Annotated in this window: 52 protein-coding genes (1 of these 52 only partly in view); 37 read left to right on the top strand and 15 right to left on the bottom strand. The window is 35.2% G+C overall.

Features of this window, described 5'->3' with window-relative positions:
* The 12 genes from AAC601_RS11930 to AAC601_RS11875 form a co-directional block, all read left to right on the top strand.
* Positions 1–759: SH3 domain-containing protein (locus AAC601_RS11930; protein ID WP_340153381.1), on the top strand; the 759-nt coding region annotated here is incomplete at its 5' end.
* Positions 760–937: 178 nt separating this feature from the next.
* Positions 938–1,432 (top strand): hypothetical protein, encoded by a 495-nt coding sequence (locus AAC601_RS11925; RefSeq protein ID WP_340153380.1) that lies wholly within the window; start codon positions 938–940, stop codon positions 1,430–1,432.
* Positions 1,433–1,945: 513 nt separating this feature from the next.
* The gene (locus AAC601_RS11920) at positions 1,946–2,128 is read left to right on the top strand and encodes a hypothetical protein (RefSeq protein WP_340153379.1); all 183 of its coding nucleotides are present in this window, start codon (positions 1,946–1,948) and stop codon (positions 2,126–2,128) included.
* 133 nt (positions 2,129–2,261) lie between these two features.
* Positions 2,262–2,768 (top strand): sigma-70 family RNA polymerase sigma factor, encoded by a 507-nt coding sequence (locus tag AAC601_RS11915; protein ID WP_340153378.1) that lies wholly within the window; start codon positions 2,262–2,264, stop codon positions 2,766–2,768.
* Between the two features lies 1 nt (position 2,769).
* Positions 2,770–3,063: a hypothetical protein gene (locus AAC601_RS11910; RefSeq protein WP_340153377.1), complete on the top strand. Its 294-nt coding sequence runs from the start codon at positions 2,770–2,772 to the stop codon at positions 3,061–3,063.
* A 7-nt stretch (positions 3,064–3,070) separates the two neighbouring features.
* Positions 3,071–4,492 (top strand): serine hydrolase, encoded by a 1,422-nt coding sequence (locus tag AAC601_RS11905; protein ID WP_340153376.1) that lies wholly within the window; start codon positions 3,071–3,073, stop codon positions 4,490–4,492.
* A 149-nt stretch (positions 4,493–4,641) separates the two neighbouring features.
* A complete protein-coding gene (locus AAC601_RS11900; protein WP_013454088.1) occupies positions 4,642–5,166 on the top strand; it encodes a hypothetical protein in 525 nt (174 codons plus the stop codon).
* Positions 5,167–5,377: 211 nt separating this feature from the next.
* Positions 5,378–6,226 (top strand): hypothetical protein, encoded by an 849-nt coding sequence (locus tag AAC601_RS11895; protein WP_340153375.1) that lies wholly within the window; start codon positions 5,378–5,380, stop codon positions 6,224–6,226.
* A gap of 306 nt (positions 6,227–6,532) precedes the next feature.
* The gene (locus AAC601_RS11890; protein WP_340153374.1) at positions 6,533–7,012 is read left to right on the top strand and encodes a hypothetical protein; all 480 of its coding nucleotides are present in this window, start codon (positions 6,533–6,535) and stop codon (positions 7,010–7,012) included.
* A 321-nt stretch (positions 7,013–7,333) separates the two neighbouring features.
* Positions 7,334–7,579 (top strand): hypothetical protein, encoded by a 246-nt coding sequence (locus AAC601_RS11885; RefSeq protein ID WP_340153373.1) that lies wholly within the window; start codon positions 7,334–7,336, stop codon positions 7,577–7,579.
* Between the two features lie 304 nt (positions 7,580–7,883).
* Positions 7,884–8,135, top strand: a complete 252-nt coding sequence (locus tag AAC601_RS11880; protein WP_340153372.1) for a type II toxin-antitoxin system ParD family antitoxin — start codon at positions 7,884–7,886, stop codon at positions 8,133–8,135.
* Entirely contained in the window at positions 8,128–8,427 is a 300-nt protein-coding gene (locus AAC601_RS11875) for a type II toxin-antitoxin system RelE/ParE family toxin (protein WP_340153371.1), read from the top strand. Before AAC601_RS11880 ends, AAC601_RS11875 begins: the two co-directional genes overlap by 8 nt.
* Positions 8,428–8,808: 381 nt before the next feature.
* Here AAC601_RS11875 and AAC601_RS11870 read toward each other — a convergent pair whose 3' ends face one another.
* A complete protein-coding gene (locus AAC601_RS11870; protein WP_340153370.1) occupies positions 8,809–9,876 on the bottom strand; it encodes an IS110 family transposase in 1,068 nt (355 codons plus the stop codon).
* A 240-nt stretch (positions 9,877–10,116) separates the two neighbouring features.
* Here AAC601_RS11870 and AAC601_RS11865 point away from each other — a divergent pair, with 240 nt between their 5' ends.
* The gene (locus AAC601_RS11865; protein WP_340153369.1) at positions 10,117–10,677 is read left to right on the top strand and encodes an HXXEE domain-containing protein; all 561 of its coding nucleotides are present in this window, start codon (positions 10,117–10,119) and stop codon (positions 10,675–10,677) included.
* Here AAC601_RS11865 and AAC601_RS11860 read toward each other — a convergent pair.
* Positions 10,672–10,815 carry a hypothetical protein gene (locus AAC601_RS11860; protein WP_303269738.1) on the bottom strand — a complete coding sequence of 48 codons (144 nt, stop codon included), beginning with the start codon at positions 10,813–10,815 and terminating at the stop codon, positions 10,672–10,674. The genes AAC601_RS11865 and AAC601_RS11860 overlap by 6 nt on opposite strands.
* A gap of 162 nt (positions 10,816–10,977) precedes the next feature.
* Between AAC601_RS11860 and AAC601_RS11855 the strand changes: the two genes are divergently transcribed.
* The 8 genes from AAC601_RS11855 (at position 10,978) to AAC601_RS11820 (ending at position 15,839) form a co-directional block, all read left to right on the top strand.
* A complete protein-coding gene (locus AAC601_RS11855; protein ID WP_303269739.1) occupies positions 10,978–11,169 on the top strand; it encodes a hypothetical protein in 192 nt (63 codons plus the stop codon).
* Positions 11,157–11,462 carry a type II toxin-antitoxin system RelE/ParE family toxin gene (locus AAC601_RS11850; protein WP_303269740.1) on the top strand — a complete coding sequence of 102 codons (306 nt, stop codon included), beginning with the start codon at positions 11,157–11,159 and terminating at the stop codon, positions 11,460–11,462. The genes AAC601_RS11855 and AAC601_RS11850 overlap by 13 nt, the downstream gene beginning before the upstream one ends.
* 242 nt (positions 11,463–11,704) lie before the next feature.
* Positions 11,705–12,217, top strand: a complete 513-nt coding sequence (locus AAC601_RS11845; RefSeq protein WP_303269741.1) for a DnaJ domain-containing protein — start codon at positions 11,705–11,707, stop codon at positions 12,215–12,217.
* 370 nt (positions 12,218–12,587) lie between these two features.
* Complete coding sequence (locus AAC601_RS11840) at positions 12,588–12,827, top strand: type II toxin-antitoxin system ParD family antitoxin (RefSeq protein WP_303269743.1); 240 nt, start codon at positions 12,588–12,590, stop codon at positions 12,825–12,827.
* Positions 12,820–13,110: a type II toxin-antitoxin system RelE/ParE family toxin gene (locus AAC601_RS11835; RefSeq protein WP_340153368.1), complete on the top strand. Its 291-nt coding sequence runs from the start codon at positions 12,820–12,822 to the stop codon at positions 13,108–13,110. The genes AAC601_RS11840 and AAC601_RS11835 overlap by 8 nt, the downstream gene beginning before the upstream one ends.
* 229 nt (positions 13,111–13,339) lie before the next feature.
* A complete protein-coding gene (locus tag AAC601_RS11830; RefSeq protein ID WP_340153367.1) occupies positions 13,340–14,077 on the top strand; it encodes a hypothetical protein in 738 nt (245 codons plus the stop codon).
* A gap of 210 nt (positions 14,078–14,287) precedes the next feature.
* A complete protein-coding gene (locus AAC601_RS11825) occupies positions 14,288–14,650 on the top strand; it encodes a hypothetical protein (RefSeq protein WP_340153366.1) in 363 nt (120 codons plus the stop codon).
* A 559-nt stretch (positions 14,651–15,209) separates the two neighbouring features.
* Positions 15,210–15,839 carry an LON peptidase substrate-binding domain-containing protein gene (locus AAC601_RS11820; protein ID WP_340153365.1) on the top strand — a complete coding sequence of 210 codons (630 nt, stop codon included), beginning with the start codon at positions 15,210–15,212 and terminating at the stop codon, positions 15,837–15,839.
* Between the two features lie 28 nt (positions 15,840–15,867).
* Here AAC601_RS11820 and AAC601_RS11815 read toward each other — a convergent pair whose 3' ends face one another.
* The 5 genes from AAC601_RS11815 to tilS form a co-directional block, all read right to left on the bottom strand.
* The gene (locus AAC601_RS11815) at positions 15,868–22,167 is read right to left on the bottom strand and encodes a lamin tail domain-containing protein (RefSeq protein ID WP_340153364.1); all 6,300 of its coding nucleotides are present in this window, start codon (positions 22,165–22,167) and stop codon (positions 15,868–15,870) included.
* Positions 22,168–22,297: 130 nt separating this feature from the next.
* On the bottom strand, positions 22,298–22,519 hold the full coding sequence (locus AAC601_RS11810) for a VF530 family protein (RefSeq protein WP_303269751.1): 222 nt from the start codon (positions 22,517–22,519) through the stop codon (positions 22,298–22,300).
* Positions 22,520–22,694: 175 nt separating this feature from the next.
* Positions 22,695–23,615 (bottom strand): malate dehydrogenase, encoded by a 921-nt coding sequence (gene mdh, locus AAC601_RS11805; protein WP_340153363.1) that lies wholly within the window; start codon positions 23,613–23,615, stop codon positions 22,695–22,697.
* A 136-nt stretch (positions 23,616–23,751) separates the two neighbouring features.
* Positions 23,752–24,279 carry a cyclic nucleotide-binding domain-containing protein gene (locus tag AAC601_RS11800; protein ID WP_303269754.1) on the bottom strand — a complete coding sequence of 176 codons (528 nt, stop codon included), beginning with the start codon at positions 24,277–24,279 and terminating at the stop codon, positions 23,752–23,754.
* Complete coding sequence (gene tilS, locus AAC601_RS11795; RefSeq protein WP_303269757.1) at positions 24,257–25,582, bottom strand: tRNA lysidine(34) synthetase TilS; 1,326 nt, start codon at positions 25,580–25,582, stop codon at positions 24,257–24,259. Before tilS ends, AAC601_RS11800 begins: the two co-directional genes overlap by 23 nt.
* A gap of 66 nt (positions 25,583–25,648) precedes the next feature.
* Between tilS and AAC601_RS11790 the strand changes: the two genes are divergently transcribed.
* From AAC601_RS11790 to recN, 7 genes are all read left to right on the top strand, one after another.
* The gene (locus AAC601_RS11790) at positions 25,649–27,238 is read left to right on the top strand and encodes an OstA-like protein (RefSeq protein ID WP_303269759.1); all 1,590 of its coding nucleotides are present in this window, start codon (positions 25,649–25,651) and stop codon (positions 27,236–27,238) included.
* Between the two features lie 117 nt (positions 27,239–27,355).
* Positions 27,356–28,054 carry a T9SS type A sorting domain-containing protein gene (locus AAC601_RS11785; RefSeq protein ID WP_303269760.1) on the top strand — a complete coding sequence of 233 codons (699 nt, stop codon included), beginning with the start codon at positions 27,356–27,358 and terminating at the stop codon, positions 28,052–28,054.
* Between the two features lie 83 nt (positions 28,055–28,137).
* The gene (gene bamD, locus AAC601_RS11780; protein ID WP_303269761.1) at positions 28,138–28,962 is read left to right on the top strand and encodes an outer membrane protein assembly factor BamD; all 825 of its coding nucleotides are present in this window, start codon (positions 28,138–28,140) and stop codon (positions 28,960–28,962) included.
* A 6-nt stretch (positions 28,963–28,968) separates the two neighbouring features.
* Complete coding sequence (gene rpoZ / locus AAC601_RS11775) at positions 28,969–29,280, top strand: DNA-directed RNA polymerase subunit omega (protein ID WP_303269762.1); 312 nt, start codon at positions 28,969–28,971, stop codon at positions 29,278–29,280.
* Positions 29,281–29,289: 9 nt separating this feature from the next.
* Positions 29,290–30,498: a bifunctional phosphopantothenoylcysteine decarboxylase/phosphopantothenate--cysteine ligase CoaBC gene (coaBC, locus tag AAC601_RS11770; RefSeq protein ID WP_340153362.1), complete on the top strand. Its 1,209-nt coding sequence runs from the start codon at positions 29,290–29,292 to the stop codon at positions 30,496–30,498.
* The gene (locus tag AAC601_RS11765) at positions 30,491–31,390 is read left to right on the top strand and encodes a DUF4835 family protein (RefSeq protein ID WP_303269764.1); all 900 of its coding nucleotides are present in this window, start codon (positions 30,491–30,493) and stop codon (positions 31,388–31,390) included. The genes coaBC and AAC601_RS11765 overlap by 8 nt, the downstream gene beginning before the upstream one ends.
* A gap of 128 nt (positions 31,391–31,518) precedes the next feature.
* Positions 31,519–33,171, top strand: coding sequence for a DNA repair protein RecN (gene recN, locus AAC601_RS11760; RefSeq protein WP_340153361.1), 1,653 nt, complete (start codon positions 31,519–31,521; stop codon positions 33,169–33,171).
* 2 nt (positions 33,172–33,173) lie between these two features.
* On the opposite strand, the gene AAC601_RS11755 is transcribed toward recN, so the two are convergent.
* A complete protein-coding gene (locus AAC601_RS11755) occupies positions 33,174–34,181 on the bottom strand; it encodes an acyl transferase (protein WP_303269767.1) in 1,008 nt (335 codons plus the stop codon).
* A 13-nt stretch (positions 34,182–34,194) separates the two neighbouring features.
* Here AAC601_RS11755 and AAC601_RS11750 point away from each other — a divergent pair, with 13 nt between their 5' ends.
* Positions 34,195–34,932, top strand: a complete 738-nt coding sequence (locus AAC601_RS11750; protein WP_303269769.1) for a hypothetical protein — start codon at positions 34,195–34,197, stop codon at positions 34,930–34,932.
* 71 nt (positions 34,933–35,003) lie between these two features.
* On the opposite strand, the gene AAC601_RS11745 is transcribed toward AAC601_RS11750, so the two are convergent.
* Positions 35,004–35,906, bottom strand: coding sequence for a M48 family metallopeptidase (locus AAC601_RS11745; RefSeq protein ID WP_303269770.1), 903 nt, complete (start codon positions 35,904–35,906; stop codon positions 35,004–35,006).
* A 141-nt stretch (positions 35,907–36,047) separates the two neighbouring features.
* Between AAC601_RS11745 and AAC601_RS11740 the strand changes: the two genes are divergently transcribed.
* From AAC601_RS11740 to AAC601_RS11710, 7 genes are all read left to right on the top strand, one after another.
* Positions 36,048–36,659: a fumarylacetoacetate hydrolase family protein gene (locus AAC601_RS11740; RefSeq protein WP_303269771.1), complete on the top strand. Its 612-nt coding sequence runs from the start codon at positions 36,048–36,050 to the stop codon at positions 36,657–36,659.
* Entirely contained in the window at positions 36,646–38,541 is a 1,896-nt protein-coding gene (locus tag AAC601_RS11735) for a M23 family metallopeptidase (protein WP_340153360.1), read from the top strand. Before AAC601_RS11740 ends, AAC601_RS11735 begins: the two co-directional genes overlap by 14 nt.
* A gap of 5 nt (positions 38,542–38,546) precedes the next feature.
* Positions 38,547–38,999: a thioredoxin-dependent thiol peroxidase gene (gene bcp, locus AAC601_RS11730; protein WP_303269774.1), complete on the top strand. Its 453-nt coding sequence runs from the start codon at positions 38,547–38,549 to the stop codon at positions 38,997–38,999.
* A 3-nt stretch (positions 39,000–39,002) separates the two neighbouring features.
* Entirely contained in the window at positions 39,003–39,854 is an 852-nt protein-coding gene (locus AAC601_RS11725) for a transketolase (RefSeq protein WP_340153359.1), read from the top strand.
* 49 nt (positions 39,855–39,903) lie between these two features.
* Complete coding sequence (locus AAC601_RS11720; RefSeq protein ID WP_303269776.1) at positions 39,904–41,289, top strand: VWA domain-containing protein; 1,386 nt, start codon at positions 39,904–39,906, stop codon at positions 41,287–41,289.
* Between the two features lie 10 nt (positions 41,290–41,299).
* Complete coding sequence (locus AAC601_RS11715; protein WP_303269777.1) at positions 41,300–42,259, top strand: transketolase family protein; 960 nt, start codon at positions 41,300–41,302, stop codon at positions 42,257–42,259.
* Positions 42,260–42,325: 66 nt separating this feature from the next.
* Entirely contained in the window at positions 42,326–42,622 is a 297-nt protein-coding gene (locus AAC601_RS11710; protein WP_303269779.1) for a putative quinol monooxygenase, read from the top strand.
* A 1-nt stretch (position 42,623) separates the two neighbouring features.
* Here AAC601_RS11710 and AAC601_RS11705 read toward each other — a convergent pair whose 3' ends face one another.
* The gene (locus AAC601_RS11705) at positions 42,624–43,598 is read right to left on the bottom strand and encodes a polyprenyl synthetase family protein (protein ID WP_303269781.1); all 975 of its coding nucleotides are present in this window, start codon (positions 43,596–43,598) and stop codon (positions 42,624–42,626) included.
* A 37-nt stretch (positions 43,599–43,635) separates the two neighbouring features.
* Between AAC601_RS11705 and AAC601_RS11700 the strand changes: the two genes are divergently transcribed.
* Positions 43,636–44,493: a prolyl oligopeptidase family serine peptidase gene (locus AAC601_RS11700; RefSeq protein ID WP_303269782.1), complete on the top strand. Its 858-nt coding sequence runs from the start codon at positions 43,636–43,638 to the stop codon at positions 44,491–44,493.
* A gap of 15 nt (positions 44,494–44,508) precedes the next feature.
* Here AAC601_RS11700 and AAC601_RS11695 read toward each other — a convergent pair whose 3' ends face one another.
* The 5 genes from AAC601_RS11695 to AAC601_RS11675 form a co-directional block, all read right to left on the bottom strand.
* Positions 44,509–44,925, bottom strand: coding sequence for a hypothetical protein (locus AAC601_RS11695; protein ID WP_303269783.1), 417 nt, complete (start codon positions 44,923–44,925; stop codon positions 44,509–44,511).
* The gene (locus AAC601_RS11690) at positions 44,925–48,614 is read right to left on the bottom strand and encodes a T9SS type A sorting domain-containing protein (protein WP_303269784.1); all 3,690 of its coding nucleotides are present in this window, start codon (positions 48,612–48,614) and stop codon (positions 44,925–44,927) included. The genes AAC601_RS11695 and AAC601_RS11690 overlap by 1 nt, the downstream gene beginning before the upstream one ends.
* 140 nt (positions 48,615–48,754) lie before the next feature.
* Positions 48,755–50,194 carry a SusD/RagB family nutrient-binding outer membrane lipoprotein gene (locus tag AAC601_RS11685; RefSeq protein ID WP_303269785.1) on the bottom strand — a complete coding sequence of 480 codons (1,440 nt, stop codon included), beginning with the start codon at positions 50,192–50,194 and terminating at the stop codon, positions 48,755–48,757.
* A gap of 34 nt (positions 50,195–50,228) precedes the next feature.
* Positions 50,229–53,426 (bottom strand): SusC/RagA family TonB-linked outer membrane protein, encoded by a 3,198-nt coding sequence (locus tag AAC601_RS11680; RefSeq protein WP_303269786.1) that lies wholly within the window; start codon positions 53,424–53,426, stop codon positions 50,229–50,231.
* 182 nt (positions 53,427–53,608) lie between these two features.
* Positions 53,609–53,725: the 3' end of a DUF3179 domain-containing (seleno)protein gene (locus AAC601_RS11675; protein WP_303269787.1), read on the bottom strand. The gene runs 999 nt beyond the window's last position; 117 of the gene's 1,116 nt are visible here — the last part of the coding sequence; the start codon falls outside the window, past its right edge; its stop codon occupies positions 53,609–53,611.

The raw sequence follows: 53,725 nt of genomic DNA, 5'->3' as shown, positions 1-53,725 counted from the left end.
TACTTTAGTATTTCATCAGCGAAGTATAGCAAACGCATTTTAGCTTCGCGTTATGTCCAATTCCTTCTAAACATGAGATATCTCTTCATCACTTTAACATTCCTCCTGACCAACTACTTAAAGGCGCAGGAAACAACGAAAGGCCTCATTCTCCCTGATGAGGGATTTGATGTGTGTTGCTATTACATCCCAAATTCTGGACTTACAATTTTTAACCAGCCTAAGGGGACAGTCGCTGGCAAACTAATCCTTGGGGAAGCTGATAATAACAAAGAAATCTATTCTGCTAAGATTCAGATAGACGGTAAGAAGGAGGACTTTGGCTATCCTAACTTTGAAATGGTTGGGTATGAAATCATGGCCATGACATTTCAAGATGCACGTTCTAATTTCGTACAACTACAAAATGGGTATTGGCTAGATGTTGACGAATTAACTTCCAAACAACTTAAGCTAACATCATGGATGGCCTATACTATTGAGAAAGACACGGAATGGTATGCCAACGACCCAGGATTGAATTTGAGAGAAAACCCATCAACTGATTCCAAAATCCTTGCTACACTTAAAGGCGATCTTTGGGGAATTAGACCAACAAACCAGACTAATGGAAATTGGTGTAAAGTCAAAGTAATTCAGTATCGCAAACATCCTTGCTCTGGTGAAGACAATTTGATTATTTCAACTCAAACTGGTTGGGTCAAGCTAATTTCGGACGAACAAACTTCTAACGTCTGGAATTACGGAAAAGGATGTTAAAAAGGACATAACATCACCTATGAATGAATGGGGGTTCATCAGTCAGGAAAGTTAGGCTGTACTTGTAAAGTCAGCCACAATGTGTAAATTTATTAATTGCTGTGGCTGTGTGCAGATGGCAAGCTTAGCAGTTTCTAAGCCCCACTCATCATAGCCAGGCGTTACATGCAATAACTCTATGAAAATATTATTACTGTTTTTTCTTACTTTACCGCTCCAAGCACTTGGACAAGAAGAAGACTGCATCTTTGACCAAGAGACGCAAACAGATGAATTTATTAGAGACATTCAGGAGTTTCAGAATTATGAATGGAACGACTCAACAAAGGAGGCGACAATAATATTAGAGTCCGGGGACACTCTCATTGCTTATCGTGGAGGATGCTATCACTTTGGAATATCAGGCACTTTAAAGACAGCAGACCAAGAACTACGTGAGACATCAAAGGATTATATTTTAGAAAAAGGACTTTGGATGGCTAAAAACCTATTCACTACTTTCAACTTCAACGAACTCCAAAACAAGGTGACAACAGAAGATTATGAGATTATTAGAAGTGATGAGGAAATATTTCACATAGAATTTAACCACGATTATTATTCAGAATACTATTTAAGAGCTGAGCAGTTAGACGGGCAATTAAAAGTTGAGATAGGCTACTATTATGGATAAAACTGACATGTAACATTTGCTAAAATGCATTTGCTGACTGCTTCTAGCAAGGTGATTAGTTAATTCTCCACAAAGCCAAACTTGTGATTTCATTTAGATTTAGGTTAAGCATTTAGCAAGGTTCTGTTGTTTTCTCTTTCAATAATTGTGGTTACGGTTTGGCTTCGCTACTTTAGTATTTCATCAGCGAAGTGTAGCAATCGCATTTTAGCTTCGCGTTGTATTTAATTCCTTTCTTAAGATTAGTCTGCTAGTCAGTTGGCAGAAAGAGGGTATAAAAATCGGATTGATTAGCCTTGAAAAGGCCTAAGTTTTGCGGGCGAGCCGTGGAAGCAGAGTGCTTCTAAACGGTAGAGACCGTTAAAAAACTTAGATTAAAGTTAGCCGATTCTTGCCAGAAAGTCAAGAAATGGAGAGGCTAATGAAAAAGCAATCATTTTTATGAGGGATTGGATTGGACTTTCTACCAGCATGACAACGGATTACATAGCCCTAGCTATATACCATTAGGTCATGCCTCCAACTGACATGGCAGATGAGGCAGGAGGATTTAAGAAAGGAACATCGTATTTTTCAATTACCATTATTTCTACTACTTTAGGAGTAATTAAAAATATACTAAAGACAACATCAGCTATCGAATCATTTAAGAAAGGTCATCAAATCACTAAGATTCCCAATCAAAACGATCGATAGCCTGACGTTGGCATTCATTTTGCCCAGCATAAAAATCTCCACTAAAACCGAGTAATTGAAAAATAATTGAATTTTCTTGTCATATTTTTACAACTCTTGTCACTAAGGTTAATAGAGAACAGGAAAATATAAGATGCAAAAACAAGAAGAAGCACTATTTAATCAGATGCTGGAAGATAATAAGACCAGTATTTACAGAATTTGTCGAATATATGCTGTTTCACCAATTGAACCACAAGATCTTTTCCAAGAAGTCATATTTCAAATTTGGAAGTCATATTCAACATTTAATGGAAAATCCAATATCAGTACTTGGATTTATAAAATTGCGCTAAATGTATGTAGTCGTTCTAAACTACAGTTTGACAGCTTGAATAACAAAACGAGGCGGTTAGAATCCATCCAGTTTGAGGTGTCGGAAACTATTCCAGATGAAATTGAAGAGTTAAGATTCAAGGCATTACGTGAATGTATTTCACTATTGAAGGCAATTGATGGGTCAATTATTATCCTGTATTTAGACAAACTTCCTTATAAGGAAATTGCAGTAATAACGAATTTAACAGAAAATCACGTGGCTATAAAAATGAAAAGAATAAAAAAAATATTATTGGAATGCATAACACCAAAATTAAAATAAGATGGCAACACAGGAACAAGGAGAAACTTGGCAAGACATAAAAGAAATATGGGAAAAATCTTCCCGAGGGGAAAAGATTAATTTTCAGTTTTCAACTTTGATTGAAGAATTGAAAGCTAATACGACTCAATGGGAAAAAGACGCTATCAAATCAGATATGACGAAAATAAGATCATCTTGGAATCGATTTAAAGGAAATGTCAGCCAATGGGAAAAGGATTTAATAGCTAAAGATGTAACTACAATATCTCGCTTATTGAAAAAGTTACTTAAAAAATTTAAAAGGAATAAATAATAAGATTATGAAAAAGATAATGTCGACCATCCTATTTGCTTTGATTACTAACGTATCGTTTTCACAGACTGAAAAACCTACTTATAAGGTCGTGACAGAAGCCATTGTTAAAAACTACAATAGCAATAATTTTGAGGTAATTTTCTCGATGTTTTCAAGTGATATGAAAAAAGCAGTGCCTCAAGATCAAATAAAACCCTTTTTAAACGATTTAAAAAAACAGGTAGGAAACATTTCCAAAACAGAATTTGTAAACTATAAAAATGGAAGTGTGGCGGTTTACAAGACGAATTTTGAACGCGCACTTTATGCATTAAATATTTCGTTAGATGCTAATTCGGATATTAATGGTTTTGCAGTAACGCCTTATGTTGAAGAAACTTCTTCAGAAACTGTGATTAATAATTTATTTATTGAAGCTAATGTTATTACAGAAAACCAATCTGAATTAATATTTGAGAACTCTAAAGCTTTTCCTAATCAAACACAAGTTTCGATAGCTTTTATCAAAAATGGAAAAGTGAGGTATTACGGCATAAAAAAGACCAATGATACTATTTCGACAGTTGAAAATTATAAAAGTATTTTTGAAATCGGTTCTGTCTCTAAGGTTTTTACATCCACACTACTAGCTAATTTTGTTCTGGACGGAAAAATTAAACTGAATAGTCATATCAATGATTATTTAGAAATACCTTTTTATAACGATTTAAAAATAACGTTTAAGGAATTGGCTAATCATACTTCAGGTCTTCCTCGCTTACCTTCAAATTTAGACTTAGAAAAAGTAGATCTTGAAAATCCATATAAAGAATATAAGGAACAAGAATTGCAGGAATATTTGAAAAATAACCTTGAATTATTCAATACAGGCGAATATCAATATTCGAATCTAGGAGTAGGATTAATGGGTTACATCTTAAGTGAAATTGGAAATACTACTTACGAAGACCTCTTACAGGCTAAAATATTTTCCGAATATGAAATGCAAAATTCAACAGCAAATATTAATAAAGTAAAAGGAGATTTAGTTAGTGGAATAAATAATGAAGGAAAAGAGATTCCAAATTGGGAATTTTCAATTTTGGCGGGTGCTGGTGGAATACTATCAACGCCAGAGGACTTATCGAAATTTGTTGTGGCTCAATTTGATACTTCAAACAAAGCATTAGAATTGACCAGGCAGAGAACTTTTAATATAAATGACAATATGGATATCGGTTTAGGATGGCATTTATTAAAATCCCAATCTGAAAACATTTGGTATTGGCATAATGGTGGAACAGGTGGATATTCATCATCAGTCGTTTTTGATAAAAAGACAAAAAACGGTATAATTACTTTATCAAATGTATCAGCATTTAATCCGAATATGGGGAATATTGACAAACTATGTTTTGAATTAATGAAAACATTAGAAAAAGAATAACGAAATGCCAACAATGTGTATAATTCATAAGGAGTTCAAAGGTTTCTGAAAGGTGTTTCCTGCATTTAAGTTGGGTGGTAAATTGATGAGCTTGAAGTCCGCAATCCCTTACGAAATCATACACGGGACGTTGTGGTTAATTAGAGCATATGAAAATCAGGCTGATAGCATTGGTAATTATTGGATTCCTATTCATATTAGCGGAGAGGTGCTATTTTGGCCCGTCAGCCCGTGACCGAAAATTCTCGAACATCGAGTTACCAGAAGAACATGGCTTTAAAATAGCGCCAGAGAATCTTACTGCTGTTCAGACTGACTCCCTCGAGTCAATTCAAGCAAAGGACAGCAAAATTGAAATTATTGGTTCCGGCTACACTGGTTATGACTTCTACATGTGGCATCAACCGACAGAAAAAGGAGAGTTATACATTAAAGCCTTTGAAGTTACTACCAATGAGAGACTCTCTTCAGACGAACTTACCGAGAGGACAATGCATTCCATCAATGAATTTTCATCAAAGTATAAATTGTACAATGGACAATCAGTTATTTATGAGGGGACATTTGAAAAATATTATCCTGCAAGATTTGAGCTCTGGTTCAAATCTTCTGAGAATGGTAAAGAACAAAAACTGACCGAAAAGACATATCTAATTGATGGCTGGGATAGATAAATAAACCACAACATCCTGTCATAAATCATGGCTGTTTGTAGGTTATTGTTCCTTTGGCTCTTCGTAGATAGTCCAGCAATCCGCAGGATTGCCTTATTGGTGAAAAGATAATTTAATAAGCCAATCCTGCGGATTGCCTCGGTAGTTAACGCAAATTTTTATACTTTTAATCAGCCACGAATTTATACAGTGGCGTTGTATGCTATTATCCATGAGAACTACTTTTATCATATTATCCCTATTCATCGCTTTACAGGCGAACTCCCAGAACTACATCCGAACAATAGACAACCTAGACACTTGGGCTGGTCAACTTAAATACGATTATGAACTCCTATCAAGATTTGACAAGTACTGTCGCTCGAACAACTTACTAAATGGTTCACTTGCCATGATTGATGCACGTGGTGCCAACTCTTGGGACTATACAAGAGCAGTTGATCTTAACAATGATGGTCTGCAAGATGTCGTTTTTGATGGTCCAAGTGGCGGAGAGCCTAATATCGTTTACTTTTTCATCCAGACTAACTCTGGATTTGAACAGGTATTTGAGGTCATGCAAGGAATTTCAAAAGTCACTTGGAAGGATGAACTCTTGAGTCAAGTTATAACCTCAGATTGGGGTTGTTGTGCATCCATTCATTTAACACACACTATTTATAACGTCAATTACGACAACCAAAATAGACCAGTCTTTACCAAAGCATTTCAATCAATTGAAGTCAGAGACGAACTAACAAAACCGAAGGAATATTTATCAGACCCAATCCGGTTCACAGTAAATAACCAAGGCTACAAACTCAGATTAGAACCAGCAATTAACGATACAACTGAATATCACTGGCTAGATATTACTGGAAACACTTTCGCAAATCTGAAAGCAGGAACTGTTGGAACTGCCCTTGCTGAACAAACAGATGAGACTGGTCGAATTTGGTGGTATGTGGCTATTAACTTTGACACTAATGTTCAGAACTGCATTTTAAACACTACAGATGAATTTCCAACAAAGGTTATTAGCTGGATTTCAAGTAGATACGTAACCAAGAATGAAGAATAAACAGCATACAACATTCAGTATGAAATCATGGCGGGTCAGTGGCAGACGATACTTTTCTGCTTTCTGGAAGCTCCGCCAAATCTGCCATTTGGCCAGTGTGTTGAACAAAATTTGGTTTGCCAAATCACAGATTTGGCTATCTTGTACTTGAAACTTTAACTATATCAAACCGCCACGATTCATACTGTGGCGTTAGCATCAATTGCTTGAAATAGAATGCGTAGACTATTTGTATTCATACTGACATTATTATTAATAACTCAATTTTCTTGTAACAAGAAGGAGGATAAACAAAATAGCAAAAAAATGCCTCTGCGTTACATAGAAATTAGTCGCCAAGGAGGGCCTATCGACACGATTTACAGTAGGTTAGATTCGATTTCTTTTAAAGACTCTATTTACAGTCTCAGCTATACCGAAATTGATTATGAAGGCGATACTAACCGACAAGTTTATGAACTTCCCATTTCCAATTCGTATAAGACTTTTCTGCATTTAAAAGATACTTCTGAATATCGTCTACAGTACAAAGGATTACGGTACATTAAATACGACCGACAATACACTGTATATAAATATTTGTTAGATGACCCAAATGCCGTAGATGAGGAAATGAACTACTATTTTGTACCAGAATATGGCATTGTCTTAATCCGCTCAAGAGCATGGGGAGGCTATGGCAGACTGGTTAGTAATTCTGAACAAAATGACTTTGATAAAATTTTTTATTTGACAGAAAAAATTGTCGGTGGTTTTCATGAATTTTATATGCCAGAGAATAATTAAAAAGATGCTAACATCACCTATGAATGAATGGGGGTTTATCAGTCAGGAAAGTTTGGCGTTACTTGGAAAGTCAGCCACATTTAGTAAATTTATTAATTGCTGTGGCTGTGAGCGGATGGCAAGCTTTGTAGATTCAAAGCCCCACTCATCATAGCTAGGCGTTGTGTACAATGATTGCACCTCAATTAAGAGTAAAAGATAAACCAATAGAATATGAGATTAAATAGGATTCTTTATCTTATTGCTACACTTCTCTGTATTATATCATGTGACTACAGGACCGCAAGTAAAACACGATTTGAGAGAACTACAAACATAGAATTGTCTGATTCAATTACAGTAATAGAAGACATATTTCAAGAATCAGGTCCGGACTATGGCTTATCATATAAAGTATCTTTGACAAAAAATGAATGCTTGATACTTATTGACGAAGTTCAAAAATCCCCAGATTGGGAACAAGAGGGTAGCGAATTTGAATTCTATAAAACTATTGATGGAATAATTTACAATATCACTTTTTCCTCAAAAGAATGCATAATTACTTACTATGAGGACATGGTATGAAGAGACTGTACACAACATGATATAAAACCCATTTGCTCACCACCTTGTAGCCACTTTTCTGCTAAATAGCCCGTAATTTATGCTTGCTTTTCATAGCGGGCAACCAAAATCGTGCTTTGGGCATTTTTGGAGCCTCAACATTCTAAGCTTTTGCAATTAACAAAGTGTATCAGTTTGCGGAGAAAGCATAAATTACTACTTTCAGTATTTCATAGCCCAGTATAGCAATCGGGTTTTATACAGGCGTTGGGTGTAATTTGGAAAATATACCAATTTTTGGTACTTTCGTTAAAAGAAGAATCAGATGAGTAAAAACACATCCATATCGCTTGGTAATTATTTCGACCAATTTGTTCAGACGCAGGTATCAGCAGGCAGATATAAAAATGTCAGTGAAGTAATCCGAGCTGGACTTCGACTATTAGAAAATGAAGAAAGCAAGGTAATTGCCCTGAAAAGTGCAATACAAGAAGGACTGAATAGTCCGCGAGTTGAAAACTTTGATTTTGATGAAAATCTTGAAAGGTTAAAAGCGGAAAAAAGAAAGAATGGCTAAGGTTATATTGAGACAAGAAGCCATTAATGATTTAAATGACATTTGGGACTACACCTTCAAAAAATGGTCGGAGAAGCAAGCCGACAAATATTATGCGACCATCAAATTGGCTTGTAAAGGAATTGGAGAAAATCCTGAAATCGGAAAAGAATACTTTGGCATAAGCAGAAACTTGCTCGGACTGAAAACTGGAAAACATATCATATTTTATCATTTGATTTCAGAAGATGAAGTTGAAGTGATTAGAATACTTCACGAACGAATGGATTTAAAGAATCGAATAGCAGAATAGAAACTACACCCAACATTCTGTGCTATGAAAAGCCATAAGAGATTCAGCCAACTCTAAAAGCCGGGTTTGCTCTATAAATTTACGATATTTATTTCAAATCACTACTGCCATTGTTGAAACTGTTGATTGTGGGTAAGTTATGGGCAGGGCCCGTGGGATGCCAACTTATCCACTGTCAACGGTTTTGCTCTCTGTCTATGAAATTATAAGGCCATGCTGCTATTTGCGATAAAAGCACTGCTTTTTCGTATTTCCCTGTAATGCCTTATGTAAAGAGGGTCGCATGCTCATAATGCAAATGCTGGAATTCGACATTGCAACGAATGTTTTGCGCTCACCTCTTTCATTAATTGCCTTATAAAGGTTTTAAAATTTGATTACTTATTCCATCACTCCTAATACATATTCTTCTTTATTTTTTAAAACATATCTGATCCGGTTGAGCAGTTTGGCAGCTACCTTTACTATGGCCCGCTTTCCATTTCCCTTAGCTGCATGCTTCTTGTAATACAACAACATGGCCGGGTCTTTTCTTATAGCCTGCCATGAAGCTTCTACTAAGATAGTACGCAGGTAATTATTGCAGCGATAGCTCATTCCTCCCACTCTTTCTGTTTCTCCACTGCTACTGGTAAGGGGGAGCAAGCCCACATAGCTGCTTAATTTGTTGATGTTAGGAAACCTATTAATATCACCTAACTCGCTAATGATGGCAATAGCCGAGAGGGGCCCTATTCCCGGTATAGTTCTTAACAGAAAATAATCTTGTTTATGGTATTTGCGGAAGTATGCTCTAAGCTCTTTGCTTATCTGCCTGACTTGCTGTTTTTGGTAATGATAGTTGGATAGCATAAACCCGAAAGCAGTGCGTGCATTTTCAGTGGAGAATGTAACCTCATCTTCAAGCCATGCCTCATAGGCTTTGCTCCAATTATCATCATCAAGATGTGCCGGCACGCTGATAGTGTTATAGTTCAGAAAAACTTTAATTCGTTGCTTTGCTTTCCGTAAATCCTTCTGCATATTATGCCTCATTCTGGCAAAGCTTCCTAGATCCTGGTCAGCCTCATTAAACACATGAATGCCCCGTAAATCCCCGCTTCTAAGTCCCTTGGCTATTTTCCTACTGTCCACCTTGTCCGTCTTTCCTGCTTTGTCTTTATCAGTGGTAGGTACATCCGCTGGGTGGATAACTACATTGTCAATACCTAATTCCACTAATTGGCGATGATGTCCATACCCACAGAAACCAGCTTCATAGGCACTATAATAGGTTGCACCCGGAAAGTTTTTGTTCAAATTCTTAAATAGCACTTCTGCACTTGGCGGTTGATTAAATGTTCTATGTTCCTGTTCATCTACCAAAATAGTGACCGACCAGCTCTTTTTATGAACATCTATGCCTGCATAAATATTCATTCCTGAAAAATCGTTAACTTTAGTCTTCATAAGTCCTTGCTCCTTTCTATTAAGTTTATGTTGCAAACCCTAATTTAAGAAGTTAGCTGTTAAGGACTTATGTTTTTACATAGGGGCTATAAATCATGGCTGTTAGTTGGTTATTGTTGCTTCAGCTCTTTGTAGATAGCCCGTCAATCCTGCGGATTGCCTCGGTAGTTTACGCAAATTTTTTTTACTTTTAATCAGCCACGAATTTATACAGTGGCGTTGTGTGCCATAAAAAAGAACATGAAAAACTTAGACATAATTATCCCAGGACTATTTATCATTCTATTAAGTCTCTGTACTTATATCTTTTTTGGCAAAATAGGTCCTCTCGTCATTGGAGGAGCAAGTGCAGGAGGTTTTCTTTTATACCTAAAAACAGGATATAAATATCGTTTTGACACATCTAAAGTGATTATCGCTTACTTGTTGACTGCCATATTTTTTATTATTCATGTTTATGAGGAATACATTTTCGGTTTTGAAATTGTTGCCTCTGAACTTAGTGGTCAAGAAGTTTCACAACAAGGATTACTCACATTTGCTGCGTTTTTCGCACCTGTAATGTGGATAACTGGAGCAATATTCATTATTAAAAAATGGGCTTTAGGATGTTACTTTTTAGCTTTTTTCTTCGTAGCTATGACAATTGCCGAACTAACTCATTTTATTTTTCCGTTCATTTTATATGGGGAATGGAGATATACAGCAGGAGTAGCAACAGCAGCATTACCATTAATTCCTGCATGGTATGGGTTGATTGTGACACTTAAAGAAACTAAAAGATTAAGAGATGAATCATAAGAGAAAATCAGCTCTAGTGCTTCTGTCCGGAATACTCACAATACCAATACCTGTTTTCGCCCATACGGATATCAATTCAGATGCAGGAATACTTTCCAACATTATTGCTGTAGGACTAGTAGTTACATCTATAATCATATTTCTCTTGATAAGCAGAAGAAAAGAAAGAAAACGACACACAACAAAAAATAAACGGCATTAAAACGACCGTTTATTCAAACGTTACCTTTCAGAAGCAGTTCTTTACAAAAATTGTAGTCGAAGGATTTATTTTTACTACGAGTTTGTTAACTTCAAAATATGAAACAAGTAGCTCTTAAAAAATACCTTATACAAATAGCGGAAAAATTGACTCCAGAGTCAACACTTGAAGATGTCTATGAACAGCTCTCCCTACTTTCAGATATCGATGAATCTGAACAGCAAGAGAAAAATGGCGAAACTCTAAGTCAGAAGGATGTTCAAACTATGTCTAGGGAATGGTTAAGGTAATCTGGACTAAAAAAGCATTCGGACAATTAGAAAGAGCTATCAAGTACATTCGAGAAGAACAAGGACTTACATTTGCTGAAACAGTCCTGAATAAGATTTTACAGACAACTGAATTATTAGAGAACTCACCGAATATTGGACCTATTGAACCTCTTTTAGCACATAAAAAATCAGAGTACAGATTCCTTGTCGTTTGGAGCTATAAAATAATCTACAGGACAAGTAAAGATAAAGCTATCATATCAAGAGTTTTTCATACCTCAAGAAACCCAAATAAACTAAAGGGAATATAAATCCGAAAAGCTAACATTTGCTAAAAATGCATTTGCTTCTTGCTTCTAGCAAAGTAAGTAGGGAATTCTCGACAAAGCCAAACTTGATATTTCCTTTAGATTTAAGACAAGCAATCAGCTTAGTTTTTCCTTTTTTCTCTGTCAATAATTGTGGTTATGGTTTGGCTTCGTAACTTTAGTGTCTCGTCTGCTAAGTTTAGCAAACGCATTTTAGGCAGGCGATAGCGGTAATTCTGCTTACCATGAAAGACTACTACAAGATTTTACAATTAAATAAAAATGCTTCTGAGATAGATGTTAAAAAGTCATTTAGAAAAAAAGCTTTATTGACTCATCCAGACAAAACAAAGCGGGACTCTAAGCAACAATTTTTAGATATTTACGAAGCATATTCTGTTTTGTCTGACCAGAAGAAAAGAGCAAAATACGATCAATTTTACAAACAGCGTAGAAAGGAAGTAGACCGAAATATGGCTGAACCAGAGCTTGATCTTGTTTCTATTTCTGAACATGGAAAAGCTTATGCGGCAAACTTTCAGAAATTTAACCGTGAATTTCTTTTTATCATTATACTTGAAATCCTTCTTGGTTCAGATCGACTTTTATATGCGGCATTTATTTGTATAATTCTTGGCTTATGGACCGTAATTTCTGGAATCATTGATTTTCGCTTTACATATAGTTTAGTGGGGTTGGGATTAGCTTCTTTCGGTTTGTATCTGGCAATCTTAAAAATCAACAGAATAGATTATTAAATAATCCGCTAACAAGATATAAACCCCATTTGCTCACCATCTTGTAGGCACTTGTTTGCTAAATAGCCCGTAATTTATGCTTACTTTTCATAGCAGGCAATCAAAGATATTGTTTTGGGCAAGTACAGTGCTTAATAATTCTAAACTTTTGCAATTAATGAAGTGTATCAGTTTGCCAAATCGCACGATAGGTCTTAATACCTGCTTAGCGCATGATACTCAAACTACTTCTTTTTCTTTATTAATTTAAGGATTTTATAATAAATGGAAATCTTGGAATAATGATATGGTCACAATCTAAAGGTTGGCAACAATAACGCCCCTTGCAATTGATTCGTATTTGGTGTATATTTACATCAAACTTTAAATTATGGCACGTCAAAGTATTTCATTTACCGAACCGAATGACAAGTGGCTAAAATCCCAAGTCGACAGTCAAGAATATTCAAGCAAAAGCGAATTAGTTAACGACTTAATCCGACAAGCAAGAAACCAACAAAAGCAAATCGATTGGATAAGGACAAAACTGGAGAAAGCTGAAAAAAGTGGTTTTACAAATTCTACTAAAGAGCAGATTTTAGCACAATCTAAGTCCGATCTGAATGGCTGATTACAGACTTAGTAACGAAGCCAAAAATGACCTTATCAGAATACACCAATACGGAGTAAAAAGGTTTGGAGAAGTACAAGCCGACAGCTACTTTAATAATTTTTTTGACTGCTTTGATATGATAGCAAAGAGACCATTTTCATATGAATCAGTAAACTATATAAAGGAAGGCTATAGACGTTGTGTTTGTGAGGTCGACAGCATCTACTTTAGAGTAAAGGACGAGGTTGTTGAGATTATGGCTATCATTGGTCGGCAAGATGTTAATGGCATACTAAAATAAAGTTGCGAACATTATGTAAAAACAATGGCTTTAGCAGTTTCGGGCAATCTTAGCAGTTGCATCCCGCAATTTTTCACAGTCAAAGTAAAAAGACAATTCGAACATATATAGGCATCTCAACCAAGCCATTAGTAGCAAAATAAAAATTGATAACTTCATCACTTAAACAAACAGTAGGCACACGGTTTTTACGCGCGCCCGTTGAGAGCCATATCATTAGCACGAAGATTTGAAATATTTTGCAATAATTATTAGTTTAGCCTATTTTCAAGTAGGCTGGGGACAATCTGTAACAGAATTAAAAAATATCAATCCTGAATTAGGAAAGGAATATGAAATTCTGAATATTCAAACCTCAGAGGATGAAGAACTATTGAGGTTTGTCAATTATGATTCAGTTTCTTTACACAAGAAAAGACTTAAGAAGTTACATTTCTTTGAAGTACAAGATGAAATAGCTTACTTAAAAGCTGCATTAGATACCATTCAAGTCACATTAGGGGTTGACAAGATTCTTCAAGAAATGCCAAAAGAGTGGATAGATATTCACAGATACAGAAACGAATTCTTCTATTATTCACATTCAAATAACATATATCGCCAAAGATTATTTGAGAATGGATACATAAAGCTACAGTATACGGATGGCTTATACTTTGTTAAAGTAGTAGACGCAAAAAAATTAAGAAATAATAAAATACAGTTTGAAACTGTAGCATACGACTATAACGGCAAATTTAGAAGTGGAACTTTGGAAATTGGTGAGGTTGAAGAAAATAGTGAGGTCTACTATTGGAAAGGTAACTATCAAAGAGAGTTTGAGGAGATTTATTTAATGACACCTACTGAAGTAGTGGAAGATTATCCAATTCTCGTAGAATTGTATTGGTCTACTTCTTTTCACGGAGGACCAGGGTTTAAAGGGTTTTCAACGAGGAAATATTTGCAGAAATTTAGAGAAAAATAACGGCTCTCAAACTTCTGTCATAAATTATGGCTGTTGGTAGGTTATTGTTTCTATAGCTCTCGGTAGATAGCCCGGCAATCCACAAGAATGCCTTATTTGTCAATTTAAAATTAATATGCCAATCCTGAGGATTGCCTCGGTAGTTCACTGAAATTTTTATGCTTTTAATCAGTCAGGTTTCATGCTGTAAAAAAGGTTTCCTCAAAAAAAATGAAACAAACAGAGAACAAAATCAGATCAAAGATTGAACAGCTCAGAACTGAAGTAGAAGATTTTGTTAACTTCTTTCAGCAAAGGCTCGATTATGATCAGATGGTCTATGAGCTCTGGAATGCAAATGATATTCTTGGCCATATTACATTTTGGCATGAAAGTTATGCCCCGAAAATTTTTGATTTAGGGAATGAAAATACCCCAAGACCAATAAAAGGACTGCTATCTGAAGTAAATATATTGAGTGTTGAAACGACAAAAAATGTAAGTATACTCAAGTTAATTGAACGGCTGAAAAGTACTCAAATAGTGATTGAGAAATTCATTTTCATCAAGTCCATCAAGCACATCCCCATATAAAAAAGGATCTCGCGATTATTCAGGGGAAAAACACCTTTAAATAGTTTCAAGCCATAAAACCCAAAAAAAGAGACAGCTGAAACCTAATGATGTACTGCCACAACAATATTGTTTGAATACCCTAAGCAGGAAAAAAGAAGCAGGAAGTAGTTCTCGCTTTGCGTTCGAGATCAAAGCTGAATTGATTATTCAGTTTTAAACGATTTTCATTGCATGGTTTGATTTGAACTCAGATCAAAATTTGCAAACATTACTTGTATAGATTTCCCAATACTCAAAATAATAGAATTTGATGTGCAACAAATGTATATATCTATTGGTCCTTAACTACAGGTTTGGCTGCTTTGGGTTTAACTATTTAGGTAATGTTCAAGAGAGTTGAGCTGCTCAAGTAAGTCAAGATAAACAATTTGTATTCATCCAAAGAATTTATCTAAATAATTTGCTTTTTTCAATAAAATATTGTCTAAAACCAATGTTTTTTTAAATATGTTGTTCATTTATGCAACCTGATTCTTAAACAAAACTTTTAAGTGTGTGTACCAACATAAGATGTGTAATGAATCGTACTCTTCCACTTTTCCCCCTGAAGTTAGTGGCATTCCCTTACCAAAGCTTGAATTTGCATGTTTTCGAGCCTCGCTATAAAGAACTGATCAGTGATTGTATTGAGAATAATAGTACATTTGCAATACCGTCTTATGTACGAAATAAAGTAGAATATGGTACTGAGATGGAAATTAATGAAGTCACTAAAAAGTACAGTGATGGAAAATATGATATCAAAACCAGGGGGAAACGAGTTGTGAAAGTGCTCGATATGGAAAATCCATTTCAAAACAAAAAATATGCGATTGGTGCCATTGAAGAAATTCCCAATAAAAGCAATGGTGATTTGATTTTGAAGGAGGAAATATATGAGGCAGTTCAAGAAATGTACGACTTGGTAGAAGTTGATAACAGGACATTGTCAATGGATTTCCAGATTTTCGACATAGCACACCAGATTGGTTTGTCGCAAGATTCGGAATATAAACTTATTCAGATTGTAGAAGAAAGACAGAGACAGCGTTTTGTACTAGATCACTTAAAAGTTTTACTTCCAAAGTTAAGAGACGTTCAAAGAGCTAAAGAGCTCATTCAAATGAACGGTCATTTTAGGAAATATAATCCTCCACAAGAGTTCTAAATCCTCTTGCTGATTGTGTTCGTTCAATCTACCTCTTAACGATTCGGAACACTTGCTTTCTTTTTCGGGAAAAAATCTTTAAAAAATAGATACCCTTTTCTAATGTCTTTAGGTTAAGAACGTAATCTTTATCACTTAAAACTCCGTCCCTTAAAACTATACCGTCCAGCCCTACTAACTGAAAACTGTGAGGATGGACTTCTTTGACTCTAATCCTCAGTTCAGAATTTACAGGATTTGGATAAATCAATATGTCATCTTTCAAGGGATCATGATTGGATGTGATAACCGTCTCCACTCCTTGCACATTTAATTTTTGTTCTTGCAAACCCGATAAATGGGTAATCACACCTTCGATCATCCCTCCTCTTGCAGAGACAGGAGAAAATCGGACATAAATTTTCAGCTCAGGGATATCGCCTCTATTATTGATCGGCAATTGCAAGTCATGAGAATAATTTGAATTCTCTAATAAGCTGATTTGAAAGTTTTCACTTGCCTCAATATTTAGGTTTTCTGCTAAATTTTTCGCTTCAACTATGTAGCTTTTAGCTGTTGAAAATTCGTCCAAATCTACACTTTCGAATTTTAAGCCTTCTTCTGGTACTATTAAGGATAGAACTGTATCTCTTGGAATAATTTCCATATCCTGTTCTAATTCCGGATATAGATAGAATTGGTTATTTCTCTTATGAATGAAACCAGTCATATTGACTTTTCCATACGGAATATCTATTCCAACTAGTGGGTGGTTTGCAGAATTAAGTTTGATACTTATCGTATCTTCCCCTTTCCGTAATTTATACGCAGACATATTAAATTGTCCTTCGCCAATTACAAGTAAGTCTTCAATCTTTACTCTTTGATATTCAACTGATCCGCTTAAACTGTTTATAGTGGAAAGCAAAGGGTAAATCACGGTAGAATCAGATGATAGAATATTTATTTCCTTTTCTGGAATAATCTTTAGCCAACTGCCACGTTTTGAGATAAGCCCTTCTACTTCAACACTATCTCCAAATATTAAAGCCGATGAATTCAAACCCTCAATTGCTACTCCTGCGGTTTGATCTTGAATTATTCTCCTACTTTTAAAATGATTATTGCCTCCAATTACAACCCCCCTAATTTTCACTCTTTCTCCCTGTGGTTTATCTTTTACAGATGCTATAGATGTCAATTTTAGAGTACCTTCTTGACCCTGCACATTCAAATGTAAGGGAGCGACATCTTGGCTATGATGGATAATTTTTCCTTGATAAAATGTCCCACTGCTATCCGATGGAGTAAACCTTATAAAGATTTCAGTTTGATGCAAGCCTATATGATTTAAAATCAAAGAATCTGTAGCATTTTTAAAGTCGGAATTATTAGAAACCTGAAATCCTTGAGGAGCTACAATGAATATAGAATCTTTTAAGTTTTGTGCAGATAGTGAATATGATTGAATTTCAGAAGCTTCAGGATAACTAATCAGGCCAAAATCAGCATCAAAGCTAGTCGTATCAACTACCAATTCTGGTTTGATAAAATTAATCTGAATTTCTTCTGATATTAAACCATCGCTTAATTCAAGAGAAATTTTTCCAGCATTTAAATACTTCAATTCCTCCAAAACTCCCTGTCCACCACTAAGTGCAAGTTGAGTTTGGCCCAAAAAAGCGCTATCATCTTCAACCTCAATAGTGACTGTTCTGTCAGAAACATCTCTATTACCGTTCTCATCCTCAGCACTTAAGATGATGTTAAAATTCTCATTTACGTATACTTCCGCTGGATAAATATTTTTTAATTCTGAAGCTTCCACATTTATAGAATGAAGAGCAGAAAAAATTGATTCTTCGAATTCACTTGCCAACTGAGAGCCATTTGGTTCAACGACCCAGGAAGAATTTTGGGATGGAATATGAAAAGCTAAATTTTGCTCATCTATTACCTGATCTTGTAATTTAATGTTCAGTTGAAGTGTCTTAATGTTACCGTCAGCAATCTCTAATGCCTCTTCTAATTTTATTACGATGGAATCAGAGAAAATAAGATTTTGAGTATGGACGACACCCTCCGTAGACAAATCGAACAATTGCACCTCTTTTATAAAAGCACTGAAATTTGCTTCATTCTTATCAGATTCATGGATGACTATTTGGTTAATGAAAGTAGATAGTTCATCAGAACTACCTCCATCTTCTACCGTGAACTTGAAAACTGGAGTAAATATTTTACTAGCCTCAAATGCATTGATTGTGCTTTCTTTGACTTGCTCTTCAGGCGCTAATACTTTGATATCATGATCAGCATCCGTATTTAAAGTCGAGAAATCAAGTTTATGTAGTTCAGTGGCATTACCAAAGGAATCCTCGGCCATAATAAAAATAGAATATTTGGTATTGGATACTAATCCCTCTACGGTGATATTCACGTTTTCTTTTACATTAGGTAAATCAATTTTTCTGTGTCCTGATTCAATTATCTGTTTATCTGTTTGGGGATTTTTAAGGCTATGCAAGTTCGGTATCGAATCCCCTCTCTCTTTTATTACATAATAAACACCTGATAATTCATTTACTTCAAAATTCAAAGTGATTGATTCGCCCTTAGTTCTTGAAATTGATGGTTCTTTCGTAAATACAGGCGCATAAGCATCATACAATTCTAGATCAGAAGTTACTAATAACTGCACAAGACCATCAGGATTATCCACGACTCCAGACAAATCAACAGGACCTAGAGGAACTTGGGCATTGCCATTGTAATAATTGTTATTTGGCTGGATTTTTACCAAAACGCTATCTATTCCATTTGAAAACTGCAAAACATTAGCATCAAAATCTCCCCAAAATTCAGGCTGAATTAAACATAAGCTGTCAATTTTTACACGTATTCCAATGAGTTCACTGTGGGCACTAAACTCATTGGGTTCAATAGGAATTGCTTCAGGGATAAAACTATCATGATTAAGCAGAGTAACATAATCAGCATTTATGCGAGTAATTCCATTCACTTCTTCCCTAATCCCTGAAATTTTCACCTCATTGCCTATTTCCAAATTCAGAACTTCATTTTCTGAAAAGACAGCTACTCCATTTTCATAAGTATCGCCTTCATCCTTCTGAATGTAAAATTGAGTATTCCCCGCACCGTAATCATTAGAAGAAATAAAGCCAGAAACCACAAATCTTGACCCCTTAGTCCCTTGCCTGACCACAGCAATTGAGTCTAAAACCTCGATAACGCCTATTTGCTTTGATACAATATTATCTCCTATATTCGAAATAAGTTTAGAGCTTGAACTGCCTGATCCAAATTCATGTATTGCTGGGATTTGAAGGGCGAACTGACTGCTATCACTTACCTCAAAACGATTAAACCAAATGGCTAAGTTAAAACCAACAGACTGGCCTGAAGGTATTTCATACTCCTGATTTTCAGGAAATTCAATTTCAATTCTATCTTTGTAAACTGTCACATGAGCTTCATTAACTTTTTCATTCTCTTCTTCCAAAATAACATTCAAAGCATTTTCCCAAGCCAGGGTGTTTTGATGATGAGATCTGAAAACCATCTTTTCAATCAAAGTAGGCTTACTATCTTGAGTAGCCAAATCGGAAATTTCAAAACTAAAAATATCAACCGCCTCAGATTCCTCATCGATTGTTGATAGTAAAGAGGAAACTTCAGGCTGAACCAAATCATTGATTTCTGAATCTTGGTCTAATGAAATCTTAGTTGAGAAATTAGCAGTTACGGGGGAATCTACATTGTAACAGCTATCTTCGTAGGTATATATTGCTAAATGATAAGTCGTTCCATCATTAAGATTACTAATTTCTACAGTATCTCCTTCCCCAGCAAAAACAATTCTATTATCTCCCTCTAACTCATCCGCTGCAGAAAAATCGGCATTAGCCATATAAGTAGTTCCGCTTACTGGTTCAGTATTCACTTCATTTCCTTCCTTAATTAATACTAAAGATTTCAGCCCTTCTGAAGCATTCCAGTTCAATTCAGCTGTGTTTTCTGTGATATCTTCAATATTGATATTGGAAACATTCTCTGTCGGTGACTCGCATCTAAAATGATCTCCTAAAAATGAAAAATTATCCTCCTCAAAAACGATCCATTCAGCATCAAAGGTATTGTTTCCGAATGAAGCCAGATTATTAGGGTTCCCTTCAGTGACAGCAGCCTTTCTTACTAAGGTTTTATCTTGAGTGGCTTCTGCAACACCAGCTACTTCCCATCCATTTGACGGTCGTGCACCTATTTCTCCAATGACATCTATTACATTTCCTTTGTACAATAATGCCAAGGCATCGTCACCATTGAAGAAAGCAATGCTATGGATAATATCGGCAATATTTAAAATTTCATCATCCGCATTTGAATAAGCAATTACAACACTCCCTTGATCAAGTAAAACTGGCTGAATTTCAGAAAGTTGATATTCTGAAGTTATGCTTTCACTTCCATTAGTATATCTTGCAATTGAAAAATCATTCAAATCAATTGTCTCCCCACTATTATTGAATATTTCAAAGGCCTTATTATTGCTACTACCTTCAATGTATTCTGAAAAAAATACAGTATTGATTAATGGAATTATATCAATTTCGGGACTGCTGACAGTTATGCCATTTCCATCGGAAACTTCAATTATAATTGACTCTTCCATATCATGTTCCAGATCTGTCCATTCATAGAAGCCATCACTCATAGCTAAATTGCTTATCCCTACAGTTGAAGAAGTTAAATTCCCATTGCCTGAATTCAAGGACAAACTGATATTCCTTTCACCCAAGTCGGTATTGCCATGAGCATCAACTGCGGTTGCACTTAAATTAAAAGCTTCATTAACCTGAGCACTGGAACCCGTGCTAATTTCTAAATGGGTAGCTTCCACTTCTATACTAAATGGGTGGGAAGTAACAACTTCCGAGATTGGATTTTCGAGCAATGAACCACTTACTTCTGCCTCAAAACCATGATTCCCGGATATTTCAAAACCTATAGTGTCACTATCTATTTGACTGTCATTTAACCAAATAGAGAGTATTAAGCTTTCAGTTGACCCATCTACAATTTCGAACTCATTTCCCGTAAGAGTAAATTCAATATAATCTTGAAAAATCGAAATGTTAGAGGTGACCAAATCAGAAGTACCATCATTCAATTTTGCTCCCTTGATGACCGCTGACCAATCCTCCACATCATTAGCTTCACTTTTCTTAATTACAATTTTCTGTAGATAGGTTGATTTACCATCGGATGTCCCCAAATCTGATATATCAAATTTAAAAACTTCCATAGCTTCGGCTTCTGAATTAGCAAGGGAAGAAATACTATTTGCTGGAATTTGACTGGCAGGTTTGCTTATTTCACTATCATCGTCAAATGAGGTTGTAGTGGTAATCGAGATAGTTTCACTTGCAGTCAAATAGCATTGTTCTGTATTTAAATACTCAAAAATTGCAAAGTGGTATTGCGTTCCTTGAGTTAGTCCCTCTATAATCGTGGAAGTGGCAGTACCATCATAAACCACAAAAATACCTGTTCCTATTTCATCGGCCAATCCACTACTAAGATCATTATCGGCATTATAAGTAGTCCCATTAACAGGACTATCATTTACTGGACTATTTTCTTTAACTAAAATCACAGCAGCCTCGCCATCTCCACTTGACCAATTCAATGTAATTTGATTATCATCTATGTCCTCTGCTGTTGGGACAGAAAAACTGGCTTGAGTTGTTGGAGCTGTACAAGCAGCACCAAAAGTTTGTCCATTATTGAGTTGCCCTTTAGATTCCGAAGCAGGTGATTGCCAAGTGAAGTTTGAATAAGCAGTTCCGCTTCCAGATAACTGTAAAGATTCTCCAATTGGGGTTGAGGTCGTTTCTTCTACTATGACATCTTCAGAAACCATACCATTAGCAGGTCCATCTTCAGCTGTGAAACTGCCTTCATAGCTGATGAATTGAATTAAAGTACCGTCATAATCCAATGAAAATCCATCAGGGGCTCCATTTTGAATTCCTGATATTTCTAAATAATAAATCGTAAAATTATTTTGATTATCTCCTTCTGTGAAAGTATCTAGCGAATATGAACCATCAGATTCTCCATCACTACCATTATAAAGGTGAACATTAAATAAAGCTAAATCAAAAGAGTTAGCATCTTCAATCACTATTTCAACAAACTCGCCTTCATCGCCCCCATCATTATCATAATGGAATTCATTGATCCAGGCATTTTGTGCATCGAGATTAGAAAAAAAGAATAGAAAAAATAGGGAAAGGAGGATAGGTTTTGGTAAAAATGACTTCATTTTGAATACAATAGTTCGAATTCAAAAATGATAATTTACCTTTAAAATTCATAACTTTTCAGGGAAATTCTATATGAATTTATATTAGTCATGTTTAATTCAACACTAGTAAACAAATTTTACTTAAAATCTATCTCTTCAAACTTTTGATATAAAGTCGTTCCACTTTCTCTCTAGCCCATGGTGTTTTCCTTAAAAAGGTAAGGCTAGATTTTATTGAGGGATCATGATTGAAACTATTGATTTTAATTCTGTTTCCTAATTCTTCCCATCCATAAACTTCCACTAAATATTCCAAAATGGCTTTGAGTGTAACACCATGAAGTGGATTGTTGGGTTGTTGCTCTGGCATGTCATTAGTAATTATACTTTTAAAATAGAAAAAGCATCCGACATAAGCCGAATGCTTTTAAAGATTTTAGATAAAACCTGTCCTGTTTTCTTTTGATATAGAAGATAAAATATAAATGTTTTACTACTTTAATTTTTATAAACCTGACAGATCTAAATCAAAGGCTTTATTTATTTTACAATAAGCCATTAGTTTTTCTAACAGCTTCAGCACTTTCATTCAACTTTGCTTTCTCAGCATCATCTAAGTCAATTTCTACTATCTTTTCAATTCCGTTTCTACCAATTATTGCAGGAACCCCAATTGAGATATCGCTCAACCCATATTCACCGTCCAATAGGCAAGAGCATGGGAACATTTTCTTAGAATCGTTAGCGATTGCATGAACCATTGCAGAAACAGCAGCACCTGGAGCATACCAAGCGGATGTTCCTAATAATTTGGTTAAAGTAGCTCCACCCACCTTAGTTTCCTCTTTTACATTTTCTAATTGCTCAGCAGAAATGAACTTGGAAACAGGAACGCTGTTTCTTGTTGCTAATCTAGTCAATGGAATCATCCCAGTATCGCTGTGTCCACCAATCACCATTCCATCAACATCAGATGCTGGGCATTCTAATGCTTCAGATAACCTATATTTGAATCGAGCAGAATCTAAAGCTCCTCCCATTCCGATTATTTTATTTTTAGGCAGACCAGTAGCCTTATGAGCTAAATAAGCCATAGTATCCATAGGATTGGAAACTACAATGATGGTTACATCAGGAGAGTTTTTAATTAAATTTTCTGCTACTTGCTTAACGATTCCAGCATTTGTTGAAATCAATTCTTCCCTTGTCATTCCCGGTTTTCTTGGAATTCCTGAAGTGATAACCGCTACATCACTACCAGCAGTTTTGCCGTAGTCATTAGTAACGCCAGTAATTTTTGTGTCAAAACCATTTAAAGATGCACATTGCATCAAGTCCATCGCTTTTCCTTCAGCAAATCCTTCTTTGATATCTACCAAAACTACTTCTTCCGCAAAATTTTTAATGGCAATGTACTCGGCACAACTTGCACCAACTGCACCTGCTCCTACTACTGTAACTTTCATTTTATTTATTTTATAAGTTAAACAATCTTGATTTCGCCCACAAAACTACAAAAAATAATGCTATTATATTGTCCTATTTCAAAGTGATTATGAGAATAAAGAAGCATTTGGGTGTTAAAAAAATCTAAATTCAGTTTCACATTTTTCCATATACATGACCCAAATCAAAAAAGCCGAAATTTGTTTTATAAGTTGAAAATAATCGAGCCACATAATCATTCTGTTGTTGAGTATATGATTCTAAAACCTTGGCCTTTATTTTTGGGTAATGATCAAAAATTTCAAATATATTTATTTGTGGAATCACATAAATTTGAGCTTTCTCTGATGCCACAACAGCATTATATATCCTTCTTGCATCTGGTATTAAGGCATTATCTCCAAACGATCTATTTCCATTCAGTATCCCTAAGCTTTCAAATCGATCTTGAATATCAATGGTTAATGAAATTTCTCCCTTTTGAATTAAGTAAAGGGCATGACTGGGATCATCCCTAAAGAAAACTACTTCATCTCTTTTGTATACTCTCATATGCATAAACGGTAAGAAATGCGACAGTTGCTCAAAGTTTAATTGCTCAAAAATTTTCACCTCCTTCAAGAACTGAAAAAGCACCATTTGTTTATGGTCATAAGTTTTCCTAAATGGATTTAGTATTTTCATAATATGTAATTCTTAATATTCTGCTGCTCGATTTTTCTACTTTAAACAGATCGGAAAATTTATAACCTACTACCCAAACAATTTCTTCATTGCATTTTAAAACGATTGTTTGCTGCTTCCGATGCAAGGGTACTTTTTGATCGATCAATATATCACTTATTTTTTTCTTCCCCTTCATTCCTAATGGCTGAATTTTATCGCCCTCATGCCAGATATCTATTTCAACTCTACCCTTTAATTTGTCATAATCAATAAACGCTACATTGGGCTTTTGATTAAAGTTTACTACTTGCTGATCTATAAACTCCCATGCTAGTAATCCGAAAGGTACTTCAACACTATCCTCCTTTAAATTTAACTCCCTAGGAAAAAAGGAATAGTAGTCTTCATTCTTTGCTCTAATTATAAAAATAAAATGGCGATCTACACTCAAAACATAATCCGAGCCAAACAATTGAGCCCCTACCCTACTAAAATCAAAAGACTGCAATTGCGTCAATCCAATTCCGTAGTCTGATAATAGTTCAGAAAGATAAACCAAAGCATTCTCGTTTTCTAATATGGACTTATCAATTTTTACGTTCTGTCCTTCATTTTCAAAATACTTATTCGATATCAAAGCCAATTTTTCTTTCCAGGCTGCCTCCGTTGCCCGCAAACGCACAGCTGTCTGCTGAAAACCGGCAACCATATTAGGATTTATAGATAGCAATTCAGGAATTATATGGTGTCTGATTCTATTGCGCGTGTAATGGTCAGAGTAGTTGGAGATATCCTCTCTCCATATAATTGAATTATCTTCGGCAAATTTTTGCAATTCTTCTTTTTCTGCAAAAAGCAATGGTCGCACTATATTGTCATGCAAAGGTAAAATGCTTCTGAGTCCACTTACGCCTGTCCCTCTGCTTAAATTCAAAAGAGCTGTTTCAAGTAAATCATTAGCATGATGGGCCGTTAGCAACTTGCTGAAGGAATACTCCTTTATTAATTCCTCGAACCAGCTGTAGCGTAATTTTCTCGCTTGTATTTGTGTAGAACCTACTTTCTTGATTTCAACTTTCTTAACAAAGACCCTAACCCCTAAAATCTTTGCCAAGTTTCTAACAAACTGCTCATCCAATTCAGAATCATTTCCTCTCAGCTGAAAATTCATGTGAGCTAAAGAGAATTGAAAGTTATTTAGTTTTAAAAGATGGGATAAAACCACTGAATCGAGTCCACCGCTAATGGCCAACAATAAATGTTCGTCCTTTTTGAAAAGTCTTTCCCTTTTAATAAAATCTAAAAATGATTCGCTTAACATATTTCTTTATGAAATTACTTAGATTTGCACAGAATTTGCTAACAAAAAGCAATCAAAAGTAAATTTATGAACTTCCATCGAATTATAGTCCTTTGTTTCTTTCTAATCTTATCCTTGAGTGCTAATGCGCAAAAAAACGGTGTTAAATACGGATCAGAAGGCTATCAAGAATTTATAAATAAAGGTAAAGATAGTTTCACTCGCTTAGTAAAAAATGTATGGTTTGATATTGAAAAAGAGAATGTTAAGATCAGTGGAGATTCTGCCCTATATTATGACAAGCAAGGAATCATGATTGTTTTTGGAGATGTAGTGGTCACCAAAAATGACACTATTGACATCACCTCCAGAAGATTAAACTACTACATTGATGAAAACAAAGCAGAATTAAGAAATAATGTGGTTTACGATGATGGAGATATGCGCATGACCACCAATTATCTAGATTATTACATGAATACGGAGGATGGCCACTTCTTTAATGGTGGTAAGTTGGTAGATGATGAGACTACATTAATAGCCAGAGAGGGTTATGTAGTAAATGCGGAAGATTTAATAAAATTCTACAAGGACGTTGACTTAACTAATCCTGAATATCAGTTATTGACAGACACCCTATTTTATCACAGAACAACCAAAATTGCAACGACATTTGGAGCCACTAAAACCATTCTGCAAAATGGAGAAGTAGTAGATGCCGAGAAGGGTGGTAAATTCTATACCGATAAAAAAAATGCACAATACTCTTCTGGGAAAATCACGACAGAATCTTATGAAATATTTGGTGACGAGCTATATTTTGATGATTTGACTCAAGAATCAAAAGCGAAAGGGAATGTACGGGTCATTTCAGAGGAAAATGACATTATTATCTTGGGAGATGAAGCCGCCACAAAAAAAGAGAAGGGGATTACAAAAATCTGGGGAAATCCAGTACTGAAGCAAGCGGTAGAAAATGACACTCTTTACCTGACTGCAGACACGCTAATTTCCATAGATTCAGAATTTGATTCACTCAGCAGGTTATTGGCTTACAATAATGTAAAAATCTATAAATCAGATTTACAAGGAGTATCAGATTCAATGGCTTATATGATGCAGGATTCTATGATATTCTTCTATCACGATCCAATTCTATGGAGTGAAGGCAATCAAATTGTTGCGGACACAGTTTTTATGGAAATTAAAAATGGGAAAGTGGATAAGTTGAATATGCGCAATAAAGCCTTTTCAATAAATCAAGATACCGTGCAAAATTTCAATCAAATAAAAGGCAGAAATATGACTGCCTACATGAAGAATGATGAAATTGATAGAATTCTTGTGGAAGGCAACGGTGAGAGCATCTATTTTGCAGTAGATGAAGAAACATTAGACCTTATCGGAATGAACAAAGTTCTATGTAGTTCGATGAGGATACAATTCCTTAATGGAGAAATGAATGATATTACTTTTTATAAAGATCCAGAAGGGCAATTTATCCCACCTCATGAAATTGAAGAACCTGAAACGAGGTTAAAAGATTTTGAATGGAAAATTGAAAAAAAACCTAATATAATTGACGTTTTAGGCAAATATGCACCTGTTCAAAAACAAAATACACAAGAGGGAAATCCAGCGCTTCCTAAGGAAACTAAGCTAAAAACTGAAAATTAAAACGTGGCTAACGTACACATGATTTATTTATTATGAGACAATTCCATTTTTTTAAAAAAAACATTAGAAATTACAAGAAATAAATCCTATTTTTACTAGTCAAACTTTTAGAGCCAAATGAAAATATTTTTTACCATAATTCTATCATTTATTGTTACCATCTCAGCATGGTCACAAGATATAATGGTAAAGAATTTGGATAAAGAAATAATTACTGGCTTTCAAAAAACAAACACGAAGACTTTTAAAATACAAAACTTCACTAATCTTAAAAAGTCCATTAAGATTAAACAAAGCATTGAAAATATTCAAGGAGGAAGCACTTTACTCATTTGTCACGAAGAGAATTGCAGCGACAATAATGAATCTTTAATCATTAACATTGCTCCCAATAGCATATCTTCAGAAATAAAACTTATACTAAACGGAGGATTGTCAAATTTAAATATCATTGCTTATTTGGAATTTGTCGATTTAGAAGTAGACAATATTGTAAAAAAAGAACTAGCTATTAAAGTAACAGAGAACAAGCCAAAAGATGTCTTTTTTGAAAAAGGAGATTTAATTGTAAATAGCTTTTTCCCTAACCCAGCAGTTAAAAATGCAATCATGGAATACAGCATCAATCCCAATGAAACAGAAGTTAAAATAACTCTTCAAAACGTACTTGGAAGCATAGTGGATACCTATGAGTTGAGCCCAGACGAAAATAAATTAAACATCAGTACTGAAAATTTCAACCCTGGCGTTTATTTTTATACACTTTCCATAAAAGATGAAGGTTTAGCAACAAGGAAATTAATTGTAAAAAAATAAGCTTTTATCCAATCAAATCAATTTTGCTTCGTTAGCAATAAAAAATTGCTCATTCCACAAAACAAATGTATATTTGCACCCTTATGCGAAATTCGTACAAAAACCTATTTATTTTAATTCTTCTAGCAACTGTAATTTCATCTTGTAGTGATTTTAGAAAATTGCAAAAAAGTGACGATTGGGAGAAGAAATATGAAGCCGCCATTAGATATTATGAGGAGGGCGAATATTATAGAGCCAATGTTCTTCTGGAGCAGATATTACCTATTATTAAAGGGTCAGAAAAGGCTGAGATTGCAAACTTCTATTATGGCTATACCTACTACTACCAAGAACAATACCTTTTAGCATCACATTATTTTAAAACATTTTACGATACTTTTAACAGGAGTCAATTTGCTGAAGAGGCCAGGTTCATGTTTGGATATTCATTATTTCAAGACTCACCACGTTACAATTTGGATCAAGCAAGTTCAAAGGAAGCTATTACTGCGCTTCAAGGATTTATTAATCTTTATCCCAATTCCGAGTTTGTTCGGAAAGCAGATGCTGCTTTAGGACAGTTGAGGTCCAAATTGGAACGAAAAGCGTATGAAAAGGCTTTATTGTATTATGATTTGAAAAAATTCATGACTGGTGAATATCTGAAAGCTGCATTAGTTGCTTTTGATAACTTTCAGGATGATTTTCCAGGTTCAACCTATACAGAAGAAATTCAATATCTAGAAATAGAGGCAATGTATAATTTAGCAGAGGTAAGTATTTATTCTCTGAGAAAAGAACGTTATCAAGAAGCTATAGACTTCTACGAGATATTCATTGACACCTACGATGAAAGTAAATATTTAAAAAAAGCAGAAAAAATCTACGAAGACTGCTTAGAACAAGTTAGAAAATTAAATTCATAAATTAATATGGCAAATCCATCAATTACAACTAGAGACACAGAGGAGCTTGTAAAAGATACTGATAATATCTATCAAACTGTTGTAGTGGCTTCAAAAAGAGCTCGACAAATTTCAAGTAATGTGAAAGAAGAATTGAGCAATAAACTTGCTGAATTTGCTTCTACCGTAGATAATCTTGAAGAGATTTTTGAAAACAGAGAGCAAATTGAAATCTCTAAATTCTATGAAAGAATGCCTAAGCCTACAATTATGGCTATGGAAGAATTCTTAGAAGGTAAAGTATATTACCGAAAGAGAGAAGAAGAAGAGGAGAAATAAACTTGGTAAATGCTCCAAGGTAAAAAAATAATTTTAGGAATAACGGGTAGCATTGCAGCATACAAAACTGCAATGTTGACCCGTTTATTGGTTAAAGCGGGGGCTGAAGTTCAGATTATCATGACTGATGACGCAACTGAATTCATCACTCCTTTGACTTTAAGTACTTTAAGTCAAAAGCCTGTTCTATCCAAGTTTGTCAAATCAGAGTCTGGAGAATGGAACAATCATGTTGAATTGGGTTTATGGGCTGACTTATTATTAATCGCACCTGCTTCCGCCAATACCATTGCAAAATGTGCAAACGGAATTTGCGATAATCTACTATTGGCAACCTACCTGTCTGCGAAATGTCCTATTGCCTTTGCTCCTGCAATGGATTTGGATATGTACAAACACCCATCTACATCTGAGAACCTTAGAAAACTTGAATCTTTTGGTAACATTGTAATTCAAGCCGCATCTGGTGAGTTGGCAAGTGGTCTTGAAGGCCAAGGTAGAATGCAAGAACCTGAATATCTAGTGAAGAAAATAGAAAAAATTCTGGACGTAAAAAAAAAGTTTAAGGGCAAAAAGGTTATCATAACAGCAGGACCAACTCAAGAAGCTATTGATCCTGTCAGATTTATTGGTAATCATTCTTCAGGAAAAATGGGTTATGCCATAGCTAAATCTTTTTTGAATGCAGGCGCTCATGTTAACTTAATTTCAGGCCCCTCGTCCTTACATCCACCTTCAGCGTTATCTACTTACTCTAAAATACAGACTGCACAAGAAATGTACGCAGAAGTTGACAAACACTATGATACAGCAGACATTATAATTTTTGCTGCAGCAGTAGCGGATTATCGACCAAAATCAGTTGCCAAAGAAAAAATAAAAAAGCAGTCGGAGGCTATGACAATTGAAATGGAAAAAACCATTGATATAGCCAAAACTCTAGGTGCAAGGAAGAAAAAAAATCAGCTAAATATAGGTTTTGCTTTAGAAACTGAAAATGAAGAAGAAAATGCATTAAATAAATTGAAGAATAAAAACTTCGATTTGATCGTTCTTAATAGTATGCGGGACAAAAATGCAACATTTGGTCATAACACTAATAAAATTAAAATTTTTGGCGCCAAGGGTTTAGTAGCTGAAACAGAACTTCTAGACAAATCTGAAGTCGCTGAAATAATTGTAAACCAAATACATAAATTGAGCATCGAGAATGAATAAACTAGCCCTAGTACTCTTTATTTCAATTTTCAATATCAGCTGCTTAATCGCTCAAGATTTATATTTTCAAGTAAAGGTAGATGCCTCAACTGCAAATACCTCCGAAACTCGAATCTTTACGAATATGGAAAATTCATTTAGTCAATTCCTAAATGAAACAAAATGGATGCAGGAAGATATTGAGCTATTTGAAAGAATCAAAGGAGTAATGGCTATAAATATTACTGGAATCCCAAGAACGGGTAGGTTTGAGGCTCGAATGCAAATACAATCTGTCCGGCCAGTTTACAATAGCAATTATGAATCAATCATGATTAATATAGCTGATAGAAACCTAAACTTTGATTTTACGGAGTCTCAGCCTTTACTTTATTCTCAAAACAGCTTTAATGATAACTTGGTGAGTATTTTGGCTTTCTATGCCAATTTTCTGTTAGGAATGGATTTTGACAGTTTTTCTGAATTAGGTGGACAAGAATACTATGATGAAGCCTTAAACATAGCTAGATCAGCTAATCAACAGGGATTTAAGCCGGGTTGGGAACAGTTCGGAAATATTGAAAGTAAATATTCCTTAATTCAATCCGCCTTAAATTCACAACTAGAACCGGTACGCAAAAGCCTGTATCTGTATTACAGAAAAGGTTTAGATTTAATGGAAGAAGATCCTGAAGCAGCAAGAAAGTCAATTATAGAGGCATTGGAAAATATTCAAAAATCCAATAAACTAAACCCCAATTCACCATTTATAACACTAATAATTCAGACTAGAGCAGATGAGATTGTACAAATTTTCACAGAGGGTGATTTAGCACTTAGAAGAAAAGCTTATGAAATTATGAGAGAATTAGCTCCTGCTAATTCGGAACGTTACGAAGTAATGATTGAATAAAAGATCATATTTCATATTCATAGTATAGGATAAAGAATCTTTAAAAATTTATTGAATACTGCGATCGAAAGAATTTACTATCCGCAATTTTTAAGTAAATTAGCCCTGCGATAAAACTAAATCCTAATATGCTTCAGAAGCTTTTGATTAAAAATTACGCCTTAATTCAAGAACTTAATATCAACCCATCAGCTAAGCTAAATACTATTACTGGAGAAACAGGTGCTGGAAAGTCGATCATGTTAGGTGCAGTAGGATTACTCATCGGGAAAAGAGCTGATACTAAAGTATTATACTCGGAAGACTCAAAGTGTGTAGTTGAGGGCATTTTTGACATCTCCCAATATAATCTTTACCCATTTTTTGAAGCGGAAGACCTAGACTATGATAAAGAATGTGTTATCCGAAGGGAAATAAGTGCGAGTGGAAAATCAAGAGCATTTATTAACGACACCCCTGTAACGCTGGATATCCTCAAGAACTTAGGAAATAACCTGATGGATGTTCATTCACAACACGAAACATTGTTGATTGGGGATCAAGACTTTCAATTAAAAATCATTGACGCATATGCTGGAACAATAGGAAGTCTTAAAACTTATAAGACATTATTTAATACCTATACAAAGGCAAGAAAAAACCTTCAGGCCTTTCAGGAAAATTCTGCCCAAATGCAGCAGGAAAAGGATTTTAATCAATTTCTTTTTGACGAGTTGGATAAAGCACAATTAAAATCAAATGAGCAGGAAGAACTAGAGGAGAAATTAGAAATATTAGAAAACGGTGAACTGATAAAGTTAAAACTTTCAGAAGCCTATCAACTCCTAGATGGACAGGAATTTGCTGCTGTTCATAATTTACATCAAGCCAGCGAAAGTCTGAAAGCTATTCAAGCATATGGAAAAGATTTTCAAGAATTATCGGAAAGACTAAACAGTAGCTTTATAGAAATCCAGGACATTGCAAAAGAACTTGAAATCACAGCAAATGAGTTTGAACATCAGCCTGAGGAATTAAGTCAAACACAAGAGCGACTTAGCCTAATTTATTCATTGCAACAAAAACATCATGTTGACTCAATTGCTGAGTTAATTAAAATAAAAACTGAATTAGAGGAGAAATTGCTAGCGGTAGAAGATATTGAGGGCAGTGAAACAAAACTGCAAAAAGCCATGGATCAAGCTTTTTCAGAAATGGATCAAAAGGCTAAAGAAATTAGTAAGCAGAGGGTAAATCACTTTGAAAAACTCGAAATAGAGTTACAATCGCTTCTCGCTGGACTAGGAATGGAAGACGCTATTGTTAAAATCGATAATCAATCTAAAGCGCATGATAAAAGTGGCGTGGATGACATAAAAATCTTATTTACTGCCAATAAGGGTGTTGCACCTCAAAATCTAAAAAATGTTGCTTCAGGAGGTGAATTTTCCAGGCTAATGTTTGCCATAAAATATATTATGGCTGATAAGATAGCAATGCCCACTATAATTTTTGATGAAATCGACACGGGTATATCAGGTGAAGTTGCTATTAAAATGGTGAATATGATGCAGAAAATGGCAGAAAACCATCAGGTAATTACTATTAGTCATTTACCTCAGATAGCAGCAAAAGGACATCAACATTACTTTGTTTATAAAGATAATACGGCTGAAAAATCAGTTAGCAAAATTAAGCTATTAGATGAAAGTGAACGCTCTCTTGAAATAGCCAAGATGATTGGCGGAGAAAATCCTAGTGAATCGGCTATTCAAAGTGCTAAAGAGTTATTGGCTATCTAAAATTACGACACTAGCAAATTACATCCTCTAATATCTGAATTATCAAACCTGCCCAGGACCTTGAATTTACCATCTTCTTGTACCAAGCCTACATCTTGAGTTTCTATAAATGCGCAGCTGTCGATATTGGCTAAATCGATCACATTTAAGCCCCCGCTTCTTTTGTCATGAAATTTAATATCGAAAGGATCATTAACTTCTCGAACCATAATTTTCATACTATGACTTGGTTCAAAAACACCATTTCCCTTACTATAACTTTGTGAAAGAAGCTCAGTCATACCATATTCTGAATGTATTTTAGTGACTTTTAATCCAGTACATAAAATTCTGTGGAGTTCTTCTCTGGTGATTTCTTTTCTTCTCCCTTTCATCCCTCCTGTTTCCATGACAATGCAATCAGAAAAATCCACTTCATAATTCTCTGCTATATCCAACAATGCAAAGCTAACTCCCCAAACAATAATCCTTTTACCATTATTAAGATCTTTTAGTGCCGCTACTTTTTTAACTAATTCATCTATGTTATTCAAATAAAATCCTGATTCAGGTGATTTTGTTTTTTTTATAAAATCATCCACCATAGCCACCAGTGAAGATCCTTCTCTTTCTAAATAAGCTGGTAAAAGAGCCAAAATGATGAAATCCTCCAGTTTACCATATTCATTTTCGAAAATATTCTCTGCATGAATTAAATAATGATCCAACTCTTTGACATAATGTTTACTGCTAATTCCAGATCCAGTTCCGCTACTTTCAAAAATTGCCTCAAAATCATTGGACGCATCGGCATTAGTTATAACCTTATGCTTTTTAAAAAAATCTATAGGTAAATATGGGATCGAAGATAAATCTTTTACGGATTGGGCTTCAATATTTAGAGCTTGAATATATTTTTTATAAACTAAATTGTATTTACTTTGATAGTGAAATAGATTTAAAGCAAAATCTTGAAAATTTTTAACGTTCAAGGCATCAAATTGCTTTAAAAAGCGTTCTCTTTCTGACATTTGTAAAATTATTATGCAATACAATATTAAAAATAAGGCACGTCATCTCATATTTAATTCTAGTATTATTATTGGATTTTTAACAATCCTTACAGCCTGCCCTACTCCACCAGAATTCGAAGATGTTCCCAGTATTGAATATGAAGACGTTCAGTTCAGTATTATTACTGACACCTCCGCAAGCGGTCAACCTCTAAACCAAGACGTTATCAGCGTATCTCTTTCTTTTGAAGATGGTGACGGTGACTTAGGGTTAAGAAATAGCGAAAATGAACCTCCGTACCATCAATTTGATATCCCTCTGAATGAAGAGAGAGAACTGATTTTCTTTGGGAGCTCGCCAGAGTTGCCACCATTTAATTATTATGACTATAATATATTTAGAGACTCCATAATTGTGAATAACACATTACTCGTAAATGACACTGTTTTGGTTCGGTTTAATGAACGCCATTTCAATATATATGTGGCCTTTTTTGTAAAACGTCCAGGAAATAGTGATTTTGAACAATTTGAGTGGGAATCTGAACCTGGTTTTTATCAATCCTTTCATGGTAGATTCCCTATTCTTAATACTGAGAATTATGATCGTCCACTAAATGGATCATTGACTTATGAAATCAAAAGCGTTGGTTTTAGGGCTACATTTCGCGATTACCCCATGTACTTGGAAGTTTACATTCTAGATAGAGCAGGAAATAGAAGTAATATTATTCAAACGGAAACTTTTCAATTGATAAATAGAGATTAATATTTCCGAATAATGAAATTGTAAAGGCACTACTTTATAGTAGTGCCTTTTTGTTTGAAACTTGTACCACTTCAATTTCCAATCTTCATTTTCATTTTGGTCTTAGTTTCACTTTTCTCTTCTTTAGATGCTGCCGTGGAAATGCTATTTAAATTCGGAATAGGCTTATTTCCCGCCTTACTGCTTTTCACGTAGTACTTTTTCGCCTGAGGCAGTAGTTTATTCAAATCTTTCACTCGCGTATCACTACTTGGGTGCGTACTTAGAAATTCTGGTGGAGATCCACCAGATAAAGCCTTCATCCTTTTCCAAAATTCAGGAGCTTCAGCAGGATCATATCCCGCTAACGCCATAAACTTCAATCCTAATTCATCTGCTTCAGACTCATGTAATCTACTGAATGGCAAGAGCGCTCCAACAGTGCTCACTCCGGTATAAGCCGTCATAGCCAGTGCTTGCGTTTGCTCTGGCTGTTCTCGAAGTGCTACACTTAAAGCCATTCCTCCCGCCTGCTGTGCCAATGCTTGAGTCATTCGCTCACCGCCATGCTTAGCTACAGCGTGTGCAACTTCATGTCCCATAACGACAGCAATACCTGCTTCATCCTGACAGACTGGTAAGATCCCCTCATAAAAAGCAACTTTCCCTCCTGGCATACACCACGCATTTACCACATTTTCAGCAATCAAGTTAAACTCCCATTTAAAGCCTTCAGTGGCATCACCCAAATTATTCTCTTTGAGATATTGCTCCACGGCATCTTTAATTCGGTTACCTACCGTTTTAACCATTTCAACCTGAGCAGAATTTGAAGAAATTCTACTTTCTTTCATCACCTGATCATAAGAACTAAAACTGGAAGAATTCAATTGACTATTGGGAATGGCATTGAATTGTTTTCTATCTGTAAGTGGTACTTTTTTACAAGCAAATAGTACTACCACTAAAAGAATCAGAGAAAATATCTTTTTCATATTCATGTTTTTTGATAAACGAATTATAAAATTACATTTTTAAATCCTTTAAATACCATCTAAAAGATTTCTTTCATAATTTAACGAAACTTTCATTTTTATAGTTAAAAGAAGTCATATTTTTGCATAAATTTCCCACGAATGAAGATATTGGCTATTGGCAGAAATTATGGTGACCACATTAAAGAGCTTAAGAATGAGCGACCTGACGAGCCCGTAATTTTCACTAAACCCGACACTGCCATTCTTAAAAACAATGAGCCTTTTTATTATCCTTCTTACAGCCGTGATATTCATCATGAGCTAGAGTTAATTATAAGAATCTGCAAAGAAGGAAAATTTATCAGAGAAGAGCACGCCTCCAAATATTACGATAAAATTGGATTAGGTATTGATTTTACAGCTCGGGACTTGCAATCAAAAGCAAAAGAAAAAGGCCTACCTTGGGCAATTGCTAAAGGATTTAACGGATCTGCACCTATTTCAGCTTGGCTCAACAAAGATCAATTTGAAAATCATCAAAACATCAATTTTTCATTAAAAGTAAACGGGCAAATAAAACAAGAAGGAAATTCCTCGTTAATGCTATTTTCAATTGATTATATCATTGCCTATTTATCACAATTTTTCACATTAAAAACTGGTGATATCATTTTTACGGGTACACCAAAAGGTGTGGGTCCTATTTCAATTGGAGATCAGTTGGAAGGTTTTATAGAAAATCAAAAATTATTGGATTTTGAAATTAAATAACTCACTTACTACACTTCTAATATCTTTACTTAGCTTTCCAATTTCGGTTTTAGCTCAAAATTCTGATCCCTATACTTTTCCCATTCGTCCTAACAAAACCAATTTCTTGTCAGGCACCATGGGTGAGTTGAGATCTTCCCATTTTCATGCTGGCATTGATATCAAAACAGGCGGTATGATTGGAGAAGCTGTTCATGCCACAAAAAGAGGATACATTACTCGTATTAAAGTTTCCACCTCTGGATATGGAAATGCATTATACATGCTCCATCCAGATGGAAATACATCTGTATATGCACATCTAAATGAATTCGCTACTGAAATACAGAGTTATGTTAAAAGTGAACAGTATAAACAACAGACATTTGAAATAGAGTTATTTCCGGAACCTTACCAATTTGCTTTTAAGAGTCAAGAAGTAATAGGGATTTCGGGAAACACAGGGGGGTCTTTAGGTCCACATCTTCATTTTGAAATTAGGGATAAGCAGCAAAGAGTTTTAAACCCACTCCATTACGGTTTTGATGAAATAAAAGATAATATCCCTCCAATTGTCCAAGGTTTTGCAATTCGTCCAATGACAATTTCTTCTAGAATTTCAAATCAATTTGAAAGAAAGGAAATTCCATTAAAGAGAAATGGATTCAATTATAAGGCAGAAGACACCATCTCAGCCATTGGCGAAATTGGATTAGAATTATGGGGTCATGATAAATTGAATGGCTCCGCAAATAAAAATGGAATTAGTATTATTGAAGTATTTGTCAACGGGGAAAGGCACTTTAAACAAGATATAGATGTAATGAGCTTTAGTTTGCAAAGGCATATACTTGTGCACTACCCTTATGATGTAAAACAAACTAAGGGTGGTACTTTTCATAAACTTTATGTAGATGACGGAAACAAACTAAAATTCTATGACACCAAAAGTGAAAATGGAGCTTTAACAATAGAACAAGGTAAGGTATATGATATTAATATCTATATGTATGATCCTTATCAGAATAAAAGTAATTTAAGTTTAACAATAATAGGAGAAGATCAAGACCTATTTCTAAATGAAAATATTCCCTATGATATTGACGGTTTAGATTATAGAATTGAAAATGAAGTACTAAAGGTCTTTACTCAATCAAGTTGCGAAGGAGAGAAGGAAGAACTGAATTTAAATTTTGAAGGCAGAATTGAGAGCATCTTACCTGCTTACTATTCAAAAAATACAGTAGTGTACCTATGGCACCTAAAGAACGGAATTCCAAAATCAATCCTCAATTGTGAAAAGGGAATGAACCTTCCAGAAATAACTGAAATAATTCCAGGCGAGAGTAAAGAGGTAGAATTAAATAATATGAAGATTTCATTCAGTTCATATTCGCTATTTGACAGTTTATATTTACAAACTTTATATGAAATCAAGACTTCAGATTCCCTAGAAATATTTTCATTAGAACCCACATCAGTCCCTTTAAAAAGCACCATAGAAATTGAATTAACCCCACAAAAAGTATACGCTGATCAAAAACACACTCACATATATAAGACCGATGATTCTGGTAACTTTTCTTTTGAGGGTGGAGAATGGAATAATGGGAAAATAGATTTCAACACTAGGGAATTGGCAGACTATACACTTTTAACCGACAGTATTTCACCATTCATAGAAGCCAAAAATAATCTTAACTTTGTAATCAATGATGAGCTCTCCGGAATTAAATCATTTGAAGCTCGATTGGATGGTGAATGGGTCTTGCTAAAGTATGAACCTAAAGATAATTTGATTTGGGTAGATTGGCTCAATAAAGAAATGAAAAGATCCGGTGAGTTTAGTTTAATTGTAACTGACAATGCCGGAAACAAAGCAGAATATCTCACTAAACTATAAATTATATGGATTTGAATATAGGCGATAACGCACCAGATTTTAACGCAAAAGATCAGGACGGTAATGAAATCAAATTAAGTGATTTCAAAGGAAAAAAGGTAGTACTTTATTTTTACCCAAAAGACAATACACCGGGTTGTACGGCTCAAGCTTGTAACCTAAGAGATAACTATGAAGATCTTCAAAAGCAAGGATACGTTGTTTTGGGTGTAAGTCAGGATTCAGAAAAATCTCATAAGAAATTTATCGAAAAGCAAAGTTTACCTTTTCCATTAATAGCAGATGAAGATCATACGGTTCATAAGCTGTTTGGAACGTGGGGTGAGAAAAAAATGTACGGAAAAACCTATATGGGGACATTACGCACGACATTTGTTATCGATGCGGATGGAAAAATCGAAGACATAATTCAAAAAGTTAAAACGAAAGAACATACAGCACAAATTTTAAATTCATAATCAATGGCAAGTCAGGCAAACATTCAAGAGCTGGAAAAAATAGCTTCTCAAGTTAGGAGAGATATCGTAAGGATGGTACACGCGGTAAATTCCGGCCATCCGGGAGGCTCTTTAGGATGCACAGATTTTTTTGTAGCACTATATTTCCACATTTTAAAACATAATATCCAATTCAACATGGATGCTAAAAATGAAGATTTATTCTTCTTATCAAATGGGCATATTTCCCCTGTTTGGTATAGTGTTTTAGCGAGAAGTGGCTATTTCGAAACGGAAGAATTAAATACTTTTAGAAAAATAGATAGTCGTTTGCAAGGTCACCCAACACCCGAAGAAAACCTACCAGGCATAAGAATTGCTTCTGGATCTTTAGGACAAGGATTGTCTGCAGCTCTCGGGGCCGCACAAACCAAAAAGCTCAACAAAGAGGATAATTTGGTGTATGTATTGATGGGTGATGGGGAATTACAAGAAGGCCAAATTTGGGAGGCTGCCATGTATGGTGCTCATCACAAGATAGACAATGTTATCGCTACTGTCGATTACAATGGGCAGCAAATAGATGGTCCAATCGCTGAAGTGATGGACTTGCAAGACCTAAAAGCCAAATGGCAAGCATTTGGATGGGAAGTGATTGAAAGCAATGGAAATGACATGGCTGAAATCATCAAATCACTAGAACATGCTAAAAGTTTGACAGGAAAAGGAAAGCCAGTTTTAAATCTTATGAAAACTGAAATGGGTTTTGGTGTCGATTTTATGGTAGGTACGCATAAATGGCATGGTGTAGCTCCAAATGATGAGCAATTAGCAGATGCTTTATCTCAATTGGAAGAAACATTAGGCGATTATTAAACTACAATAATTAGCGTCAAGAAGATCTCTTGGCGCTTATCTAAATTCAATGAAGTGTAAAGTAATCATATCATTTCTCATTCTGTTTTTTGCGATGCTTGATGCAAAATCGCAAAGAGTAGAGCAAAGCATTCCTGAAAAAACAAGAATACTGTTTTTGTTTGATGCATCAGGAAGTATGCTTGCCCAATGGGGAAATGAATTAAGAATTGACGCGGCAAAAAGAGTTTTAACAGATCTTGTTGATTCATTGAGAGTAAATGATAAAATTGAACTCGCTCTAAGACCTTATGGTCATTTAACTCCAGCCAAAGAAAGAAATTGTAAGGATACTAAGTTGGAAATCCCATTTGCCCCAAATAATAATGATCGGATAATAGAACGCTTAAAGTACATATACCCAAGAGGAACCACTCCTATAGCATATTCCTTAGAGCAATCAGCCAATGACTTTCCTCAAGATAAAAATTACAGAAATATAATTATCATTATCACAGATGGCATAGAATCGTGTGATGGTGATCCTTGTGCCGTATCCTTGTCTTTACAGAAAAAAGATATTTTCTTAAGACCTTTTGTAATAGGCCTAGGAATGGAAGAGCAGTTTGCATCAGAATTTGATTGTATGGGTGAGTATTTCAATGCCAAAAATATCAATGCCTTCCAGTCCGTTTTAAATGGTATTTTAAGTCAATCATTAAGTAAAACCACAGCAAGTGTGGAACTATTGGATCAAAATGGAAGAAAGGTTGAAAAAGATGTCAATGTTTCTTTCATTAATACTTTTACAGGTATATCAGAATTTGATTTTATCCATTTTAGAGATCGAAATGGAAGACCAGATACGGTAGAAGTTGACCCAGTGTTGAGCTACGATGTGGTAGTAAATACGTTGCCGCCAGTAGTTAAAAAGAATGTATTTTTGAAAGGAGGAACTCACAACGTCATTGAAATAAAAACCCCACAAGGTAGCTTGAAAATTAATCAAGAGAATACAAGCGAGTATGACAAGAAGGTGCAAGTATTGATCCGAAAATCTTCAAAGTCTGAAATTATCAATACCCAATCTGTGCGAACAGAGGAAAAATATTTAATCGGAAATTACGATATAGAGATTTTAACTTTACCTCGTATAAAAATAAATAATATTGAACTACAGCAAGGTAAAACACGAAATATAGATATCCCTTCCCCTGGTCGAGTAAATATTAGCTACAGCAGTAGCGGTAAAGGAAGTTTGTATTCCATAGATGAAAACGGAAGACAGACCTGGATTAAAAAATTAGATTTAGGGGGCGGACAGTCAAGTTTTGGAATACAGCCCGGCAAGTATAAATACGTTTATCGCTCCGATAGAGCTATGGGTAGTAAGTACACCCAAATAAAAGAATTTAATGTCCGGTCAGGACAAACCATAAATATCAAAATTTACTAATTAGAGCAAAATGGCAGAAACTAAATTTACATTTACAGAAAAAAAAGATACCCGCTCAGGTTTTGGAGATGGTCTTTTGGAAGCAGGCAGAAAAAATGATCAAGTGGTAGGATTATGTGCTGATTTGATCGGCTCTCTAAAGATGGGGGCTTTCCAAAAGGAGTTTCCAGAAAGGTTTTTCCAAACTGGTATTGCCGAAGCAAATATGATGGGTTTAGCTGCTGGAATGACAATTGGAGGAAAGATTCCTTTCACTGGAACATTTGCCAATTTTTCGACTGGGAGAGTTTATGACCAAATACGTCAGTCCATTGCCTATTCTGAAAAGAATGTAAAAATTTGTGCCTCTCATGCTGGTGTTACCCTTGGAGAAGATGGTGCAACTCATCAAATACTAGAAGACATTGGAATGATGAGAATGTTGCCAAATATGACAGTTATAAATCCTTGTGATTATAACCAAACTAAAGCAGCTACATTGGCTATTACAGACCACCATGGTCCCGTGTATTTAAGATTTGGAAGACCAAAAGTGCCTGTCTTTACTTCTGAAAATCAAAACTTTGAAATTGGTAAAGCAATCAATATGATAGAAGGTTCAGACGTAACTATCTTTGCAACAGGACATTTGGTTTGGGAAGCAATTGAAGCAGAGGCAGTTTTAAGAGAAAAAGGGATTAGTGTGGAATTAATTAATATCCATACCATCAAACCAATAGATCAGGAAGCGATACTGAAATCAGTAGCAAAAACTGGATGTGTGGTAACAGCTGAAGAACATCAAAGAAATGGTGGTTTAGGTGATGCAGTTGCTCAAGTCCTAGCACAAAACGCTCCTAGCCCACAAGAATATGTGGCCGTAGATGATCAATTTGGGGAAAGTGGAAAGCCTGATGAATTGATGAAGAAATATGGATTGGACGCTGACCACATTGTCGCTGCTGTTGAAAAAGTGATTAAAAGAAAATAATTTAACTTACAAAATGGTCTCAAAAGTTAGATTATCCATTTGACTTTTGAGACTACTTTTTAATCTATGTTGATCCGAATCGTTAAAATGACCTTCCAATTGGACAAAATTGATGATTTTATTCAAATATTTGAACAAAATAAAGAGGCTATTCGAAACCAAATAGGTTGTTTGCATTTAGAATTATGGCAAGATAAGAATCAACCCCACATTTTTAGAACATACAGCTTATGGAAAAATGAAGAGTGTTTAAATAAGTATAGAGACTCTGAGACCTTTGGTAATGTATGGCCAGCTACTAAGGCACTATTCGCTGAAAAACCAGAAGCAAGTTCCCATATTCAGCGCTATGAGCTAAAATAGATTACTTTTTCCGTTCAATAGTGTATTTTACCAAGTCCATGAGTGATTGGCGATATTCAGAGTCAGGGAAGTCCTTAATTATATTCATTGCGTCAAGATAATAGTTTTGCATTACCTCTTCTGCATATGCTATTCCATTTTTTCCTCTGACAAACTCCACAACAGTTTTAACAGTGGAGTTCTTTTCACTCTTATTCTTGATCAATTTGATGATTTGCTTTTTCTCAGACTTGTCAGCATTGTTTAAAGCATAAATCAACGGTAAAGTCATTTTCTTTTCCTTAATATCAATTCCAAGAGGTTTACCTATTTCATTTGTTCCATAGTCAAATAAATCATCTTTGATCTGAAAAGCCATACCCACTTTTTCTCCAAAAAGCTTCATTTTACTACTGATTTCATCATCTTTATTAACAGATCGGCTTCCTACTGCACAACAGGAAGCAATTAAAGAAGCTGTCTTCTGTTTGATGATATCATAATATATTTCTTCCGTTATATTTAATTTTCTTGCCTTTTCAATTTGCAACAACTCCCCTTCGCTCATTTCACGTACCGCTTCAGAAACAATTTTTAGTAAATCGAAATCTTCGTTATCAATTGACAGGAGAAGACCTCTGGAAAGTAAATAATCACCAACCAATATAGCGATCTTGTTTTTCCATAACGCATTGATTGAGAAAAACCCCCTCCTATAATTTGCATCATCAACAACATCATCATGGACCAATGTGGCAGTATGTAATAATTCAATCAAAGCCGCACCTCGGTAGGTCGCTTCATTGATCTGGCCGTGAATTCCTGCAGAAAGAAATACAAACATCGGGCGCATCTGCTTACCCTTTCTTTTCACAATATAGCCCATGATCTTATCAAGCAAGTAAACCTTACTTTTCATGAATTGGCGGAATTTTATTTCAAATTCTGCCATTTCCTTGGCTATTGGTGTTTGTATTTCTTTAATTTTACTCCCCATCCGTGTGCAATATTACTACCAAATGAATACCTAAACAATGCAAATAAACAAAATGATTGAAGAAAATATAATTATTACAAGTACGGTACATACTAGGCCTATTACGGCTGATATAAAATACCTTCCAACTAAGACAAAGAAACCGTTAATCCTTTTTGTTCACGGTTTTAAAGGCTTTAAGGACTGGGGTGTTTTTAATTTGATGGCCACCGAATTTGCAAAACTTGGATTTATCTTTATGAAAATAAATCTTAGTCATAATGGAACCACACCAGAAAACTTAAAAGATTTTGCTGATTTAGAAGCATTTGGTCATAATAATTTCACAATTGAATTAGATGATTTAAAAGATAGTATTGATTATCTATTCTCTTCTAGAAGTATTATCCCTGCTCATGAAATCGAATTGGAAGACCTGAACTTAATGGGTCATAGCAGAGGAGGTGGTTTAGTACTACTTAAGGCAAGTGAGGACGAAAGAATTAAAAAAGTAGTTACATTAGCTGCAATCAGTGATTTAAGCAAAAGATGGCCTCAGTCATTTCTCGATGAGTGGAGAGCAAAGGGGGTACAATACATTGAAAACAAAAGAACCAATCAGATGATGCCCTTGTATGTACAACTATATGATGATGTTTTAAACAATCCAGACAGACTTTCTATACCTGGAAGCATAAAAGACATGAAACAACCATTATTAGCATTCCATGGTACTGATGACGAGACACTTCCTGTTGAAATGGCCTATCAGATAAAGAAGTGGAAGCCAGATACAGAATTAGTTATCATGGAGTCTGAGAACCACGTTTTTGGAGCCACTCATCCTTGGGATAAAAGTACTTTACCCAATAATTATACTTCGATAATAGAGAAAACAAGAGAATTCTTAAAATAACAATGGAGTTGCCTTTTAAAAGGCAGCTCCCCTTTTCACTTTCTTAGCTGTTTTAACATTCAAAATCGATATGTGATCGTCCAATGTTTCTGAATGACTTTTAACCATTCCCGGTGGATTGATGATTTCAACTTTATAATCTGAAATCCATTTAACTTTTCCGTTTGGAATACTTTCCTTATAAACAACAGATTCATTTTTGACATCAATTACTACAAACTTTAACGTATTAAAGCTTACTGAACTATTATCTTGAAAAATTCCAAGTAAAAAATCCTTGCTTTCATTATATGAAAAATCAATAGCATCAATATCCAAGGATGAATAAGCCAAATTATGAACATTAACATCTATTCTGTTGGTATTTACTGTTGATGCTGTACAAGCAGTGAAAAAACAAATTACCAGAAGTGATATATAAAACAATTTCATTATTCTTTAATTACTCGTTTGCTTACTAATTTACCCTGGTCATTTTCAAACTGGAAGAGATACACGCCTTCATCAAAAGAATCCAACCTAATAGAATTTTCACCCTCATTTAAAATAGATTTCATAATTAATGCTCCTGTTGAGTTATAGATTTTAACTTCCTGGAAATTAAAATTATTATGGTCAACATTAATAAAGTCTTTTGCAGGATTTGGGTAAATTCTTAAAAACTGACTGTTTCGAGAACTACTTGAAGTTACCAATGGCTCTTGCCCAATGGCTGTAAAAACTGTATCCAAAATATATCCTTTTACTTGTAAAATATTACGATTAGGGATATTATAATCAAATTCAATAATTCTGTCTCCATCCGCTTCCGTGAGCATCTGTTCATCTGTATAAACAATTTCACTATCGAACAAAACTTCTATTTTTTCATAAGGCTCATTGTTTTTCAATACCAGTTTAATCTGATACTCCCCAGCAGACCCCGAACTCTCTTGAGATACAATAATAGGATTGGCATCAATGCTTGGAATCGAGAATATTTGAGATTCAATTACATCCTCATTAAAGGTTGCTACAATCTTAACATTAGCACCATCGAAAGGATAAAAATCATTCAGCTCAAATAGATTCTCTCCTGACTGCGCTTCATCCAAGCTAACTATTTCCTCATTATCAATCACTAATTTTACATTTGTATAGTCAACCGGAAAATCAAAACTTATTTGAGCATTTCCATAGCCTAGATAATTAAAATCAGATAATGCTATATTGGCACTTCCTAATGCGCCAACTATAGCAGACCAGATACCTCTTCCGTGTGTTCCAATAACAACTTCATCATCTACAATTTTCATAGACCAAACGGATACGGCTGGAAAATCATCTCTTATATTCCAGGTTTCACCACCGTCCAGAGATTCATATAACCCAATCTCCGTCCCTACCCATATTATATCAGTATCAAATGGCATTACTAATAAACTATGGGCAATAACATCGGGAAAACCTCTATCACTACCATTACTATTACCTTCAAAACCCGAAATATCTTCCCAAGTTTGACCCAAGTCTGTTGTTTTCAAAACTTTAGGAAAATTTGCTCGACTAAACAATGCATAGGCTGTGTTTTCCTCTTTTGGATGGGTGTAAATACCAGTATAGTAAGCTTGCGGATTAGGCGCATAATTATTCACTGCTTCATAGGTTTCTCCAGCATCTGTAGATACAAATAAATTCAAAACACCATTGGCCATACCCGCCCCTGCCCAAACTATTTGATCATTGGCCAATGACACTTCTACGTCACTTGCACTAGCTGTGCCACCCCAACGATCATTATTAATTTCCTTCATACTCCAGGTCTGACCAAAATTTAAACTTTTATAAACCCCTTCTGGCCCGATGGCATATATAACATCGGGATTAGTCGCAGATCCAGCTAAACGAGTTATAAAAGGTCCATCAGTAATTCCACTTGTGGCCTGTGTAAATGATTGCCCGCCATTGGTCGATCTTCTTATACCATTAAATTGATAACCTCCAATTACTTTCTGAGGATCTGTTGCATGCCAAATAACTTCAAATCCATCACCTCCAATAGCAAAATTATAAAAATTGCTTTCGTCAACACTTGTTCCTGATGAAACCCAAGTACCGTTATCCTGCATACCGCCTATATACTTCTCTTCTCCGGGCTTTTTATCGGCACCATAAAATTGAGTGGTTATGTAACCATCAGTAATTTGATCTATTCTCTCACCATTATCAGTAGATATCCCAAACCCACCGTCATTTCCATTTACAATCATAAATGTTTGATTTACCTCATCTGTTTTTATTAGCGTAAGATGATGGTGGTCGGGATGAAGATTGCTTTGATTTTGATTTTCGTAATTACCATATGCATCATAAACGGCAATTGCATTGGCTGGGGCAACAAATCGAGACCCATAATTTATCCTCATTATTGAGTTGCTAAGGTTATCAGAATTCCATGTCGCAGTTTCAGCCAGAATAGGCCAAAAGAAATACATATTAGCAAATTCAAGCGCACCATCTTGCGCGATACTATTGTTTTCTATATCACTATAGGTAACATCGTGAATATATAAATATTCTCTTGCATTGGATAATTGAGCATCCGACTCGCTTCCTTTATTAAGATCAAATACACCATTGTCTTCTTGGTCTCTAAAAGAAACCATAAGCTGTCGATCATTCTCGATATCCCAGACTTCAAAAGGAACATCTACATAATCTTCGTAACTATAATCGGAAATATCGACATTTGAAGTTGCGCCAGCTGGTACTGTATAACGATGAGCTTTTTGCTGATTACTATTACCAAACCTAATTTCAACAGTTACTGGATCTTGTGAAGGACTATTGGTTCCCCCAGCAATATCTAGTGACCCGCCATTAAAATCAGCTTCAAAATTAACAAGTTCAATAAGAGTATTTTCTTCAAAATCAATTCCTACAAATTGTCTTTCCGATTCCCCAATATTATCTGAATCAATCGTATATTTCCCTATACTGACTCCACCAACGAACACTTCATAAGGATTATAGGGGTTCACAGCAATGGTATTATCATACCAACCCTGATCACCTAAAAAGTCGGTATTATAATTAGGATCGTCTACTAATATCCAATTTTCCCCCATGTCTTCCGATAAATAAAGTAAGGTGCTTGATCCTGAGAAAGTCGATGTATACACAATTTCAGGATCGCTTGGCGAAACTGCAATCTCAAATCTAACACCTTCGTCTATTCCTGAACTTGAGAGAGACCAACTCTCTCCACCATCAGTAGATTTAATGATCCCTAAACTGTTCACCCCAGCATACTGTATATTCCAATCATTTGGATTCACTTGCAAATCTTGAACAGAACCATTATTAGTTGGACTATACTTTTTATCCCAACTAGCACCGCCATTAGTAGATTTAAAGATTCCAGAATTGGTCGCAATCAGCACCACGTTTTCATTTGTAGGATCAATACTAAGTCTATTTACAGATAAGTAATCATTATCTGCAACTGTTGAAGGCAATAACTCCCACGACTCACCTCTATCTACAGATCTATAAATTCCATTTCCTCGAACAAATGAAGTGTTACCAGCGAAAACTTCTCCTGTTCCTACATATATTGTACTAGGATTAGATTGGCTTTGTGCAATAGAATTAGTAGATAAATTAGGTAAATCAGGAGAAAGATTTTCCCAAGATTGACCACAATCAGTAGTTTTCCATATTCCACCACTAGCAGCTCCTGCAAACCATGTGCAGTTCGTATTATCATCAGGATCTATTGCTATTGCTCTTGTTCTACCGCCTACATTACCTGGCCCACGTGAAATAAAATCAGCTGAAAGATTGTCACTTCTAGCTACACTCTTGAGATTTAATGACTTTTGCAATTCACTATATTGATAGCCTGCTTTATAAGCATCTCTCGACTGGTTCAATGTTTTTGTTATTGAATTATAATATTCAATAAATCCATCAGGTTTCATGTAGGCCTCTTTACCAGATTTGATTTTTATTTTTTTACTTGACCATACTTCTTCGGATTTTGATACCTCTATTGTATTCTCAAGCTGGATCGGTGCAGAAAAAAAATAAACTGCTATTAAAACAAGGAAGCAAATTATAGGGGAGTAATAATTTTTCATAAGCGCAAATTTCATCAAAACTAACACTAAATACTTCATATAAAAAATTAAGGCAGGATACAACTACTAAAGAATGGACAAAAAAAGAGGCTACCTTAAGTAAGGTAGCCTCTTATCAATAGTAAAAAATAATAAATCTACTAGTTCACATCCCACCAAGGGGCAACATCCATTTCATTATTAATTCCTGAGTTAGAAACAGAACTTCCGTTATTACCTAACTCATCTGAAGTATATAGTGCTCTAACAGGGATATATGATCTAACACCAGCAGCCGGTACCTCCAACTGAGGGAAATCTAATCTTCTCCATTCAGCCCAAGCTTCTAATCCGTTGGTATAAAGTGCTAACCACTTTTGAACACCTATAGATTCTTCCCAGTTACCTGCATCATAAGGATTAGCAGTTAAATAGTCAGTGATCGCTCCTTCTGAGTCATCAAATCCCCACTGATTCATTGAAGCAGTAACCGCTTCGTTATAAGCAACTTCTGCATCACCACTAACAATTCCTCTTTCAATAGCTTCAGCTTCGAAAAATTTAACTTCAGCATAAGTAAGCAAGTAAGCTGGAGCAGTTGCCTCTCTTATCGCAGGATTAGGACGAGATGCAGTTGCAAACAAATTAAATGACTCTCCATCAGATAGACCATAAGGAAGACCAGTATAATCACCTGTAATAGAAGTATCGGCAAAAGCCATCAATCTAGGATCATTTAATTCTTCAAGCTTTTCAACTAATACATCAGAAACTGCAAAGTCATCTCTGTTATTGATAGAATTATCAACAAAGAATGGATTCGCGATTCGCTGATCTGCTGCAAAATTAAATATGAAACCTTCATCATTTGCTGTAAAAACTCCAGCGTTTAAAGCTTGAGAAACCAAAGTAGAAGCAGTTCCTGCATCAACATCAGCTATTCTCATACCGATCTTCAATTTCAAAGAATTAGCGAATCTAGCCCAAGAAGCCATATCACCACCGTAAAAGATATCTCCTGAAGTAAAACCTGGCTCTCCAACTGTTATGTTAGAAATTGCAGCATTTAATTCACTGATTAAACCACTGTAAACTTCCTCCTGAGCATCATATGCTGGATTTGGAAATTCATCAGGATTAAATGCTTCAGAGTATGGAACATTTACCCAAGTATCAGTCACAATTTGCATTGACCATACTTTCAATATGTCCAATACAGCAGTTTGGTTGCCTTTAATCGCATCATTCAGTCCTTCGTTTGCTTGCACAATCTCTCTTGCTGCAATTAAGTCGTAAAGACTGTTTGCATAAAAGCTATTCCATGAAGCGGTAAAAGTACTTACGTTCTGATTGTAACGAGAATCTTCTGCATACTCTCCTTGAGAAAAATGTTGTACCATCAACATCCCGAACTCAAAGTTCATTGCCCTGCTCCAAACTCTATTAGACAAGTTGAATTGCGCTTGCGTTAATAGTGTTGAAGCGGGTACTTCAGTAGGATTATTAGGGTCATTATTAATTTCCTCAAAATCCTGCGTGCACGCTGCCAGTCCCACAAATAGTGAGGCCAACATTATGTATAATTTTGATATATTTTTCATAAAAAGTTATTTTAAATTAATGTCAAAACCTGATTTAGAATTTGAAGCTTAAGTCAAAACCTAATGATCTTGAAGTAGGAACTTGAGCATTTTCCAATCCTTGGATATTACCAGCACCATTTACTCCTTGAGGGTCTAGGTAAGGTAAGTTGCTGAATAAGATAGCTAAGTTTCTTCCTAAGAAAGATATTCTAGCATCTTTAATAGCCAAATTACCAAATACACTGTTAGGGATATTATATCCTACAGTTACCTCTCTTAACTTCACAAATGAAGCATCATAAACATTAGGTGCAGCTACAGTCCAAATTGATTGATAAAAAGTTTGAGCAGGTACAGCAGTTGTATTAGTTTCACCAGTTTCAGTTACACCATCAACAATAACACCTTCTTCTCTAATGTTTCCTTCAGCAGTTTCTGGCAACATACCCGAGTATTTAGCCCACTGCAAAGAAGTAGAGTGAATTACACCACCACCCTGAAAGTCAATCAAAGCTCCAACTGAGAAATTCTTATAAGTGAAAGTATTTCTAAAACCACCAGCAAAATCTGCGATAGTACTTCCTAAGAATTCTCTATCTTGATTTGCTAATGGAATACCGTTAGCACCTACAATAGTGTTTCCATCATCGTCAGTTTGGAAAGTTTGTCCAAATAATGACATATATGGGAATCCTTTTTGAACTCTAACGTCTGCTGCCCAAGTTGTACCTGCAATAATGCTTTCAACACCAGCATCTTCGTTCAACTCAACAACTTCATTATTAAATGTTGCAAAGTTTAAATTCATATCCCATCTGAAATCACCAGATTGAATTGGAGTCGCATTTAACATTACTTCGAATCCACTATTTCTCATCGATCCAGCATTCAACAATCTAGAAGTAAATCCAGTAGAAGAAGATGATGGAACATTAAAGATTTGGTTAACAGTAGTTCTGTCGTAATATGACACATCAAATCCAACTCTGTTATTCAAGAAGTTCATTTCTAAACCAAGCTCAAACTCATTGGTGATCTCTGGTAATAGATTAGGGTTTCTTCTTGAATTAGGTACAGTATATCTTGGGAACGAACCAAAGTTTGGTACAACGTTAGAGTATACATTTCTTAATTGGTATGGATTAGCATCGTTTGCAGCTTGTCCATAGCCAGCTCTTAATTTACCAAAAGAAATCACTGAATTATTCGCTAAAGCATCTAACTCACTGAACACAAAACTAGTCGATACTGATGGGTACCAATAGTTATTATCTCCTTCTGGTAAGGTTGAAGACCAATCACCTCTTAAGGCTAAATCAACGTATACTGTATAAAACAAGCCCAATGAAGCCGTTGTAAATACACTGTTAATCGCTCTGTTCTCAAAATCGGTATCAATTTGAGGAGAACCGGCAGAGTTAGCAATATTATAGAAATTAGGTAATACCAAACCACCTACAGTAGCAATTCTATTAAAAGTTCTACCTTGGCTCATCAAGTTACCACCCACCATAGCATTCAATGTTATATCCTCATTGAATTGTGTATCATATAGAATTTTACCTTCCAAGTTAGTTTCAGAAAATGTTCTAGTCACCTCATTATAACTTGGCTGGTTAATACCACCAACAGGTACACCTTCTCTAGATCTGAAAGTGAATCCATCTCTCATGGCTTTTACGTTTACGCTTAAACCATCAGTTAATTCGTAATTTAAATTAAAGTTACCAAAGAAACGATCTCTAGTATCTTCTTGTAAATAATTGTTTCTCACCCAGTAAGGATTATCAAAGAATCTTACGTTTGGATCAAAGCCTAATAATTCCCCAGTATTTGGATCAACCTGAGTACCAGTCGGATTCCATGTCTGCTGAGTTCCGTCAGTGAAAGTATCATCTTTCAATCTATCGAAATCCAACTGAGTTTGCCACCACTGGTAGAAACCTTGCATTGGGTTAGCATTCGCATAACCTGTAGCATTTCTTCCAGAAGCATCTTGTTGGATTAAACTACCTGCAGCAGATACACTTAATTTATCTGTCAAATTATAAGAAGAATTGAAACTTACTGTATTTCTACCCAATTCAGAATTAGGCATCATACCTTTCTGATCTAAATTAGTGTAAGATAATCTGAAATCACCTTCATCATTTGCTCCTGAAACTGCCACTGAATTAGTAAGCGTTACGCCAGTTTCAAAGAATTCTTCATACTGATTTTCAGGAGCTACCCATGGTCTTGTTTCACCATAATTAGCAGCGTCTGGATCCCAAGAATCCCAATGACGTACATTTATGCTAGGATCATACTTAGGTCCCCAAGCACCATCTTTAGAATAAACAGGAGCTAAATAATTAGTTCCATCCTCTGTAAACTCAACAAATCCTGACGCTGAGCCAGTTGTAGCTCCACCACCATATCTTTGCTGGTGCTCCATTAAGGCCAATGGATTTTCGAAGGTTGCTGAAGAGTTAATTGAAACTCCTAGTCCTTTTTTCCTTGAGGCAGATTTTGTAGTGATTAAAATTACACCATTAGATCCTCTAGTTCCATACAATGCAGTTGCAGCAGCACCTTTCAATACTTCCATTGACTCAATGTCATTTGGATTGATATCAGAAGCAGCATTACCGTAATCATACGAACCGCCACCAAAACCTTCTTGTTGAGCAGCTGAAGCATAATTATCATTGTTAATTGGCATTCCGTCCACTACGAAAAGTGGTTGGTTTTCTCCTAAGAAAGAGTTTGCACCACGAATAGTAATACGAGATGAACCACCCATTGCTCCTTGAGAACCTTGGATTTGAACACCCGCAACTGCACCCTGAAGTGAGTTTACAATATTGGTCTCTCTTGATTCAGCCAACTTTTCGCCATCTACAGATTGTGTAGAATAACCAATTGACCTTTTTTCTCTTGAAACACCTAAAGCTGTTACTACAACTTCACCTAGTTGTTGAACATCAGGCTGTAAGGTTACATCAATAACTGACTTAGAGCCAATTGCAACCTCCATTTTTTCAAAACCGATATAGGTAAATAAAAGTGCTTCAGCATCAGAAGACACTGAAAGTTTATAATTACCGTCTAAATCGGTAGTGGTACCAATAGTAGTACCCTTCACAATTACGTTTACACCTGGTAAGGGACCATCTTCGTCCACCACTGTACCAGAAACCGTTCTATCCTGTGCCCATGAGTATGAGGCAATCAGGAAGAAACTTAGCATTAGTAATAGTTTCTTCATCATATTATGTTTAGGTTATAAAATTATTATATCTCGAATATAAAGGATATATATACCAATAGACAAAAATCTATTGAACAATTCCTAAATATTTATCAAATTATCTATTTTATTAAAAAAAATCATAAGATAATCCTATTACCTTAAGGTTAGTATTAGGAAAAGTAACATTAGTATCTATTTTAATAGAAACTATCGAAATCATATACTTTTGCTTCTTTCTCAATTATTACTACATGTACTCTTTCTTTATTAGGTAATCTATCATCCTGGTAATCTAAAGGGTAATAGATCAAATC

Source organism: uncultured Marivirga sp. (genome assembly GCF_963974845.1).
GTDB classification, from domain to species: Bacteria; Bacteroidota; Bacteroidia; order Cytophagales; family Cyclobacteriaceae; genus Marivirga; species Marivirga harenae.
Note: the sequence above shows the minus strand (reverse complement) of the source record. Positions and strands in the feature narration are given on the sequence as shown.

Coding starts and splice junctions, on each gene's coding strand:
- AAC601_RS11925 (WP_340153380.1), top strand. CDS start 938: ATGAAAATATTATTACTGTTTTTTCTTACTTTACCGCTCCAAGCACTT.
- AAC601_RS11920 (WP_340153379.1), top strand. CDS start 1,946: ATGCCTCCAACTGACATGGCAGATGAGGCAGGAGGATTTAAGAAAGGA.
- AAC601_RS11915 (WP_340153378.1), top strand. CDS start 2,262: ATGCAAAAACAAGAAGAAGCACTATTTAATCAGATGCTGGAAGATAAT.
- AAC601_RS11910 (WP_340153377.1), top strand. CDS start 2,770: ATGGCAACACAGGAACAAGGAGAAACTTGGCAAGACATAAAAGAAATA.
- AAC601_RS11905 (WP_340153376.1), top strand. CDS start 3,071: ATGAAAAAGATAATGTCGACCATCCTATTTGCTTTGATTACTAACGTA.
- AAC601_RS11900 (WP_013454088.1), top strand. CDS start 4,642: ATGAAAATCAGGCTGATAGCATTGGTAATTATTGGATTCCTATTCATA.
- AAC601_RS11895 (WP_340153375.1), top strand. CDS start 5,378: ATGAGAACTACTTTTATCATATTATCCCTATTCATCGCTTTACAGGCG.
- AAC601_RS11890 (WP_340153374.1), top strand. CDS start 6,533: ATGCCTCTGCGTTACATAGAAATTAGTCGCCAAGGAGGGCCTATCGAC.
- AAC601_RS11880 (WP_340153372.1), top strand. CDS start 7,884: ATGAGTAAAAACACATCCATATCGCTTGGTAATTATTTCGACCAATTT.
- AAC601_RS11875 (WP_340153371.1), top strand. CDS start 8,128: ATGGCTAAGGTTATATTGAGACAAGAAGCCATTAATGATTTAAATGAC.
- AAC601_RS11870 (WP_340153370.1), bottom strand. CDS start 9,876: ATGAAGACTAAAGTTAACGATTTTTCAGGAATGAATATTTATGCAGGC.
- AAC601_RS11865 (WP_340153369.1), top strand. CDS start 10,117: ATGAAAAACTTAGACATAATTATCCCAGGACTATTTATCATTCTATTA.
- AAC601_RS11860 (WP_303269738.1), bottom strand. CDS start 10,815: ATGATTATAGATGTAACTACTAGTCCTACAGCAATAATGTTGGAAAGT.
- AAC601_RS11855 (WP_303269739.1), top strand. CDS start 10,978: ATGAAACAAGTAGCTCTTAAAAAATACCTTATACAAATAGCGGAAAAA.
- AAC601_RS11850 (WP_303269740.1), top strand. CDS start 11,157: ATGGTTAAGGTAATCTGGACTAAAAAAGCATTCGGACAATTAGAAAGA.
- AAC601_RS11845 (WP_303269741.1), top strand. CDS start 11,705: ATGAAAGACTACTACAAGATTTTACAATTAAATAAAAATGCTTCTGAG.
- AAC601_RS11840 (WP_303269743.1), top strand. CDS start 12,588: ATGGCACGTCAAAGTATTTCATTTACCGAACCGAATGACAAGTGGCTA.
- AAC601_RS11835 (WP_340153368.1), top strand. CDS start 12,820: ATGGCTGATTACAGACTTAGTAACGAAGCCAAAAATGACCTTATCAGA.
- AAC601_RS11825 (WP_340153366.1), top strand. CDS start 14,288: ATGAAACAAACAGAGAACAAAATCAGATCAAAGATTGAACAGCTCAGA.
- AAC601_RS11820 (WP_340153365.1), top strand. CDS start 15,210: ATGAATCGTACTCTTCCACTTTTCCCCCTGAAGTTAGTGGCATTCCCT.
- AAC601_RS11815 (WP_340153364.1), bottom strand. CDS start 22,167: ATGAAGTCATTTTTACCAAAACCTATCCTCCTTTCCCTATTTTTTCTA.
- AAC601_RS11810 (WP_303269751.1), bottom strand. CDS start 22,519: ATGCCAGAGCAACAACCCAACAATCCACTTCATGGTGTTACACTCAAA.
- mdh (WP_340153363.1), bottom strand. CDS start 23,615: ATGAAAGTTACAGTAGTAGGAGCAGGTGCAGTTGGTGCAAGTTGTGCC.
- AAC601_RS11800 (WP_303269754.1), bottom strand. CDS start 24,279: ATGAAAATACTAAATCCATTTAGGAAAACTTATGACCATAAACAAATG.
- tilS (WP_303269757.1), bottom strand. CDS start 25,582: ATGTTAAGCGAATCATTTTTAGATTTTATTAAAAGGGAAAGACTTTTC.
- AAC601_RS11790 (WP_303269759.1), top strand. CDS start 25,649: ATGAACTTCCATCGAATTATAGTCCTTTGTTTCTTTCTAATCTTATCC.
- AAC601_RS11785 (WP_303269760.1), top strand. CDS start 27,356: ATGAAAATATTTTTTACCATAATTCTATCATTTATTGTTACCATCTCA.
- bamD (WP_303269761.1), top strand. CDS start 28,138: ATGCGAAATTCGTACAAAAACCTATTTATTTTAATTCTTCTAGCAACT.
- rpoZ (WP_303269762.1), top strand. CDS start 28,969: ATGGCAAATCCATCAATTACAACTAGAGACACAGAGGAGCTTGTAAAA.
- coaBC (WP_340153362.1), top strand. CDS start 29,290: ATGCTCCAAGGTAAAAAAATAATTTTAGGAATAACGGGTAGCATTGCA.
- AAC601_RS11765 (WP_303269764.1), top strand. CDS start 30,491: ATGAATAAACTAGCCCTAGTACTCTTTATTTCAATTTTCAATATCAGC.
- recN (WP_340153361.1), top strand. CDS start 31,519: ATGCTTCAGAAGCTTTTGATTAAAAATTACGCCTTAATTCAAGAACTT.
- AAC601_RS11755 (WP_303269767.1), bottom strand. CDS start 34,181: ATGTCAGAAAGAGAACGCTTTTTAAAGCAATTTGATGCCTTGAACGTT.
- AAC601_RS11750 (WP_303269769.1), top strand. CDS start 34,195: ATGCAATACAATATTAAAAATAAGGCACGTCATCTCATATTTAATTCT.
- AAC601_RS11745 (WP_303269770.1), bottom strand. CDS start 35,906: ATGAAAAAGATATTTTCTCTGATTCTTTTAGTGGTAGTACTATTTGCT.
- AAC601_RS11740 (WP_303269771.1), top strand. CDS start 36,048: ATGAAGATATTGGCTATTGGCAGAAATTATGGTGACCACATTAAAGAG.
- bcp (WP_303269774.1), top strand. CDS start 38,547: ATGGATTTGAATATAGGCGATAACGCACCAGATTTTAACGCAAAAGAT.
- AAC601_RS11725 (WP_340153359.1), top strand. CDS start 39,003: ATGGCAAGTCAGGCAAACATTCAAGAGCTGGAAAAAATAGCTTCTCAA.
- AAC601_RS11720 (WP_303269776.1), top strand. CDS start 39,904: ATGAAGTGTAAAGTAATCATATCATTTCTCATTCTGTTTTTTGCGATG.
- AAC601_RS11715 (WP_303269777.1), top strand. CDS start 41,300: ATGGCAGAAACTAAATTTACATTTACAGAAAAAAAAGATACCCGCTCA.
- AAC601_RS11710 (WP_303269779.1), top strand. CDS start 42,326: ATGTTGATCCGAATCGTTAAAATGACCTTCCAATTGGACAAAATTGAT.
- AAC601_RS11705 (WP_303269781.1), bottom strand. CDS start 43,598: ATGGGGAGTAAAATTAAAGAAATACAAACACCAATAGCCAAGGAAATG.
- AAC601_RS11700 (WP_303269782.1), top strand. CDS start 43,636: ATGCAAATAAACAAAATGATTGAAGAAAATATAATTATTACAAGTACG.
- AAC601_RS11695 (WP_303269783.1), bottom strand. CDS start 44,925: ATGAAATTGTTTTATATATCACTTCTGGTAATTTGTTTTTTCACTGCT.
- AAC601_RS11690 (WP_303269784.1), bottom strand. CDS start 48,614: ATGAAAAATTATTACTCCCCTATAATTTGCTTCCTTGTTTTAATAGCA.
- AAC601_RS11685 (WP_303269785.1), bottom strand. CDS start 50,194: ATGAAAAATATATCAAAATTATACATAATGTTGGCCTCACTATTTGTG.
- AAC601_RS11680 (WP_303269786.1), bottom strand. CDS start 53,426: ATGAAGAAACTATTACTAATGCTAAGTTTCTTCCTGATTGCCTCATAC.